Here is a 53,986-nt window from a genome sequence, read left to right as displayed (position 1 = left end):
CGCCGAAGGGCTTTTCGACATAGTCGTTGGCGCCCAGGTCGAGCGCCTCGATCTTCTCGGCCTCGCGGTCGCGAGCCGAGAGAATGATGATCGGGCCCTGATAGAATTCGCGGGCGCGGAGTAGCACGTCCTTGCCGTCCATGTCGGGCAGGCCGAGGTCGAGCACGACGGCGTCCGGGTTCCACAGGGCGATGGCGCGCAGGCCCTCCTGTCCGCTGTCGGCGCGTTTCGGATCGAAGCCGGCGGCGTCCAGCGCGGGCGACAGGAAGCGATGAATCTGCGCCTCGTCGTCGATGACCAGGACGGTGGTTCTAGCGGCGGACATGGATCCTCATGGGGGTCCTCATAGCAGGTCCCGGTGGGTGGCGATGGCCTTGGGCAGGCTGATCAGCACGCGGGTGCCGTGATCATCGACGATGGGGCTGGCGGCGGCGATGCGGCCGTTCATCGCCTCGACGAAGCCCTTGGCGATGGCGAGGCCCAGCCCGGCGCCCTTCGTCCGGTCCGAGGGCTCCTCCATGCGGCGGAATTTGTCGAACACCCGCTCCAGCTCGGCGGTGGGGATGCCCTGGCCCTCGTCCTCGATGGAGATGACGACCGCGCCGCGATCCTCATAGGCGGCCAGTTCGATGCGTGAACCGTCGGGGCTGTAGGCGATCGCATTCTCGAGGATGTTGACCACGGCCTGCTCCAGCAGGCCCTCGTCGACCATGATCATGCTCAGGTCAGCGGGGAAGTCGCGGGTCAGGGTGCGGGCGCCGAGGCGGCGGCTGATGCGCTGGGCGGCGGCGTTGAGCACGTCGCGCACGTCGGTCCAGTCGGACTTGATGTTCAGCCCGCCGCCCTCCAGCCGGGTCATGTCCAGCAGGTCGCCGACATAGCGGTTCAGCCGCTCGGCCTCCTCGCGGATGCTGAGCAGCAGATCGGCGCGGACGGCGGGCGTCAGGGTGTCGCCGTAGTCGATCAGGGTGGTCGCCGAGCCCAGCACGGTCGACAGCGGCGTGCGCAGATCGTGGCTGACCGAGTTCATCAGGGCGCCGCGGAAACGGTCGGTGCGTTTCAGGGTCGCCGTCTCCAGCGCCTGTCCAGCCAGATCGGCGCGCTCGATGGCGACAGCGCCCTGGTCGAGGATGGCGAGCGCCAGACGCTCCTCGTCCGATCCGGGGGCCAGGGCGTCGGCTTCGATACCCGCGACGCCGGAGCGGCCGCGCACGCCCTGCAGGGGGCGGAAGGTCCAGCTGGTCTGGGGCAGGGTGCCGGTGCCGTGGCCGGCGGGCTCGCCCTTCTCCCAGGCCCAGCGCGCGGCGGCCATGGCGGCCGCACCGAGCTGGAGCGGTGGGTCGACCACGGGAGCGGAGGCGGCGACAGCCAGGTCCTCGCCTTCGGGCAGCAGGACGACGGCCTTGGCCCCGGCGGCGGCGGAGGCCTGTTCGGCCAGGGCCCGGGCGGTGGCGCGGGCGTCCTCGGCGCCGGACAGTGTCTGGCTGGCGGCGAGCAGGGCCGAGACGGCCGAGGCGCGGCGCTGAGCGTTGCGGACCTGCTCGCGCACCCGTCCGGCCAGGGCGCCGGTGGTCAGGGCCACCGCCCAGAACAGCACCAGGGTCAGCAGGTCGGTGGGGGAGCCGATCGCCAGGCTGTAGAGCGGGCGCAGGAACAGGAAGTTGTAGACGAGGAAGGCCGCCGTCGCCGCCGCCAGCGCGGGGCGCAGGCCATACAGCACGCCGGCGCCGACGACCGCCGCCAGATAGATGACGCCCAGGTCGACGCGTTCGAAACTGCGATCCAGGAGAACGCCGAGACCGGTGGCCAGCGCGACCAGTCCGACCCCGACGGCATAGCCGGTCCAGCCCGCGTGCGACGGCGCGGGCCAGAGCCTGAGGCGGGGCTCCGGCGTATCGCTCGCATCGGTGATGATGTGGACGGCGGCGCCCTGGGCGGCGCGCAGCAGCTCGGCGGCCAGCGATCGGCCGAGGAAGGCGCTGAAGCGGTTCTCTCGTCCGCGCGCCAGCACGATCTGGGTGATGTTGTTGCGCCGGACGTAGTCCATGACCGTCCGCACCACGTCGTCGCCGCTGAGCCGCACGCTGCGCCCGCCCAGCTGTTCCGCCAGCTTGACCGCCTCGTTCAGGCGAGCGGCCCCGACCGCGTCAGGCACGCCGCCGCTGGGCCGCTCGACGTGGGCGACGGTCCAGGGGGCGTCCATCATCATGTCGGACATGCGCCGTCCGGTGCGGACCAGGGGCGCGGCCATGGCGTCGCCGCCGACCAGAACCAGGATGCGCTCGCCCGCCGCCCAGGGGCCCTCGACGCCCTTCTCACGTAGGGTGGTGACCAGCTGGTCGTCGACCGTCTGGGCGGCCCGGCGCAGGGCCAGTTCGCGCAGGGCGGTCAGGTTCTCGACCTTGAAGAAATTCTCGGACGCCAGTCGCGCCGTCTCGGGGACATAGACCTTGCCCTCGCCCAGCCGCTTGCGCAGTTCGTCGGGGGTGATGTCGATAACCTCGATGTCGTCGGCGCGGCTCAGGGCGCTGTCCGGCACGGCCTCGCGCTGGCGCACGCCGGTGATGCGCAGGACCACGTCCGACAGGCTTTCCAGATGCTGGACGTTCAGGGTGGTCCACACATCGATGCCGGCGTCCAGGATCTCTTCCACGTCCTGCCAGCGCTTCGGGTGGCGCGAGCCCGGGGCGTTGGAGTGGGCGTATTCATCGACCAGCAGCAGGCCCGGACGGCGAGCCATGGCGCCGTCGATGTCGAACTCCATCAGGGCGCGGCCGCGATAGTCGATCGGCTGGCGCGCCATGACCTCCAGCCCGCGCAGCAGGCTTTCGGTTTCTCGGCGGCCGTGGGTCTCGACCACCCCCACCACGACGTCGCCGCCCTCAGCCTTCCGGCGGCGGGCGGCGCGCAGCATCTCATAGGTCTTCCCGACGCCGGGAGACATGCCCAGAAACACCTTCAGCCGCCCACGCTTGCGGCGGGCGGCTGGCGATGCGGACGGGTCCGGTTCGGTCTGGGTCAAGGGGCCGGCAGCTCCGCGTCGAGGGCGCGGTTGGTCATCAGCACATTCACGCGCGGCTGACCGAGGAAGCCCAGGGTGGGCTGTTCGACATGCTGACCGATGATGCGCTGAACCTGTTCCACGGAGACGCCCCGGGCCGTCGCGATGCGCGCGGCCTGAAGCCGAGCGTAGGCCGGGGAGATATCGGGGTCGAGGCCCGAACCCGAGGCGGTGACCGCATCGGCGGGGATGACGCCCGCGCCGTCCTTGGCCCGGATTGCGACGGCGCGCTCGGCGACGGCGGTCTTCAGGTCCGGGTTCAGCGGCCCGAGGTTCGAGCCGGACGACGCCGAGGCGTTGTAGCCGTCACCCGCCGCCGAGGGGCGCGGGTGCAGGTAGCGGCCTTCCGCGAACGGCTGGCCGATCAGGGTCGAGCCGCGCACCGTGCCGTCCCGGTCGCGGATCAGGCTGCCGTTGGCCTGATCCGGAAAGGCCAGCTGGCCGACGCCGGTGACCGCCAGCGGATAGGCGACCCCCAGCAGCAGGGTGAAGAGGCCCGTCATGACGAGGGCCGGACGCAGTTGGGAGATCATGTCGTGATCCTCAGAAGGCCGCCTTCAGCGAGGCCACGGCGCGCGCGCCATAGCTGTCGCCGAAGTCGTGCTGGTCGGTGTCGTGGTAGCGGACATCGACGGTCAGGTGATCGGTCAGGGCGTAGGCCGCGCCGAGGTTCCAGGTGGTGTAGTCGAGATCGGACGACACCCACTGACGCCCCACCGCGCCCGAGACCGTCCAGCGGTCCATGGGGGTGAAGGCGGCGTTGGCCTCAAGGTAGGTCGCCTCGTCCTCGGACGCGCCGAAGAAGTCCGGCGACCAGTAGACGGCGCCCCCGACGGTGACCGGTCCGACCGCGCGCGAGGCGGCGGCCTTCAGCTCGACGTAGTCATAGTCGGCCCCGTCCGGCTGGCCGGTATAGAGGTAGGCCACGCCGCCGAGGTCCAGGTTCCAGCCGGCGACCTCAGGCCGCCAGCCGCCGTACAGGTCGACCTCGGCGTCGGAGTCATCGCCGAAGTCGACGTTGGAGGCCCAGGCCCCGGCGTAGAAGGCGCCGTTGGTCAGGTCCACGCCCGCCGAGATCGCCGGTTTTTCCTGCGTCTGGCTGACGCCACGGAAGACATAGTCGGAGGTCACGGCGGCGTTCCAGGAGACCTGGGGGCCGGTGACCTCCTGGGCCCGGACCTTGCCGGCCACGCCGACGACGACCAGGGCGGCGATGCAGGCGCCGGCGAACAGGGCGTCGTTGCGACCGGAGGCCTTGAGTTTGGATTTGCGGTTCATGGTTTCAGTCCTTGCAGGATCAGGCCAGGCCGAGGCCGGTGATCACGAGATCGATGAGTTTGATGCCGACGAAGGGCGCGACGAGACCGCCGAGGCCGTAGATCAGCAGGTTGCGGCCCAGCAGTTTCCCGGCGCCGACGGCCCGGTACTTCACCCCGCGAAGGGCGAGCGGGATCAGGGCGACGATGACCAGGGCGTTGAAGATCACCGCCGACAGGATCGCGCTTTGCGGCGAGCCCAGATGCATGATGTTCAGCGCGCCCAGGGCGGGCAGGGCGACCACGAACATCGCCGGGATGATGGCGAAATACTTGGCCACGTCGTTGGCGATCGAGAAGGTGGTCAGGGCGCCGCGGGTGATGAGTAGCTGTTTCCCGACCTCGACGATCTCGATGACCTTGGTGGGGTCCGAGTCGAGGTCGACCATGTTGCCGGCCTCGCGGGCGGCCTGGGCCCCCGTCTGCATGGCCACCCCGACATCAGCCTGGGCGAGGGCCGGGGCGTCGTTGGCGCCGTCGCCGCACATGGCCACCAGCCGCCCCTTGGCCTGCTCGGCCTTGATGAGGCGCATCTTGTCCTCGGGGGTGGCCTCGGCGAGGTAGTCGTCGACCCCGGCCTCCGAGGCGATGGCCGCCGCCGTGACCGGGTTGTCGCCAGTGATCATGACGGTGCGCAGGCCCATCAGGCGCAGTTCAGCGAAGCGCTCCTTCACGCCCGGCTTGACCACATCCTTCAGGTGGATGACGCCGACCAGGACGCCGTTCTCGGTGACCGCCAGGGGGGTGCCGCCCGAGCGGGCGATACGGTCCACGGCCGACCGGAACTCGGCCGGGGTGGCGGCCTCGTCCAGCGCCAGCGACTTCAGCACCGCGTCGACCGCGCCCTTGCGCCAACTGTCCTGGTCCGCGTCCAGACCCGACTGGCGCGTCACGGCGGTGAAGGGGATGGCCTTGGAGCCCGCCGGCTGCTCGACCACGATCCCGGCGTTGCGGCCCAGTTCGATGATGGAGCGGCCTTCCGGCGTCTCGTCCGCCAGGGAGGCGGTGACGGCGGCGCGCAGGGCGGCTTCGGGACGGACGCCCGGAACCGGAATGACCTCGGTGGCCATGCGGTTGCCGAAGGTGATGGTGCCGGTCTTGTCGAGCAGCAGGGTGTCGACGTCGCCCGCGGCCTCGACCGCCCGGCCCGAGGTGGCCAGCACATTGACCTTCAACAGCCGGTCCATGCCGGCGATGCCGACGGCCGAAAGGAGCCCACCGATCGTCGTCGGAATGAGCGTGATGAACAGGGCGCCCAGCACCAGGGGATCCAGCTTTACGCCCGAATAGGCGCCCAGGCCCAGCAGGGTCACGACCGCGATCAGGAAGACCAGGGTCAGTCCGGCCAGCAGCACCGAAAGGGCCAGTTCGTTGGGCGTCTTGCGGCGGTTCGCGCCCTCGACCATCGCGATCATGCGGTCCAGGAAGGTCGAGCCGGGGGCCGAGGTGATGCGCACCTTGATCCAGTCCGACACCACGGTGGTGCCGCCGGTGACGGCGGACCGGTCGCCGCCGCTTTCGCGGATCACGGGCGCACTCTCGCCGGTGATGGCGGCCTCGTTGACCGAGGCGACGCCCTCGATGATCTCGCCGTCCGAGGCGATCACATCGCCGGCCTCGACCAGGATGATCGAGCCGACCGCGAGCTCATGCGCCGGGGTCGGGACGATGGTGCCGGTCTTGGGGTCGACGATCAGCTTGGCCTTGGTCGTCACCCGGGTGGCGCGCAGGCTGTCGGCCGCCGCCTTGCCCCGACCCTCGGCCACGCTCTCGGCCATGTTGGCGAACAGGACCGTGGCCCAGAGCCACAGCGCCAGCTGGATGGCGAAGCCGGCCGACTGGCCGCCCGCCACCGCCGCCACCGCCGAGACGGTGGCCAGCAGGGCCACGATCCAGGTGGTGAAGATCACCGGATTGCGCAGCAGTTTGCGCGGATCCAGCTTGACGAAGGCGTCGCCGAGCGCACGGCCCAGCATGGCGCCGTTGAGGCCGCCCGCGAGGGGCGCCGAGCGGGTCTTGCCGCCCGGCATTTCAGGATTTGCGAAGGTCATTGGGGATGTCCGTTCAGAACGCCCCGCCGAGCATTTGGAAATGCTCGACGATGGGTCCCAGGGCGAGCGCCGGGAAGAACTGCAGCCCGCCGAGGATGAGGATGACGCCGATCAGCAGGCCGATGAACAGGCCGCCGTGGGCGGGGAGCGTGCCGGGGCTGGGCGCCAGCTTGGGCTTGGCCACGAGGGAGCCGGCGATGGCCAGCACCACGACGGCGGGGACGAAGCGCCCGGCCAGCATGGCGATGCCCAGCGTCGTGTTCCACCACGGCGCGTTGGCCGTGAGCCCCGCGAAGGCCGAGCCGTTGTTCGCCGCCGCCGAGGTGTAGGCGTACAGCATCTCCGACAGCCCGTGCGGTCCATGGTTCAGCAGCCCCGCCATGGCGGTCGGGAAGACCGCCGCGATCGAGGTGAAGCCGAGGATGGCCAGGGGCAGGACCAGCACGGCGATCATGGCGTACTGGATCTCGCGCGCCTCGATCTTCTTGCCCAGATATTCCGGCGTGCGGCCGACCATCAGGCCCGCCACGAAGACCGACAGCATGGCCATGACGACCATGATGGCGATGCCCGAGCCGACGCCGCCGGGCAGGATCTCGCCCAGTTGCATCAGGAACATGGTCAGACCGCCGGCCAGCGGCATCAGGCTGCCGTGCATGCCGTTGACCGAGCCGTTAGAGGCGCCGGTGGTCTGGCCGGCCCAGGCGGAGGTGGACGCCACGCCGAAGCGGGTCTCCTTGCCCTCCATGTTCACCGGTTGCTCGATCCCGGCGGCGACGAGCGCCGGCGCGGCCTGGCTCTCGGCGATGTAGATGCCCGAGGTGCAGACCCCCAGGATGATCAGGGCGGCGACGGCGAGGGCCCTTACTTCACGCTTTGCCAGCACGCTGCGGCCGAAGGCGAAGAAGGCGGCCCAGCCCATGACGTTGATCGCCACGGCGGTGATCAGATTGGTCAGGGGCGAGGGGTTCTCGAACGGGTGGGCGGCGTTGGCGTTGAAGACGCCGCCGCCGTTGATGCCCAGTTGCTTGATCGCGACTTGGCTGGCCGTCTGGAACAGGCTGAGGGTCTGCTGTCCGCCCTCGAGCGTGGTCGCCGTGGCGTGGGCCGACAGGGTCTGCGGCATGCCGAGACCGACCAGCACGATGGCCAGCACCAGGGACAGGGGCAGAAGGACGTAAAGCGTCGTCCGCGTCAGGTCGGCCCAGAAGTTCCCGACGCCCTGGCCGCGATTGGCCACGAAGGCCCGGGCCAGGGCGGCCGCGATGGTCGCGCCGGTGGCGGCGGAGACGAAGTTCTGCACCGTCAGCCCGGTCATCTGGGTGAAGGCCGACATGGTCGATTCGCCGCCATAGGACTGCCAGTTGGTGTTGGTCACGAAGCTGACGGCGGTGTTGAACGCCAGATGCGGGCTGACGCCCTCGAACCCCTGCGGGTTCAGCGGCAACACGCCCTGCAGACGCAGGATGGCGTAGAGCAGCAGGAAGCCGACGGCGTTGAACGCCAGCAGGGCGCCGGCGTAGCCGAGCCAGCCCTGGCTGCGGGTCGGGTCGACGCCCGCCGCCCTGTAAAAGACGGCTTCGACCGGTTTCAGCACCGGATCGAGCCAGGTCCGCTCGCCGTTCCAGACGCGCGACATGTAGATCCCGATCGGCCAGCCCAGAAGGGCGGCGAGACCGAGGGTGAGGGCGATTTCCGCCCAGCCTTGAACTGTCATGACGGCGGCTCCCTAGAACCGCTCGGGGCGCACGAGCGCCGCGATCATGTAGGCGGCGACCAAGACGGCCCCGACTCCCCAGAGAATGGAAACGATCATCGTCACATCCTCTTCAACGCAGCGGCGAGACCGGCGAAGGCGACAAACGCCCCGCCGCCCAACGCCAGAAAGATCAGATCGGCCATGCCGACAGCCTCCGACTAAAGAAGGCCGGACAAGGCTCCCGAACGACGTAAGGGCGCCATTCGCTTTCCCGGCGGCGGCATAAGGAAAGCGTAAGGACGGGGCGCCGGGCTTATGCGCCGCTTATGCGCGGACCCGCTTTTCGAATGGCGCGCTGAGGCCTGCCGGGTGTCGATTTGGGGCCTCTGCAACGGAGGTCGAAATGACCCGCAATTCCCTGCTGATCCACAGCCTCAAGCCGCGCCCGCAAGGGACGCGCAGTGTCTGGCGCATGACGCTGGACCTGGTCGGCCAGGCTTTCGGCGCCCGTCCCTCGTCGGAGCGGGAGAGCGGTCGATGATGAGTGGCTATGCGGACGGCGTTCCGGCGTCGGTCCGGCCCCTGCGGCCGCGCCGCTACTGCGTGCAGCGCTGCAAGGGCGGCTGGTGCGTCGCCGTCAACGGCTGCCGCACCGGAGCGCTGGCCGACCGCGAGGCCGCGGCGGCGCTGGCCGGAAGTCTTCAGGCCGAAGCGGACCGGCTGACCGGCCGCCGGAGATGCGGGAGGGCGTCGGCATGAGGGCCCAGATCCCGGTCGAGATCCGCCCGTCCGGCGGGCTGTGGACCTTCACCTCGCGCGACGGGCGGCTGCTCGGCGTCTTCGTCAGCCGCCAGGCCGCCCTGCGCGCCGCGCGAGACGAGATCAGCGGCCACCCCGGTTATGTCCTCACCTCGGGCTAGCCGGGCGGATGAGGAGCGGGAGATCATCGATCGCGAATATCGAAAATTGTTCGCCGAAACGGCGACGGACCAGGCGACATCATACGTTGAGATAGTGTGTTCGCTGAACGGCCCGGGGGGTCCCTCTCCTCAGGTCTGGCCCGACGAACGCCGAAGCCCCCGCCGGGTCCCCTCTGGCGGGGGCTTTTCCATGCGGAAAGGGCGGCCCTTGCGGGGCGCCCCCAGGACCTCATCAGGCCGGCGGGTTCCAGTCGCCAGGCTCGAACGGCCCCATCTCGGTGCAGACGTACGTCGGCGGTTTCACCTCATAGCCGGACGGCAGGCTGGGCGAGCCGACCAAGCTTGGCGGCAGGCAGTTGGGGGCATCGGCGCAACAGCCGAACGTCGCAAGATTGTGCGCGCGATGGGTGTGTGCGTGGGGTTGGACGGCGTACCGCCGGGCCGCTTCCAAGAATGTTTCGTGACCACGTGCGGGTTCGGCCCCCACCGACGTCTTCCAGTCAGGATTGTTGGTGCGGACCGCGCCAGCTCTTTTTCCGGGGGACGTCATGATGCGCGAAGCTTTGAGCGGTTTAACCGCCGTAGCGATGCTGTTGGCCACAGCAAGTGGAGTCCAGGCTGGTCAATTTGGCCCACTGCCGAACCGAAATCCGAACAGGTAGAATCGTGACCATCGACAAAGCGCAGTTCAGGACGTTCATTTCCCTGGCGGCCTCACACTACGAGGAGGCCATGGGACGTGGACGAGATCCCGGCAGCGCGGCTGCGCTGGCGGAGATGACTGAGAGAGCCTCACGAGCAGGCTACAAATCTCTGCTGATCACTGCGGCGGACATGTTGACGGCTACACAGGGCTTGCCTCTGGAAAGGCGGCGAGCGTTGGACGAGGCGTTGGTCTCGCAAGGCGCACCCACCTTGTCAGAAATGGCGGCCGGGATGGGGTCGATCAGTGCGAGGGTGCTCAAGCGGAATCGCATCGCGAATGACGACGAGGCCCTCTTCCTGCGCTCGGTCCTAGACGCGCCGGATCTGTCGGATGAGTTCCGTGGCACGATCCAGGCCTTGGTCGACAAGTACGAACAAACCTGACGTTGCCCAATGCGTCGGCGGTCTCTGATCTCTGGCCTTGGCTTGAAGAGACCATCGGCGCCCAGGATCGGTTGGCTAGACCCCGTCCACCTGCAGGCGCCGCTCGAGTCGCTCGGCATCTCGCTTTCGCTCGGGAAGCCGTTCGGCTCGGTCCGTCGCGGGCCGACGCTGAGGCTATCTTCTGTATTGTTTTGATGGTGCGGGCGGTCGGGCTCGAACCGACACTCCTTTCGGAACCGGATTTTGAGTCCGGCGCGTCTACCAGTTTCACCACGCCCGCATGGGTCTGCGCCTACAGGCGCGGTCGTTTGAATGCAACCTGCCGCGCGTCAGTTCGCTGGCGGGGTGAAGCGGTTCGTGAAGCGGTTCGTGAAGCGGAAGAGGCGACCGCGCAGGTCGGTCCCGTCAGCGGGCGGCCCTAGCCTGGCTCCCGTGACGCCTGCGACGGCGCTGGCGCCGAAGCCGTGGCCGGGCGCGGTTTCGGTGTCGGCGCGGCAATCCCGTAGAGTCCAGTCGTCGGCGATCACGCAGGAGACGCGGACCGCCGCCGGTGCGGCGTTAATGGCGCCCGGGTTGTCCGGGAATTTCACATGGCCGATGTCGACCCAGACGGTTTCCGGACCTGAGTTGACCCGCACCAGCAGGTCCCGGGGCTCATCCAACGGCTGGCCGCAGGCGGTCAGGACGGCGTCCACCGCGGCGACGGAGGCGGGAACGGTCAGACGGTAGCGGCGCGAGCGGTCGGCCGAATCTTCGGGATCCAGCCGGATGTCCAGATCGCCGCCGGCGCGCAGCTGGCGCGCCAGCCGGGCGGGCTCGTCGGCGCCCAGAACGGGCTGGCCGGGCTGGGTGATCCAGACCTGGTTCTCGGCCGCGATGGCTCCGGCCGACACCTGCACCTTGCGCGTAGCGCCGGTGGAGACCGGGACGCCGGTCAGCAGCATGTCCAGTTCGCCGGCGCGGCAGCGCAGGGCCAGGACGTTGGCGCCGAAATCGAGCGTGGCCAGGGTCAGCTGCTGTTCGGCGTTGGTGGCGAGGTCCCAGTCCTCGGTCGCCTGCTGGGCCAGGGCGGGGGAGGCGCCGAGCGCGCAGACGGCGGCGGCGAGAAGGGTGTGGGTCAGGCGCACGACGTCAGGCCTCGGTCTCGACATGGGCGTCGGCGCCGCCGTGGCGGATGTTGCGGGCCCGGATCCACATCTCGATGCGCTGGACCACCACCGTGCCCGCGGCGAACAGCATGAAGGCCTCAAGGATCGCGAGCGGATTGACGTGCCAGTCGGCGGCATGGGCCTCGAGCCACGGACGCAGCGCCTGACGCGCGATCAGGATGGCGATGACGATGACCAGACCGATGGGCGAGGCCTGGGCCTTCAGCGTGCCGTCCGGCTCCTTGTAGATCGTGGTCATCTTGCCACGCTGCCAGCCGAAGACGCAGCCCAGCGCCAGGCCGACGGCGAGGATCAGCAGCGACAGGGGTTCGACCGGCGCGTGGCCGCGCCCGCTGACGGTCATGCCCCAGATGCCGAAGCCGATGGCGGCCACGACCAGCAGGGGCGCGACCCACATGAATTCGATGCGCAAGGTCCGGGGTCTGCGGTTGCGCAGCAGGACGAGCGGAATCACCACCGCGATGGCGATGAGCGGAATGAGTTGTTCTTGCGTCACGAAGACTTCCCCCGTTCGCACTGAGCGGCGAACGGGGGAAGCTTAGTCCGTCCTGCGCCCGCGTAAAGACAGGCGAGCTTCGGGTCGGTTCGGCCTCAGCCGGCTACCGGGCCGACGGTCTGCTCGATGGCGCCGAAAATGGAGTGATGCTTGTCATCCAGCATCTCGATTCGAACGGTGTCGCCATGCTTGAGGAAGGCCGTTTCGGGCTTGCCGCGCAGGAGGGTTTCCACCGTGCGGACCTCGGCGATGCAGGAGTAGCCGAGGCCGCCTTCCGACACCGGCTTGCCGGGGCCGCCGTCGGCGTCGCGGTTCGAGACCGTGCCCGAGCCGATGACGGTGCCGGCGCACAGGGCGCGGGTCTTGGCCAGGTGGGCGATCAGGGTCCCGAAGTCGAAGGTCATGTCGACGCCGGCGTCGGCCTTGCCGAAGTCCTCGCCGTTCAGCTGGACCGACAGGGCGCCGTGCAGCTTGCCGTCGTTCCAGCGGTCGCCCAGGGCGTCGGGGGTGACGAAGACGGGCGACAGGGCGCTGGCGGGTTTGGACTGGACGAAGCCGAAGCCCTTGCCCAGCTCGGCCGGGATCAGGTTGCGCAGCGACACGTCGTTGACCAGGCCGACCAGGCGGATGTGCGACAGGGCCTCTTCGCGGGTCACGCCCTGGGGCACGTCGCCGGTGACGACGACGATCTCGGCCTCGAGGTCGCAGCCCCAGCTTTCGTCGGCCAGGGGGATGGCGTCGCGCGGGGCAAGGAAGCCGTCCGACCCACCCTGATACATCAGGGGGTCGGTCCAGAAGCTGTCGGGCATCTCGGCGCCGCGGGCCTTACGGACCAGTTCGACGTGGTTCACATAGGCTGAGCCGTCCGCCCACTGGTAGGCGCGGAGCAGGGGCGAGGCGGCGTCGCGCTCATGGAAGCGGCCACGCGGCACGCCGCCGTGCTCCAGACTTTCGGCCAGGGCCCGCAGGTCGGGTTCGACCCGATCCCAGTTGTCCAGCGCGGCCTGCAGCGTCGGCGCGATCAGGAAGGCGTCGGTGAACCAGGCGAGGTCGCTGGAAACGAGGACGAGGCGGCCGTCACGACCGTGCTTGAGCGAGGCGAGTTTCATGATTCCGGCTTAAGCGGTTTCCCGCGTTCGGGAAACCGCCTGTCGCGGGATCGTGTCGTCAGTCGTGGCTCAAACGTGGCCCGTCGCCGCCGGACAGCTCGGCCAGCGCGGCCCGCAGCGCCCGGATGCGGGCCTTCTCGTGCCGCCAGTGTTCGTTGAAGGCCGCGACCGCGAGGCGCAGGGCGTCGGTCTGTTCGCGGACCGTCATCTCCTTGCGCGGCGCGGGGGCGGGATGGTGATCGTGGTCCGGCTTGGCGGGCGCGGGAGGGGCGACGTTGATGGTGATGTTGGCCGCCGCCGCGACGGCGCCGGCGGTCGAGCCGTGGCCGTGGTCGTCGTCGGGCTTGTCATCATGGCCGTGGCCATCGTGCGCCTTGTCGTGGTCGGACTTCGGGGCGGCGTGACCGTCCTTGGGCTTTTCGGGCAATTTGCCGTCGACGGCAGCGCGCAGGGCCTTCACGCAGGCGGACAGGCCGTCCTTGCCGCCGGCGAGTGCGAGGGTCTTGCCCAGACGATTGTCGACCACGCCCAGCAGATGTTCGGCCCGGCCCCTGAGGGCGCTGTCGTCCGCCTTCATGGCGTCCTTGGCCGCGCCGTCGATGGCCTTCCAGATCGAGGCCGAGGCGTCGCCGGTCTTCGGTCCCGCGCGCGAGCCGAGGAACCAGCCCAGCAGGACGGCGGCGAGCAGCAGAAGGATCAGGGCGGCCCACATCACCGGGTCCGCGCCCAGATAGAGGGGCGCGTCGAGCGGCGCGTTGGCCGGATCGGCCGTGGCGAAGTCTGGGCCGTAGGACATGCAATACCCGCTGAGAGGACCGAATGGCATTCTGCGCCGACGGCAGCGCTTGGCAACGGGAAAAGGTTAACGGTTTTGTGGATTCAGCCGGGCGGATGGATCAGGGCCTTGGCCTCGGCGCCTTCGCGGCCCCCGATCAGGCGCACCTCCACCTCGACGGCGATGGCGCCCTCGGGCTGGTGGGCCCACAGGTAGCGGCGCTCGATCTCGACCTCGCGGCCGGACGGCGCCACGCCCTCATAGGTGTCGCCCCAAGGCGTGACGGCCTTCATGTCGGGCCAGGGCAGGGCGCAGGCGGCATCCAGCTCCTCGATGGCCACCACGGACAGTTCGTCTTCGTTCACAGCCATCGGCGCACCTTTGAGCGATAGGCGTCGTAGGCGGCGCCGAATTTTCGCGACAGGTACTGTTCTTCGCCCAGCACGACAAATCGATCGATCACGACCATGCAGGGGATCAGCAGGGCCAGGGCGATCAGGCTGTCGATAGCCACGGCGATCCCGGCGTAGGCGATCGCATAGCCGAGGTAGATGGGGTTGCGGCTGAACCGGTATGGGCCCTCGGTCTCCAGCGCGGTGGCGTCCTTCCACGGCTCGGCGGGCGTGCCCTTTCGGCGGAAGCCCTGCACCGCCGCGCCGTCGAGCAGCAGGCCGCCGACGATCAGGGCGAAGGCGATGTAGCGGCGGACGTCCCAGCCGACGCCGACGCCCGGATCGGCGACGACCCGGCTGAGGCCCCAGCCGGCGAGGATGAAGGCCAGGTAGATCAGCGGCGGCGGCAGCATCGCCGGGCCGGGCCGGGACGCGGCGGTCATATGGTCTGGCCTTGCGGCGCGGTGAATTCGGACGGGGCGGCGTCGCCGGTGTTGATGACCTCGGACGGCTCGAAGATCATCACCTCGGCCTCCGCGTCAGCGGCGGTGCGATGCTCGACGCCGCGCGGCACGACGATGAACTGGCCCGGATCGAGGGTGACGATCCGATCGCGGAACTCGACCCGGAAGCGGCCTTTCCAGACCAGGAACATCTCCTCGGCGTCGGCATGGCTGTGCCAGGGGAAGACGCCCTGCACCTTGACCAGCCTGACGTCCTGACCGTTCAGCTGCGCGGCGACACGGGGGCGCCAGTGGTCGGTGAAGGCGGCGAATTTCTCGGTCAGATCGATGGCGGCGGTCATGGCGGATTACTCATCCCCGTAGATGGCGACCTGGGCGGCGACATCGCTGGCCACGGCGCCCCGGTACATGCCGGCGGTGTTCATCAGGAAATAGAATCGGCCGTTGCGGTTCATCACGATCACGCCGCCGTCGCCGCCCAAGGCGCCGACTTGCGCGATCTCGGCCTCGGCTTCCGCATAGCCGGGCTGAACCCCATCCGGACGTTCCCCGGTCCGGTAGGCCTCGCCCATCGCCGCGCAGATGTCCCGCGCCACCGTCGCGCGGATGAAATACTCGCCCGAGCCGGTCGCCGAGACCGCGCACCCATCGGCGTTGGAGGCATAGGTGCCGGCGCCGATGATCGGCGCGTCGCCGACGCGGCCCCAACGCTTGGCGGTCATGCCGCCGGTCGAGGTGCCCGCGGCGAGGCGGCCCTGGCTGTCGAGAGCGACCGCGCCCACGGTGCCGAATTTGCGCTCGTTCAGCGGCGGGGCGACGACCTCCGCCATGGCGCCTGAGGCGGGCGCGCCTGCGGGCCGGGCGGGGATGGGCAGGTTCTGGCGCTGAAGTTCCCGCTCCAGCCCCTGCCAGCGACGCTCGGTGAAGAAGAAGCTCGGATCGACCTGCTCCAGTCCAACGGAGGCCGCGAAGCGGTCGGCGCCTGGGCCCATCAGCATGACGTGGGGCGACCGCTCCATCACCGCTCGGGCGGCGGCGATGGGGTGGCGGGTGGTGGTCAGGCCCGCGACCGACCCGGCGTTCAAGGTGGCGCCGTCCATGACGGCCGCGTCCAGCTCGTTGCGCCCCTCGGCGGTGAAGACGGCGCCGCGCCCGGCGTTGAACAGCGGGTCGTCCTCCATGACCTGGATGGCCGCCTGCACGGCGTCCATGGCCGAGCCGTCTGCAGCCAGCACGGCCTGCCCGGCCTCCAGCGCGCGATGCAGGGCGGCGCGGTAAGCGGCGTCCTGTTCCGGCGTCAGGCTGTCGCGCTCGATCACTCCGGCGCCGCCGTGAATGGCGAAGGACCAGCGGGGCGTCTCCTGCGCCACGGCGGGCGCGGCGATCAGGGCGAAGACGGCGGCGGCAAGGGCAAGGCGGAAACGGGTCATGGCCGCAGGGTCGACCGTTCGCCCGTCCAACTCAAGGGCTTCAGGCGACAGCGCGGCCGCAGCAGGGGCAGGCGGTGGTCTCGACCCCGAACAGCGTGCGCAGACGGTCGGGCGCGAGCGCGGCGGCGGGGGGCGCCGATTCGATCCGGTCCGGTCCCAGCGACAGCACCCGGTCCGCCCGCATGGCGAAAGGCAGGTGATGGGTGGAGACGATGACGGCGCGCCCCTCGTCCGCCAGCGCACGGATCGCCGCCTCAACCTGCTGACTGTGCGCGGGGTCGAGCAGGGCCAGGGGTTCGTCCAGCAAGCAGAGGGCGGCGTCCTGCACGAACAGACGGGCGATCAGAATCAACTGCTGCTGGCCGCTAGACAAGCGGTCGAAGGGACGGTCGGCGAGATCGGCGACCTCAAGCCGGATCAGGGCCGCGCGCGCGGCGTCCAGATCGTCGGGAGCCAGGGCCGAGGACCAGCGCCGCCGTCCGGCCCGGCCCAGGGCGGCCACATGCAGGGCGGAGAAGCCCGCGGACACGGCGCCCGGCGGCGGCAGGTAGGCGGCCGGACCGGCCCCCACGATGCGGCCGTGAAGCGGAGGGAGCAGGCCGGAGATCGTCTTCAGCAGGGTGGTCTTGCCGGCGCCGTTGGGACCGATCAGAGCCACGACCTCGCCAGACGCGACGGCGAGGTCGAGCGTCGGCAGGCGAAAGCCCCGGCGACCGGCGACCAGGTGTTCCAGAACCAGGTTCATGTCCGTCTCGCGTTGAGCACGAACAGCAGCAGGAAGGCCGGGGCGCCGACAGCAGCGGACAGCAGGCCGACGGGCAGTTCCGCCGGGCCGAAGGCGGAGGCCAGCCGATCGATGACGAGGGCGAACAGGGCGCCCGTGGCCATGGCGGCGGGGATCAGCCGACCGGCCTGTTCGCCGACGATCAGCCGCGCGGCGTGCGGGGCCAGCAGGCCGATCCAGCCGACGACGCCCGCCACGGCCACCGCCGCCGAGGTCATCAGGGCGGCGGCGCACAGGGCGATGATGCGCAAGGGCCGCGCGGCCAGGCCCAGCGACCGCGCCTGCTCGTCTCCCAGCGACAGCACGTCCAGTCGGAAGCCCAGCCACAACAGGGTCACGGTTCCCAGCGCGGCGGGGACCAGGGCCAGGGCCGCTTCCGACAGGGTGGCGCGGGTGAAGGATCCCAGCAGCCAATAGGTGATGGCGGGAAGCTGGGAATAGGGCTCGGCGAGCGTGACCACGAGCCCCAGTCCGGCGGAGGCCAGGGCGCCGGCCACGACCCCGCACAGGATGAGGGCCAATCGCCCATCGCCGCTGCGGGTCAGGGCCGCGCAGCCGACCGCCAGCGCCCCAGCGGCGAGACCGCCGATGAAGGCGGCGGTCTGGGTCATGAAAACCCCGGCGCCCAGCAACAGGGCGACAGCCGCGCCGAAGCCCGCCCCCGAGGAGACGCCGAGCAGGTCAGGCGAGGCCAGGGGATTGCGAAACAGGACCTGGAAGCCCGCTCCAGCGCCGGCCAGCGCCGCGCCGCAGGTCAGGGCCGCGAGCAGGCGGGGGCCGCGCAGGGCCAGGGCCAGCTCCGCCTCGGGCGAGCCTCGTCCGAACAGGGCGGCGGCGAGATCGGCAGGGGCTACCGACAGCGGGCCGGAACACAGGACAGCGGTCGCGGCGGCGAAGGCCGCCAATGTCAGGGCGGCGGTCGGGATCCAGCTTGGAACGGCTCTCAATCGAGCCATTGCGGGCGGTGGATTTCGGCCGGAGCCAGCCCGTACAGGCGGCGGCTGAGCATGGCCAGGGCCATGGCGCTGTCTTGGGGAGAGGCCAGCCAGGCGCAGCCCAGCAGACGGTTCACCGACGGCGGCCGGTCGATCCAGCCGAACGGCTTGTCCGGCAGCAGCAGGATGCGGCGCATCCCGCCGTTGGGACGGCGGCGCCAGACTTCGCTGTGCAGGGCGGTGCGCGCGAAGCCGGGATTCAGGGTGACCAGCACTTCGGGGTCCCAGGCGATGATCTGTTCGCGGGTGACCCTCCCGATGTCGGTCGCGCCGACCGCGACATTGGTCCAGCCGGCGCCTTCGAGCACCTCGGTGGCCAGGGCGCCGCGGAAACCGGTCTCCAGTCCGTCCGCGCCGCGCGCGTAATAGAAGCTCCGGCCCGGCGGCGCCTGGCGCCAGTCGGCCAGCACCCGTTCGGCCTCGTCGGCCAGGCTGTCGCCACGCGCGGCGACGCCGAGCAGCCCTCCGGCTTGCCGGAAAGCCTCGGGAATGCGGGCCAGGGCGCCGTCGATCAAGGTCCAGGGCACATTCAACCGCGCCTTGATCCGGACCCCGCGTTCGACGTTCTGAGCATCGGTGTCGCCGTAATCGAGAATCAGGCTCGGGTGCAGGGCGGCGATGGCTTCCAGCCCGGCCTGCCGTCCCGGTCCGGCCAGTCCGCCCAGCTCGGGCAGGGCTGACGCGCCCGGCGCCAATCCGGCCAGGCATTCGGGGTCCGGCTTGCGCGGCCATCCCGCCAGCCGCTCGCGGGCGACGGCCCAGATCAGCAGGGCGGCGGGCTGTCCCGCGGCGATCACGTCGCCTTTCGTCGTGGGCGCCCGGGAACAGGCTGCGGGCGCGAGGCCCAGGGCCGCTCCGAGAGCCAAGGTCGCACGGCGGGTCAGCATCTCTGAGTCGGCTCCTGCGAGGTCCCGCTCCGGTCTCACACAGGGTTACGGCTTGTAAACCCCTACGCGCGGTGGTCCTATCGCGCCTTCGTCAGGGGAAGGCGGGGCCGCAAAGGCGCGCCCACAACACATACGGGCATCGCACCCCCGCAAGTCAAAGGGTAGGCATGAATATCGTCATCTTGCTGGGGGTGTTGATCACCCTCGCCACGGGAATTCCCGTGCTTCTTCAAATCCTCAAGGGGCACCCCCGTGGGCTGATCATCTGCTTCTTCGCCGAGATGTGGGAACGGTTTTCGTTCTACGGCATGCGCGGCCTGTTGATCTTCTATCTGACCCAACATTTCCTGTTCGATGACGGCTTCGCCTCGGGCCAGTACGGCTCCTACGCCTCGCTGGTGTACCTGCTGCCGCTGATCGGCGGCATCGTGGCCGACCGCTACATCGGCACGCGCAAGGCGATCATGTTTGGGGCGATCCTGCTGGTCGCCGGTCACGGCATGATGGCGTTCGAGGGCAACCCCTCGACCCAGACCCTGAGCTACGGCGGCTCCACCTATGAGATCCAGATCGACGGACGCGGCGACAGCCAGACGTCCCAGGTCGTGGTCGGCGGACAGCCCTACCACTTCACCCCCGCCGAGGGCGGCGGCCTGACCATCACCAACCTGCCGGCCGGTTCGGCCATCCCGGGCACGCTCGCGGAAGGCAGCTACGAGTTGACGGCCCAGCGTGATCCGATGGGCGTCAATGTCTTCTACCTGGCCCTGTCGCTGATCATCATGGGCGTCGGCTTCCTGAAGCCGAACATCTCGACCCTGGTCGGCCAGCTCTATCCGCAAGGCGACAAGCGCCGGGATTCGGGCTTCACCCTCTACTACTACGGCATCAACCTGGGTTCGTTCTGGGCGGCCGTTCTCTGCGGCCTGCTGGGTCAGCGCTTCGGCTGGAGCTGGGGCTTCGGCCTGGCGGGCATCGGCATGCTGGCCGGCCTGATCGTCTTCTGGCTGGGCAAACCCCTGCTTCAGGGCAAGGGCGAGCCGCCTGTTCCGGCGCTGATCAAACAGCCGGTCATGGGCTTCCTGAACCGCGAGACCATCATCTATCTGCTCGCCATCGTCGGCGTGGCGGCCCTGTGGTTCATCGTTCCGAACCACGCCCTGGTCGGCACCGGCCTGATCATCTCGACGATCCTGTCCTTGGCCTTCATCACCTGGTTCATCATCTTCAAATGCGACAAGGTCGCGCGCGAGCGGATGATGCTGGCCATGGTGCTGGTGTTCGGCTCGGTCATCTTCTTCACCCTGTTCGAACAGGCCGGCTCCTCGCTGAACCTGTTCGCGGACCGCAACGTCGATCTGTCCCTGACCAGCCAGGCGACGACCTTCCTCGGCATTCCGATGGGGTCGCCGGATCAGCTGGCGGCCGCGGGCGTCAACACCGCGAACTGGTGGAGCTGGATCGACACCTCGATGTCGGCGTCCCAGACCCAGTCGTTCAACGCCGGCTTCATCCTGATCTTCGCGCCGGTCTTCGCGGCCCTGTGGGTCTGGCTGGCCAACCGCAAGATGGATCCCAACCCGGTGGTCAAGTTCGGCCTGGGCCTGATGCAGGTGGGCCTCGGCTTCCTGGTCATCGTCTGGGGCGTCCGGTCCGGCATGGTCGACGAGGCGTTCCGCACGCCGCTGATCCTGCTGGCGCTGCTCTACCTGCTGCATTCGACCGGCGAGCTGTTCCTGTCGCCCGTCGGCCTGTCGGAGATCACCAAACTGTCGGTGCCGTCGATCGTCAGCTTCATGATGGCGGTCTGGTTCATGGCCTCCTCGATCGCCCACTACGTCGGCGGCATGATCGCCGGCGCCGCGGGGACCGAGACGGTCGGCGGCCAGGTGCTGGATCCGGGCCGGGCGCTGAACACCTCGCTGGAATCGTTCAACACCCTGGGCTGGGTCGGCGTCGGCATCGGCGTGGCCTTCATCCTGGCCAGTTTCATCATCGCGAAGTGGTCGAACGGCGTGAACGATCCGAACAACCACCCGGGTCCGGCGCTGACCGATGCGGGTCGCGAGGACGGCAATGTCGCCAACCCTTCGGCGACCACGACCGGCTGATCCCGATCAGACGTGAGACTGGAAAGGGCGGAGCCTCGCGGCTCCGCCCTTTCTTTTTTGCGCTAACGCTCGCAACGCGGTTGCTCGCTGCTTGAGCGCGGGACTAGCGCCAACGCTCGCGGCTTGAGCCCAAGCCCTAGAAAGTCTTTCGAACCTGGAAGAACAGCCAGGGGCTCATCTTGGTGCGGCGCACCTCGTGGGTGACGACCGGCGCCGCGTCGCGCGGTCCGCTGTAGATGTCGCGGTTGTAGCCCTGGGCCCGGTCGCTGGCGTTGCCCATGTCGACGCGGACGGTCAGGTCGGGCCGCGGCTTCCATTGGCCATACAGCGACACCCCCGGCTCGGCGTACAGGGCGCGGATCTCGCGCACCCGGAAGATGCGGCCCTTGTCGACATTGCAGGCGTGGTCGAAGCCGTAGGACCAGCGACCGCCCTTCAGATCTTGATTGAAGTTGACGCCGCAGCCGAAGGCCTGGTCGCCCTCGAAGCGGCGCTCCTGGCCGGTGACCGGATCGGTGACGCGGGTCTGCGACCAGCTGGCGCGGGTTTGCAGGCGGGCGTTCGGCAGGCCTAGCCGGTCCATCGGCAGGGTCAGACGCACCTGGTAGAAGTTCGCGGTTCCGTCGCCGATGTTGCCGACGCCGTCGAAGCCCCCGGCCAGCGGGATCACATCGACCACGTCCTGGATATCCGAATGCCGGACAGTCACGTCGAAGACGCCCTTGTCCCAGAAGCGGCGCTCGTAGAAGGCCTCGAACACCGTCTCCTGCGACGGCGCCAGATCGGGGTTGCCGCCCTCGACCTGGCCGATGTCGATGTCGGCCGAGGCGACGAAATCGCCGAAGTCGAGCTGGCCCACCGTCCGCTCGACGCGGAAGCGGAACTGGTGCCCGGTCCATGGCGTCCAGGTCGCCTGAATGCGGGGCTTGGGATAGACGAACGACTTGCTCAGGTCGCTGTCGCCCGTCTGGCTGATCTCGGACACCTCGACCCGCACGCCGAACTCGAGGGTGAACTCGGGGTCGGGCCGCCAGGTCGCCTGGCCGAAGACCTCTCCCCGCAGTTCCTCGACCCGTACAGAGGCCGAGGGCAGGGGTACGGCCACGCCGTTTTCGGCATAGGTCGTGGCGCTGTCGAGGAAGTTCCACGCCACCTCGCCGCCGGTCTCGAACGACCACTGGTCCGAGGGACGATGGCGCAGCTCGACGCGGACGATCGATTCCCCCGCGGTGTCGTCGGAGGTGAAGGTCGAACTGTCCCCGCCGCTGGTGGAGACGCCGGTGTAGTCCTCGGTCTCGTAGCGCTGCAGACCCGTCAGCTCGAGGGCCGTGCGCGCGCTAAGGTCCCGGACCCAGCTGACGCCCAACTCGCTGTCGATGCCGTGGTCTTCCTCGTCGTTGCGGCTGTTGGTTCCGGGACCAGAGCGGATCAGGACGTCCTGAGCGTTCTCATTGCTGAACCAGCCCAACAGGCCGTTGATCCGCAGGCGGCCGCCGCCGAGACGGCGCTGCACCGCGCCGGTGGCGCGCACGTTGCGGAAACGGTCCCACAGAACCAGGTCGGCGTCCTGGACCAGATTGCCGGCCGCGTCGTAGCGCCGACGGAAGCCGTCGCCTGTGCCGTCCGTCCGGTCGGAGGTGGCGCTGATCGAGCCCTCGATCTGATTATCGCCGTCGCGGCGGGAATAGCGCGCGGCCAGCAGCGGACCGAGATAGCCGTCGGGGTAGATGTAGCTGTTCAGCTCCAGCACGCGCTCGGTGGTGACCTGACGCGCCAGCACGACGTTGGCGATGACCGGGTGGCCCTGCATGTCGATGCCCGCCGCGCCGCCGCGGATCAGCTCGATACGCGCGACCCCGGCGGCCGAGATGCGGCGCAGGACCGCCTCCAGATTATCCGTCTTGGTCGAGGGCGGCTGGCCGTCGATCAGGACGTTGCCCGAGGCGCCGGCCAGGCCGCGCGTGTCGCTGTCGCCGGAGTTGAAGGCGAAGCCCGGCAGGCGCGTGATCATGTCGTAGGCCGTGTCCGGACGGCTGTCGGCGAAGAAGACGGGCTCGAACACCAGCACGCCCTGCTGGGCGACGCTTTCGGGGGCGGGCGGCGCGGTCTGCGCCAGGGCCGGCGTCGCGAGGACGGACGCTGCGACGCTCGCTAGCCAGAATGCCTTGTGCATGACGTCTCCCCTGTCGGCGGAGGTTGCCCGCGAAGCCCCGCCGGCTCCAGTTACAAGCGGGACAGGTGTGTGAATCGGCGAACGAGACCTCCGGTGGCCGGCGGCGGAGGTCAAAGGGACCCGCCGCCGCCGGAGCCGTGGTCAGAACGTCTTGCGCAGGCGCAGCTGGTAGAAGGTCCGCGGGTCGATCTGACGGGTTTCGACGTAGGAGATCGGCCGGGTCAGGCGGTCGCCGTAGACGATGCGTTCCTGGTCGAAGTCGTTCCAGACGTTGACCTGAGCCCGCAACGACAGGGTCGGAGTCGGCTTGTACTCGGCCCAGAGCTCGAAATAGTCCTTGCCGCGCCAGCTGAACCTCTGGTCGGGGTCGTAGCTCGCCAGACCCAGCAGCGGCAGCCAGGCACCGCCCCACTGCAGGTTCCAGGACTTGATATCCTGGGCGATGGTGATCGTCGCCTGTGTGGGGCGCACGTCTGAGATCGGGCGCGTCTCGCCGGTGGTCGGATCGGTGACCTCGGTCTTGTTCCAGGTGTTGCGGAAGCCGATGCGACCGCCGGTGAAGCCGATCTTGTCCGTCGGCACCAGGATGTTCACCGCCAGCTGATCCAGCGTTCCGTCGCCGATGTTGCCGTTGGCCGACAGGCCGCCGTCCAGCGGGATCATGTCGATGGCGTCGCTGATCTCGTCGTGGCGCAGGGTGATGCTGACGATGCCGTCGCCCCAGAAGCGGCGCTCGTAGGCCAGTTCGCTGATCCAGCGCTGCTCGGGCTCCAGATCGATATTGCCGCCGAAGACGTTCTCGTCCTCCAGCTCGGCCGAGGCGGCGAAGTCGCTGAAGTTCAGCTGGCCGACCTCGCGCTCGAAACGCAGGCGGAACTGGTTGTTGGGCATCGGCGTCCAGGTGGCCAGGAAGCGCGGCTTGATGAAGTAGAGGCTCTTTTCCTTGTCCGCGTCGCCCGACTGGCTGATGGTCGAGGCCTCGACACGCAGGCCGCTTTCCAGGGTCAGATTGTCGCGCAGCCGCCAGGTCCCCTTGGCGAACAGCTCGCCACGGGTTTCCTCGACCTTGACCGAAGCCGAGGGCAGTGGAACCGCCACGCCGCCGACGCTGAAGGCCTGCTCCGTCTCGAGCATGTTGTAGGCGATCTCGCCGCCGGTCTCGATGGTGAGCTTGGGGGAATGCTCGTAGCGCAACAGGCTGCGCAGGATGGTCTCGGAGCTCTCGCTGACCGAGGAGAAGCGCTGCTCGGGCGCGTCCACCGCATTTTCCCGGACCCGCGAGAAGGCGGCGGAATCGTTGTCGGAGAACTCGTGGATGAAGCGCGTCTCGGACTTCAGGCGGCTGTCGAGATCGCGGGTGTAGACCAGACCAAACTCGCCGCTGGAGCCGTCCTCGGCGTAGGTGCTTTCGCGCCGCACGGTGGGCGAGGTCTGCAGGTTGATGTTCGAGAAGTCGTTGACCCCGTAGCGGGCGGTCAGGTCGATCCTGCCGCCCAGGAAGGGGCTGGCGTAGTTGACCCGCAGCGAATTCCCGCCGCCGGACTGGTCGTTGAAGAAGTCTTCCTGACGCAGGATGGTCCCCGCGCCGTTACGGCGGACGACCGGGCCGACGCCGTTGGAGTCGCTGGTCGACATGCCGTCGCTGAGGGTGAAGCCCCACGTGCGGTCGCCGTCCTTGGCCGTGAACTGCCACGAGCCGCCGTAGACGTCGTTACCGCCCTCGAACAGGGCGGCGTTGCCGGTGAAGACCGACTGGCGGCTGGACTCGCTGCGGGTGATCACGTTCACGACGACCGAGAAGCCCTGCATGTCGATGCCGGGGGCGCCGCCGCGGATCAGTTCGATGCGCAGGACCTGGGCGGCCAGGGTGCGCGACAGGACGTTGGAGCCGGTGTCGTTCTTGGAGGCGGGCCGCGAGCCGTTGATCAGGATGTTGCCGACCGAGCCCTCGAAGCCGCGGCTGCCGTCGCCGTCGTTGACGCTGAAGCCCGGGACGCGGTTGACCATGTCCAGCGCGGTGTTGGGTTGCTGGTCGGCGAAGAAGGCAGGTTCGAAGATCAGCACGCCCTGCTGACCCGCTTCGGCCTGTACAGGCGGCGGGGTTTGGGCGGCGGCGGCGCCGGCGGTCAGCAACAGCGCTGTGGTCGCCAACAGAATGGTTCTGGTCATTGCGAAACTCCCCTCGTCGTGTGACGAGAGGTGTGACCCGATGGTTTGCCTGTCTCCAGTTACAAGACGGACAGGTGGATTAAATCGGCGACAGCATTACAGCGTTGTCATCTTTATGTTCTGATCTTGTCTAGCCAATACTTCTTTTCATCAAGTCTAACGGGTGAGTTCGTGAAAGCCGTCGCCGCCGTTGCCACCGTCCTTCTGCTTCTGACTTCCGCCGCAGCGCCGGCCCTGGCCCAGACGCCCCCTACCACCGCTTCGCAGGAGGCGACCGAGCTGGATGAGGTCGTGGTGCTGGCCCGTCGTTCGGGCGCGCCGATGTGGACGATCACAAGGGGTGACTCGACCCTGATCCTGGTTGGCTCGATCCGCGCCATCCCGCGCGACGTCACCTGGCGTCCTGACGCGCTGGAACAGGCGACGGCCAAGGCGGACCTGATCCTGCTGCCTCAGGAGGGTCGGGCGTCGTTCAGCGACATCCTGCGCGTCATCTGGCGCGCGCGGACTATCGGGCGGATGCCCCAGGGGCAGACCACGGCGACCTGGCTGTCGCCCGAGTACCAGGCCCGGCTGGACGCGCTGATGGCCGGCGAGCGGAATCAGGGCTGGCGCACCCAGAGCCTGCTCTTCACCAGTCTGGACCTGATGCAGGACAAGGCGGGCTTCCGCGCCGGGGGCGAGGCGCAGGACGCGGTCGACGTGGTGCGCCGCGCCGGACGCCGCGCCCGCATCGACATGCGCCCGGTCGGCACCGTGCGGGGGGACGAACTGGTCGAAAGCCTGATCTCGGCGCCCCAGAGCGTCCATGTGCCCTGCGTCGAGCGCGCCATCGCCGCCGCTGAGGCCGGGCCCGAGTCGTCGCGCGAGCGGGCCATCGACTGGCGCGCCTTCCGCGTGCCGGAGGTGGTCAACTCGCCGATCGAGCAGGCGCTGAACGTCTGCTGGCCGTGGGGCGATCCCGAGTTGGCCCCGCAGCTGCACCAGCAGTGGGCGGCGGCGGTGGAGACGGCCATGATCTCGCCGGGCACGACGATGGGCGTCGCGCCGGTCCGCCTGCTGGCCGAGGAGGGCGGCGTGCTGGACGGCCTGAAGGCCCGCGGCTTCGAGATCGTCGGCCCGGAGTGGCGCTCCCAGTAGAACGTGATCGGCGGCGCGGCCGGACTGGCCGCTCGCCGCCCTATTGCTGGATCAGAAGGGGCACGAGGTCAGTGTTGGGCGCCACCGACCGCGCCCATGTCCCGCCGTCCCAGCTCCAGCCGTTGTTGATGTCGAACTGGACCGTGCGCTGTGCGGCGCCGCTGAGGTCGATCAACACGCCGGGGCCATAGGCCTGATAGATCACGGTGCCGGTGTTGACCGACCTGGCCGAGAGCATCAGCAGGACCTGCTCCACCGGCGCGATGACGCCGAGCATATTGCCCTGGAGCGGCACGGCGCAGACCGGGTTCGCCTGGTTTTCGACGACTTGCGAAACGCCGCAGGTCCACGGCTGATTGGCCTGGTTCAGGATGGAGATCGCGGAGGGCGTTCCTCCATCGGTGGTCGTCATGGCGCCGTTGGCGGTGACCTGGGCAGTCTGGCCCAGGCCGACGGCCGTCGTCGAACTGGCCTGGATCACGCCGTTGGCGATGATCTGACTGGCCGAGGCATAGGCCTGATACTGTTCCTGCCAGACGACGGAGGTGGTCATCAGCAACTGGCTCGTCTGGTACCACACCAAGGGTGAGGCGCCGCGCATCGAAGCCTGGACGACCTTGAATGCCGTCAGGGCGTAGCCGCTCGCCATGAGCGCCTCCAGCGTGGCCGGCGCCATCTGGATATCGATTTCGTACTGAGAGAGGGCGGCCTTCATGAAACGTCTCCCCAGACGGATCGCGGGCGCGAATGCGACCGTTCATGCAACCGTCAAGGGAAGCTCTACCATGAAACGCCGGGCGGCGTCGCGTCAGACCGCCGTGCCGCCGACCGTGAGCCCGGCGATCTTCAGCGAGGGCTGGCCGATGCCGACGGGGACGCCCTGGCCGGCCTTGCCGCAGACGCCGACGCCGGGGTCGAACTCGAAGTCGTCGCCGATCATCTGCACCTGGGTCAGGGCGGTGGCCCCGTCGCCGATCAGGGTGGCGCCGCGCACCGGGGCGGTGATCCGACCGTCCTCGATCAGATAGGCCTCGGTGCACTGGAACACGAACTTGCCGTTGGTGATGTCCACCTGGCCGCCGCCGAAGTTGGCGGCGTAGAGGCCGCGCTTGGTCGAGGCGATCATGTCGGCCTTGGAGTCCTTGCCGCCTTCCATGAAGGTGTTGGTCATGCGCGGCATGGGCATGTGGGCGAAGGACTGGCGGCGACCGTTGCCGGTCGCGCGGGCGTTCAGCTGACGCGCCGACAGCCGGTCGTGCATCAGCCCGACCATGATGCCGTCCTCGATCAGCACGGTGCGCGAGGTTGGCGTGCCTTCATCATCGATGGTCAGGGAGCCGCGACGACCCGCGATGGAGCCGTCGTCGACCACGGTCACGCCCGGGGCGGCGACCCGCTGGCCCATCTTGCCGGTGAAGACCGAGGATCCCTTGCGGTGGAAGTCGCCCTCGAAGCCGTGGCCGATCGCCTCATGCAGAAGCACGCCCGGCCAGCCGGCGCCCAGGACCACGTCCATCTCACCCGCCGGGCAGTCGACGGCCTCCAGATTGACCAGGGCCTGACGCAGGGCCTCGTCGACCTGGCCCTGCCAGCGAGCGGGGGCGATCCAGGTTTCGAAGCCGGCGCGGCCGCCGGCTCCGGAGGATGCGCTCTCGCGCTTGCCGTCCTTTTCGACGGTGACGGAGACGTTCAGGCGGACCAACGGCCGCATGTCGCGCATCAGCCGGCCGTCGCCGCGCAGGATCTCGATCTGGCGATGCTCGCCGACCAGCGAGGCTGAGACCTGCACCACGCGGGGATCGCGGGCGCGGGCCCAGGCGTCGATCTCGGCCAGCAGGGCGATCTTGTCGGAGAAGGCGGGAGAGGCGAGGGGATCGACCTCGTCATAGAGCTTGCGGTTGGTCGCCTGCGGGGCGTCGGCGGCGCTGCCGGCATAGCCGGCGCGGGCCAGGGCGGCGCTGTCGGCGGCGCGGCGCAGGGCGGGGCCGCTGATCTCGTTGGCGTGGGCGTAGCCGGCGGTTTCACCGGCGACGACGCGTAGGCCGAAGCCCTCGGTGGCGTCGTAGGCGGCGGACTTCAGCCGGCCGTCATCGAAAACGAGCGACTCCGATTCGGAGCGCTCAAGGAACAGTTCGCCGTCGTCGGCCCCGGTCAGGGCGTCCTGGAGGATCGAGAGGGCTTCATCGGAGCCGACCTCGGCGCTGTCGAGGATGGCGGGCGGGGAAACGAGAACGGTCATGGCGGCAGAGATAGGGACTTAGACGCGCCGCGTCACGGCCTTCGCCGCGCACCGGGCGCGGCGAATGAAGCGGGGATGGCGCGACGAGGGAGCGGCGGCCATCCCCGCTCCGGCCGCCGAAGCGGCCGCCCTCCACCACGACGAGGAGGGATAGGGGCGGCGAGGATCAGTCGAGGTCGACGTCTCCCCAGCCGGTGATCGATTGGTTCAGCTGGGCGGGGTTGCGCGTCAGGATGACGTCGCCGTGGCCGGAGATGTCGATATCGGCGCGACCGGTCGGGCCGACCGTCACATCGCCGCGGCCCGTGATGTCCACCTTGGCGTCCGAGACCTCGAGCCGGCGCAGGTCCGTATCGCCGTCGCCGCTGACGGTGACGGTGACCTGCGGCGCGCGGCCGTCCGCCTCTACCTCGCCGTTGCCGTTGATGGTCACGTCGAGGGTCGGCTGATCGTAGCCGCGGATCTTCAGCCGGCCGTGCTCGCCCATTTCGAAGGTGCGGACCGCGGGGGCCGTGATCTCGACCCGCAGGGCCTCGGTCTCGCTCCAGACGCGGATGCCCGTGCCGGTCCAGCGGATGTAGCCACGCTCGCTGCGGTCGTCGTCGATCATGATCAGACGGCCGTCGGAGAAGCGAACCTTGTCGACGGCGTCCTTCGGCCCGGTGACGCGGATGCCCGGCTGGTCGCCTTGAATGTAGGTGACCTGCCCGGGGATATCGACGGACAGGCGCTCGCCGCCGGTCCACTCGATGTTGCGGACGGTTTCGGGCGAGACCTTGCCCCGTTCCAGGTGGAAGCCGGAGTCGCCGGCCTCGTCGTCGGTGACGACCCAGGTCCAGTCGTTGCGTCGGACGTCGTTGCCGACCAGCGCCATGGAGCCGCCGATTCCGACCAGCGCCAGGACGAAGCCCACGCCGGTGATGACCAGTAGATTGCGGATCATGTCAGGTCCCTCCCTCAGGCCTGGTTCTGGTTGTCGAGCGCGGGCTTCAGCACGCGGTAGTGCAGTCGGGCGTACCAGACGGTCGCGTCGATCAGCCATTTGGTGAGCAGAGCCATCAGCCCCACCATGAAGATGCCCAGGCCCATCAGGCCGATGCCCATCAGAAGGGCGGCCAGCACGCCTCCGGGGCCGCCGAAGAAGGATCCGGCCACCGCCACGAAGCCGCCAGCGATGAAGACCGCGACGCCGCTCAGCAGCATGGCGATCACCGCGCCGAACACCGGGAAGACGATCGGCAGCAGAATCAGGATGTCGATGGCGCCCAGGCCGATCAGCCCGAAGATGGCGCCCGCCGCCGCGGCGGGGTTCTGTTCCTGGTCCCAGCGACGGGCGCCGGCTTCGGCGCGCAACTCGCGGGCCAGACGGTCGGGATCGCCGAGGGCGGCCGCGACTTCGGCTTCGGAGCGACCGTCAGCGATCCCGTCGTCGAAATGCTGCTCGTAGTCGGACGCGATATCGGCGGCGGCCCGGGTGGGAAGGCCCACCAGTCCGCGCCGCAACCGGCCCATGAATTCGTCCCTCGTCATTATTCAGCTCCCTCTTGGGCGGACGCCGCAGCCGGTTCGGCTGGAACGTCCACAATGGTTTCGACGGCGCGGGCGAAGGCCCGCCATTCCGCGGTCTGGGCCGCGAGGGCCCGGCGACCGGCGTCGGTGAGTCGGTAGTATTTGCGCGAGGGCCCGGAGGACGATTCGACCAGATAGGTCTCGACCTGGCCGTCCGACTGCATCCGCCGCATCAGCGGGTAGATGGTGCCTTCGCCCATATCGATGGCGTCCGACAGGGTGGAGGCGATCTCGTAGGCGTAGCTTTCGCGCCGGTTCAGGAGGGCCAGGACGCACAGCGTCAGCACCCCCTTCTTCAACTGGATCTCTATGGTTTCAGGCACATCAACGTCTCCTGTGATGTCGATGGGATACTGCAAGGTATCTTGCGCCGCAAGGTAGCTGGCGAAACATGAATGCGATTTAATCCGGCGCCCGATCGTCGCGGAACGGTCGGGACGCTTGGCAAGTGAGGGAGGGGGCGATATGGACCGCCCGATGTACCGCCGCGGGCCGCTGTGTCCCGGCGCTTGTTTGCGATTCACTCGCAAATGATTGCGAAGAAACGGTTTTATGAGGATGTCTCGCATGGGGATGGGCACGCGCGCCCGGGCGATCGTCGGTGGTGGACTCACCGCCTTGAGCCTGGCCGTTTTCGCCGCCACGCCGGCTTTGGCTTCGGGACCCGAGCGCATGGGTCAGCCGACGCCGGGCGGTATCGGGCTTCAACCGGCGGCGTCGCCGCTGAAGGTCGAGGCGCACCACTTCCACGATCTGATCCTGATGCCGATCATCACGTTGATCACCCTGCTGGTGCTGGGCCTGATCATCTGGATCGTCATCCGCTACAACAAGAAGTCCAATCCGGTTCCCGCCAAGTGGAGCCACAACACCCTGATCGAGGTCATCTGGACGATCGTCCCGGTGCTGATCCTGGTGGGCATCTCGCTGTTCTCGTTCCGTCTGCTGTTCGCCTATCACGACATGCCGACGCCGGACCTGACCGTGAAGGCCACGGGCAACCAGTGGAACTGGGCCTATGAATATCCGGACCAGGGCATCGCCGAGTACGTCTCGAACATGCTGCCCGAGGAAGAGATCGCCCGCCGCGGCATGTCTCACGACCTCTACCGCCTGGCCGCCGACGAGCCGATCGTGGTGCCGGTGGGCAAGACGGTCCGCGTTCTGGTCACCGCCGCCGACGTCATCCACGCCTTCGCCCTGCCGGCCTTCGGCCTGAAGGTCGACGCCGTCCCGGGCCGGGTCAACGAGACCTGGTTCCGCGCCGACCGCACGGGCGTCTTCTACGGCCAGTGCTCGGAACTGTGCGGCGTCGACCACGCCTTCATGCCGATCGAGATCCACGTCGTCAGCCAGGCCGAGTTCGAAGCCTGGGTGGCCCGCAAGGGCGGCTCGATGACGCCGAAGACCGCGGCTGAGGCTCCGGGCGGCACCGTCGCCCAGGCCGCCGCCGGCACCACCGGCGCCCCCACCGTCGCCGACGGCGCTGTCGCCGTTCCCGCCCCTGCCGCGCCCGCCGCGGCCACGCCGGCCCCGGCTGCGGCTCCCGCCGCCGCCCCGGCCGCCCAGTAACGATACGCGAGAGCCCCAAAGACATGGCCACCGCAGCCGAAAACCTCGCCCACGACCACGACGGGCATCACGACCACAAGCCGGGTTTCTTCACCCGCTGGTTCCTGTCCACCAATCACAAGGACATCGGCACCCTGTACCTGCTGTTCGCCATCATGGCGGGCATCGTGGGCGGCGCCCTGTCCGGCCTGATCCGCTGGGAACTGGCCGAGCCGGGCATCCAGATCTTCAAGGAAGGTTCGTCGATCCAGCTGATGGGTCTGATCGAACAGTCCAAGCACGGCTATAACGCCGTCGTCACGGCCCACGCCCTGATCATGATCTTCTTCATGGTCATGCCCGCCATGATCGGCGGCTTCGGCAACTGGTTCGTTCCGATCATGATCGGCGCGCCGGACATGGCCTTCCCGCGCATGAACAACATCTCGTTCTGGCTGCTGGTCGCCGCCTGGGTGCTGCTGATCACCTCCATGTTCGTCGACGGCGGCCCGGGCCGCGGCTTCGGCGGCGGCTGGACGATTTATCCGCCGCTCTCGACCACCGGCCACACCGGCCCGGCGATGGATCTGGCGATCTTCTCGCTGCACGTCGCGGGCGCCTCGTCGATCCTGGGCGCGATCAACTTCATCACCACCATCTTCAACATGCGCGCGCCGGGCATGACCCTGCACCGCATGCCGCTGTTCGCCTGGTCGGTGCTGATCACCGCCTTCCTGCTGCTGCTGTCGCTGCCCGTCCTGGCCGGCGCCATCACCATGCTGCTGGCGGACCGCAACTTCGGCACCAGCTTCTTCAATCCGGCCGGCGGCGGCGACCCCGTCATGTTCCAGCACCTGTTCTGGTTCTTCGGCCACCCCGAGGTGTACATCCTGATCCTGCCGGGCTTCGGCATCATCAGCCACATCGTCTCGACCTTCTCGAAGAAGCCCATCTTCGGCTACCTCGCCATGGCCTACGCCATGGTCGCCATCGGCTTCGTCGGCTTCATCGTGTGGGCGCACCACATGTACACGGTCGGCATGAGCGTGAACCTGCGCGCCTACTTCATCGCCGCCACCATGATCATCGCCGTGCCCACGGGCGTGAAGATCTTCAGCTGGATCGCGACGATGTGGGGCGGCTCGATCAGCTTCAAGACGCCCATGCTGTGGGCCATCGGCTTCATCTTCCTGTTCACCGTCGGCGGCGTGACCGGCGTGGTCCTGTCGAACGCCGGCATCGATTACAGCCTGCACGACACCTATTACGTCGTGGCCCACTTCCACTACGTGCTGTCTCTGGGCGCCGTCTTCGCCATCTTCGCGGGCTTCTACTACTGGTTCGAGAAGATGTTCGGGGTGAAGTACAACGAGTTCCTCGGCTGCCTGCACTTCTGGATCATGTTCGTGGGCGTGAACCTGGTGTTCTTCCCGCAGCACTTCCTCGGCCTGCAGGGCATGCCGCGCCGCTACATCGACTATCCGGACGCGTTCACCCTGTGGAACCACGTCTCGTCGATCGGCTATGCGATCACCGTCGTCGGCGTGCTGGTCTTCCTGATCATGCTGATCGAAGCCGCCATTCGTCGTCGTCCGGGCGTCGCCAACCCGTGGGGCGAAGGCGCCACGACGCTGGAATGGACCCTGTCCTCGCCTCCGCCCCACCACCAGTTCAACGAACTGCCGGTGGTCAAGAACGACGAGCACTAGGATCGGAATGCGGGCCGGCGATCGAACATCGCCGGCCCGTTCTCCTTTTCAGGCGAACGCGGCGTGAGCCGCGACGCCCCGCCCGCGGCCTTTGACGCCTACCAGGGCGTCGTGCGCGAGCGATTGCTGGCCCTGCGCCGGCTGATCCTGGAGGTCGCCGAGACCGAGCAGGTCGGTCCGCTGGAGGAGGCCCTGAAGTGGGGCGAGCCCAGCTTCCTGACCCGCCCCGGGATCGGCAGCACGATCCGCATCGACGCCACTGGGGCCGACAGCTACGCCCTGTACGTCAACTGCCGGACGACCCTGATGGACACGTTCCGCAGCCTGTATCCCGACGCGATGACCTATGTCGGGGACCGGCAGATCCGCTTCGCGGTCGATGATCCGGTTCCCGAAGACCCGTTGCGCCACTGCATCGCCCTGGCGCTGACGTATCACCGCTGGAAAGCCCGCTGACGTTCGACTTCGTTTCGCCGTCGGCATCCGTTAGAAGCCTCGCGATGACCGACACCGCCCCGTCCACGATCTCCACGGCCCAGCCGGAAGATTTCTTCCAGCTGCTGAAGCCGCGCGTCATGTCGCTGGTGATCTTCACCGCCGTGACCGGCCTGGTCGTGGCCCATGGCGGCATCGACTGGATTTCGGCGGCCATCGCCGTGCTGTGCATCGCCGTCGGCGCAGGCGCGGCCGGAGCCCTGAACATGGCGCTGGAGGGCGAAACCGACGCTCTGATGCGGCGCACGCGCGGCCGGCCGGTCGCGGCGGGCCGTGTCCGCAAGAACGATGCGATGGCCTTCGGGGTCGTCCTGTCGGTCTTCTCGGTCATGCTGCTGGGCATGACGACCAACTGGCTGGCGGGCGGCCTGCTGCTGCTGACCATCCTCTACTACGCCGTCTTCTACACCCTGCTGCTGAAGCGCCGGACGCCCCAGAACATCGTCATCGGCGGGGCCGCGGGCGCGCTGCCGCCGGTGATCGGCTGGGCGGCGGCCACCGGCCAAGCCCCGTGGCAGGCGTGGCTGCTGTTCCTGATCATCTTCCTGTGGACTCCGCCGCACAGCTGGGCCCTGGCCCTCTATTCGGCCGGCGACTACGCCAAGGCCGGCATTCCGATGATGCCGGTGGCGCGAGGCGCCAAGAGCACCCGGCTGCAGATCCTGATCTACACCCTGCTGTTCCTGCCCGCGGCGATCGCGCCGGGCCTGACTGGGCTGGGCGGGGTGATCTATCTGGGGGTCTCTCTGGTCGGCGGACTCGGCTTCCTGTTGCTGGCGATCCGCTTGTGGCGCTCGCGCGCTGGCGATCAGCCCGACAAGGCCGAGGCCGTGGGGCGAGAGGCCGCATTGTATGATGTCCGCGCCGAGGCCAAACCGGCCCGCAATCTGTTCGCCTTCTCGATCCTGTACCTGATGGCCCTGTTCGCCGCCTTGCTGGTCGAGAGCCTTACCCCGGGACTGTAAGCCCATGCGCCGCCTGACCCCTGAAGAACTCGCCGCCCGCAAGAAGCGCAACCTGGCCATCGCCGGAGTGCTGATCGGCTTCATGATCCTGGTGTTCGGCGTCACGGTGCTGAACCTCAAGCGCAACCTGGACGCTCGCGAGGCGGCCGTCGCCGCCGGCCAGCCGGTGGGCTACGCCCAATGAAGCTGTCGCGAAACGCTGTCGCGATTGTCTGCGTTCTCGGCGTGATGGGCATGACCGGCGCGTCGTTCGCCGCCGTGCCGCTGTATCGCATGTTCTGCCAGGTCACCGGCTTCGACGGCACCGTCAAGAAGGCCGAGCGGGCTCCCGACGTCCAGCTGGACCAGACGGTGCTGGTGCGCTTCGACACCAACGTCCGCGACCTGCCCATGACCTTCCGGGCCGAGCAGGTCACCCAGCGCGTCCGCATCGGTGAAACGGGCATGGCCTTCTTTGACGTGACCAACACCTCGGACAAGCCGATCAGCGCCAAGGCGGCCTACAACGTCGTGCCGGAACGCGCCGGACCCTATTTCCAGAAGCTGCAGTGCTTCTGCTTCGACGAGCAGATCATCAAGCCAGGCGAGACGATGAAATTCCCGGTTCAGTACTTCGTGGCGCCCGAAATGGCGACCGACCGCGAGAGCCGTGGCGTGACCGAAATCACCCTCAGCTACACCTTCTATCCGACCGAGCGGTTCCAGCAGGCCTTAAACGGCGCCCCGCCCTCTGGCGCGGCCGGATAGCGGACGCTATAGCCTGCCCCCAATACGACTCTCGACCGTTCAAGAGATACAGATGGCCGACGCCCACGCGACTCCGCATCACGACTATCACCTGGTGAACCCCAGCCCCTGGCCGCTGGTGTCCTCGATCGCCGTCACGATCATGATGATCGGCGCGGTCGTCTGGATGAAGGGCCTGGCGTCGGCTGACGCCGGTCCGGTCGCCGGGGCCCTGCTGGCCAAGGGAGACAAGGTCCTGTTCGTCGCCGGTCTGGCCGGCGTGCTGGTGTCGATGTTCGGCTGGTGGGCCGACGTGATCAAGGAAAGCCGCCAGGGCGACCACACCCCGGTCGTCTCGATCGGCCTGCGCTACGGCATGCTGCTGTTCATCGCTTCGGAAGTGATGTTCTTCGCCGCCTTCTTCTGGATGTTCTTCGAGATGAGCATCTTCAACGAAGCCCGCGCCCACATTCCGGAAGTCGGCGCCTGGGCTGATACCGCCAAGGCCTGGTCGACCTGGCCGCCCAAGGGCATCGAGACCCTGGACGCCTGGCAGCTGCCGCTGCTGAACACCGTCATCTTGCTGCTGTCCGGCACGACCGTGACCTGGGCTCACCACGCCATCGCGCAGGGTGACCGCAAGGCCACCAAGATCGGCCTGATCATCACGATCGCGCTGGGCGTGCTGTTCACCGCCGTTCAGGTCTACGAATACAGCCACATCATCCACGAGAACCTGTTCTTCAACGAAGAAGCCATCAACTCGGGCCTGTACGGTTCGATCTTCTTCATGGCGACGGGCTTCCACGGCTTCCACGTCCTGATCGGGACCATCTTCCTGATCGTCTGCCTGCTGCGCCTGCTGGCCGGCCAGTTCACCCCCGAGAAGCATTTCGGCTTCGAGGCGGCCGCCTGGTACTGGCACTTCGTGGACGTGGTCTGGCTGTTCCTGTTCGCCTTCGTCTACGTCACCTTCGGGTGATCGACGGGCCCTCAGGTCTGAACAATCAACCGGCGCGGATCGACCCGATCCGCGCCGGTCTGCTTTGCCGCTGCCCCAACTGCGATCAAGCGCCCCTGTATGCGGGCTTCCTCCAGGTGGTGGACCGGTGCGCGGCCTGCGGCTTCGACTATAGCCGCCTGAACACCGGCGACGGGGCGGCCATCTTCATCATGCAGATCGCGGGCGGCGTCGTGGTCTTCGGCGCCCTGTTCGCCATGATCGCCTGGAATCCGCCGATCTGGCTCCTGCTGCTGATCGCCCTGCCGCTGGTGGCCGGGCTGTCGGTCGGGCTGATGCGCCCGGGCAAGGGTGTGATGATCGCCCTCCAGATGCGCAACAAGGCCGGGCAGGCGAACCATGGCTGAGGCTCGCGTTCGCTTCCCCTGGGGGCTGACCATCGCCACCGGGCTGGCCCTGGTCCTGCTGTGCGGTCTGGGGACCTGGCAGGTCCAGCGCCTGCAATGGAAGGAAACCCTGATCGCGGAGGCCGAGGCGGCGGCGAAGGCCCCGCCTCGAGGCTTGTCGGCTTTTGTTCAGGACGCCCCCCAAGAGTTCAGCCGGCTGGTGCTGACGTGTCGGGGCCTGGACACGGCGCCCTATGTCGAGTTGCAGACCATTCATGAGGGACAGCCGGGTGTTCGGCTGATTTCTCTCTGCAACAGCGAAACGTTCCGGCTGGGAGGGGAGACCCACCGTCGGTCATTCCTGATCGATCGTGGCTTTATCCCGGAAGGGGTGTCGGCACGGCCGCCACAGCAGGTGACAGAAAAGCCGGTCGCCATGACGGCTCAACTTCGCACGCCGTCCCCGGCCAACGGCATGGCGCCGCCGCCCGAAGGCCGCCGGTTCTACGCGCGCGATCTGGATGCCATGAGCCGGGTTCTGCACGAGGACTACCAGAAGGCCGGCGCCCTTCGGAGCCTTGGACGGTTGGGATATCCCTACATTCTCTATGCCACGACCTCCTCCAATCCGGATTGGGCCGCCTTGCAGCCCTCCGCCCCGCCGGCGGCCTTCTCCAACAACCACCTCGGCTATGCCCTGACGTGGTTCGGACTGGCATTGGCGCTCGCGGGAACCTACCTGGCCCTGCTTCGGCGCAAGCTGCGTCCCCCGACGCCGTCCGGCGACACTGAAAAGAGCTCTTCCTGACCGCCACCCTCCACACCCTGTCCAACGGCGTCCGCGTCGTCTGCGATCCCATGCCGGGTCTGCGCACCCTCGCCCTGACCGTCGCCGTGCGCGGCGGGGCCAAGTGGGAAAGCGAGGCCACCTCCGGCTGGTCCCACTGTCTCGAGCATCTGGTGTTCAAGGGCGCGGGCGACATGGGCGCGCGCGAGATCGTCGAGCGGATCGAGGCCGAGGGCGGCTCCATCAACGCCGCCACCGGCTATGAGCGGACCAGTTTTGAAGTGCGGGCGCTGCAGGGCGGCCTGCCGCTGGCCATGCAGGTCCTCTCCGACCTCGTTTTCCGCCCCATGCTCGATCCCGCCGAGATCGTGCGTGAGAAGGACGTGGTGGCCCAGGAGATCGCCGAGGCCTTCGATACGCCCGACGACCACGTCTTCGAAATGGCCCAGACGCGCGCCTTCGCCGGCCAGCCGCTGGGACGTCCGATCCTGGGCTCCGTGGCCAGCTTGAAGCCGATCGATCGCGCCTCCATCGGCGTCTGGCGCGCCCGCCTGTATTCCCCTGACCGCATGGTGGTGGCGGCCTCTGGCGCGGTGGACGAGGCCGAACTGCTGGCCCTGGCCGAGCGCTGGTTCGGCCACCAGGCGGCGACCCCGGCGGACGAGCCTGACACGCCCCGCTTCACCGGCGGCGACGCGGCTCTGACCCGGCGGATTGAACAGGCCAATATCGTCTTCCAGCTGCCGGCGCCGTCGGCCATGGATCCCGCCTATGCGGCGACGCGGCTGATGAGCGAGATCCTCGGCGGCGGCATGGCCTCGCGCCTGTTCCAGAGCGCCCGCGAGGAGCGCGGACTGGCCTATGCCATCGACGCCTATCATGAGCCCTATGAGAACGCGGGCATCCTCGGCATCTACTCCGGGGCTTCCGCCGATCGGGCCGTCGAACTGGCCCAGGTCTGCGCCGCCGAGCTGAGGGCGCTGGCCGAGACCGGCCCCACCGCCGCCGAACTGTCCCGCGCCAAGGCGGTGCTGAACGCCGGCCTGTGGATGTCGGACGAGAGCCCGGCGTCCCGCGCGGGCCGGGCCGCCGCACAGGTGCTGCTCTTCGGTGCGCTCATCGCATCCCAGACCATGGCTGACCGCACCCTGGCTCAGACCGCCGAGGACGTCCGCGCCGCCGCCGCCGGGTGCCTGGGGCCAGGCCTGGCCGCCACGGCGGTGCTCGGCCCCAAGGCCGCCGCCCCGGCGGGCGCCGCCTTCAGGGATGCCCTGTTCGGCTGATCGGGACCCGGTTATTCTGACGTCATGGCGCTTCTGGACTGGATCAGCGACGCGGGCGGACCCGTGGTGGAGGGCGAGGGTGTCATCCTGCGCTCGCCGCGCTCGGCCGATCATGAGGCCTGGGCCACCCTGCGGCAGGAATCCTATCCCTATCTCCAGCCGTGGGAGCCGACCTGGCCCGAGGACGACCTGACCCGCGCGGCTTTCAAGCGCCGGCTGTCGATCTACCAGCGCGAACTGGAGGCCGGGAACGCCTGGCCCTTCTTCATCTTCACCGATCACGGGCGGACGCTGGTGGGCGCCGTCACCCTGTCGAACGTCCGGCGAGGCGTCGCCGAGACCGGCACCATCGGCTACTGGATCGGCCGCCGCTTCGCCGGACAGGGTCATGCCACCGCGGCGGTGCGCGCCCTCATCGGCTTCGCCTTCACCGAGTTGAACCTGCATCGGGTGGAGGCGGCCTGCGTGCCGCACAACATGGCCTCGCGCCGGGTGCTGGAGAAGTCGGGCTTCGAGCACGAGGGCCGTGCGCGGGCTTATCTTAAAATTAACGGCGGTTGGGCAGACCATCTTCTGTTCGGCCGCGTGAATGACGGGGCCGGGCGCGCCGGCTGACGCCGTGCACCGGAGAACCGCGACGCGTGAACACTCGCTCCAGAAGTCTGGCCTGGGACGCGACGACCGCCATTGAGGCGTTAGCCGCCGCCGATGCCGCGCTGTGGATCTGGACGCCTGCCGATGATCAGATGCGGTTCACGGGCGCGACGCGGGCTCTCGGACTGGGTCCGCTGGCCCCGGAATGCTCGGGCGCCGCCTTCACCGCCGTGGCCATTCCGCAGGACCGGGCGCTGGCCGAAAAGGTCCTCAAGCCGCAGGAGGAGGGGACCGAGGTCGCCGTTCGTCTGCGCATGCGCGATTCCGAGACCTGCATCTGGCGCGGCGTCTGGCTTGAAGATGGGTTGCGCGCGGCCGGGGTCGTGGCGCTGGAGACCAAGTTCGCCGCCTCGCACCGCGATCACCTGACGGGCCTGCTGGATCGCCGCACCTTCCTGTCGCGCGCCGGCGAGACCCTGACCCAGATGGGCGAGTTCGAACTGGTGGTGGCGGATGTCGACCGCCTGCGCCGCCTCAACGAGGCCCTGGGCCATGAGCGCGCCGACCTGGTGCTGGCCGCGCTGGGGTCGCGCCTGAACGCCGCCTTCCCGCACGATTCCTCGGCCGCCCGCATCGGTGAGGACGAATTCGCCATCCTGGTGCCGCGGGGTTCGGGCGCGGCGACGGAACGCCTGCGCGAAGCGCTGGAACAGCCGTTGCGCGTCGCCGGCTTCGACATCTATCCGACGGTCTCCATCGGCGGCGTGACGGTCGAGGGCGGCCCCGACGCCGCCGATCCCGCCGAACTGCTGCGCCGGGTCGAGCTGGCCGTGGAGCAGGCCAAGACCGCCGGACGTGGCGGCATCGCCGCCTATGGTCGCGCGCTGGAGAGCGACAGCCTGTCCCGGCTCGCGTTGGAAGCCGACCTGCGCAACGCCTTCGTGCGCGGCGAGATCGAGCCCTTCTACCAGCCGATCGTGAACCTCAACACGGGCGCGGTCGCGGGCTTCGAGGCCCTGGCCCGCTGGCGTCACCCCAAGCGCGGCATGGTCCCGCCGGACGAGTTCCTGGGCCTGGCCGACGAAATGGGCCTGATGAACGACCTGGGCCTGCTGATGATGACCGCCTCGGCGCGGCAGCTGGCCGAATGGCTGGCCCGGCACCCGTCGGCGGGCAAGCTGTTCTGCAGCGTCAACCTGTCGGTCGGCGAGATCGAGCGGGCCAATCTGGTCGAAGACGTCTCGCGCATCATCAGCGAGGCGGGCCTGCCCAAGGGCGCGCTGAAGCTGGAAGTCACCGAGGGCGACATCATGCGCGACACCACCCGCGCCGCCGAGACTCTGACGAAGCTGCGCAACGCCGGGGCTTCGCTGGCGTTGGACGACTTCGGCACCGGCTTCTCGTCGCTCAGCTACCTGGCCAAGCTGCCGTTCGATACGCTGAAGATCGATCGCTACTTCGTCCTGACCATGGACAAGGACGAGGGCTCGGCCAAGATCGTCAAATCGGTCGTCAACCTGGGCCGCGACCTGTCGCTGGAAGTCGTCGCCGAGGGCGTCGAGAACGCCGGCCTGGCCAAGCTGCTGCTCGAGGCCCAGTGCCACTACGGCCAGGGCTTCGGTTACGCCCAGGCCCTGCCCGCGCAGGAGGCGGAGGTCTATCTGAACGAGTCCCTCGCCGACGGTTCGGCGCCGATCAAGGCGCGGTCGGCCTAAGCCCGCCCCGCCTGCCCTGACAGCTGGGCCGGATCGACCCCCAGCGTGGCCAGGGCCCGGGCCCATTTGCCGTCGTAGTCGGTGTCGAAGATCAGCCCGGTATCGGCCTCGGCGGTCAGCCAGACATTCTCGCCCAGTTCGTCCTCCAGCTGGCCGTCGCCCCAACCCGCATAGCCCAGCAGCAGCACCGACCGGCGCGGGCCGTCCAGAGGGTCGACCATGGCCGCCAGCGCCTCGCGCGTGCCGGTCATGGCCAAGCCCACGCCGAAGGGCATCGAGGCGTCGTCGATCATCCAGTCGTCGGTGTGCAGGACGAAGCCGCGTTCCCGCTCCACCGGTCCGCCCACCAGGACCTTGCGCGTGGCGGCGCCGTCCGGGGCGGGAGTGTCCAGCTTGGACAGCACGGCCTTCAGGTCCACGCCGGGGGCGGGGCGGTCCAGTCTCAGGCCCATGGCGTGGTCCGGACCGTGGGCGCAGACCAGGATCACCGCATGCTCGAAGCGGGGGTCGCTGATGCCCGGCATGGCCACCAGCAGGCGTCCGACGAGGGATTGGAAGTCGTCCATACCCCTATGATCGGCACGCGAGGGCGGCGGCGCAAGCGCGGCGTGGACGCGGGCGGTTGGCGCGGCCCTCGGCAACGCCTATCTGGTCCGGGAGTTTGATCCTCACCTTCCTTCCAGGAGCCTGCCCATGACCGTCCAGATCGGCGACCGTATTCCCTCGGCCAACCTGACCCGCGCCACCGACGACGGCCCCAAGCCGGTCAGCACCGACGACATCTTCGCGGGCAAGACGGTGGCCCTGTTCGCCGTTCCGGGCGCCTTCACCCCCACCTGCTCGGCCCGCCACCTGCCGGGCTTCAAGGATCACCGCGAGGACCTCGCCGCCAAGGGCGTCGACACCGTCGCCTGCGTGTCCGTGAACGACGCCTTCGTCATGGGCGCATGGGCCGACAGCCAGGGCATCGGCAAGGAAGACATCCTGATGCTGGCTGACGGCAACGGCGATTTCACCCGCCAGCTCGGTCTGGCGCTGGACGCCAAGGGCTTCGGCATGGGCGAGCGCTCGCAACGCTATTCGATGCTGGTCAAGGACGGCGTCGTCGAACAGCTGAACATCGAGCAGGGCGGCGAGTTCAAGGTGTCCTCGGCCGAGCACCTGCTGGCGCAGCTTTAAGCGCGCCACCGCTCGTGACGCGGTCACTCACGGCTTGAGCGCGTCATGAGCACCGACGTCTTCACCCCCGAAAAGCGCAGCGCCGTGATGCGTCGCGTGAAGGGGAAGGACACCACACCCGAACTGGCCGTGCGCCGCATCCTGCGCACGGCCGGGATCGGCTATCGGCTGGGCGGCGCGGGCCTGCCGGGCAAACCCGACGTCGTGATGAAGGGGCGGCGCACTGTCGTCTTCGTCCACGGCTGCTTCTGGCACGGCCATGATTGTCCGCGCGGGTCCAGGCAGCCCAAGGCCAATGCGGCCTACTGGATCGCCAAGATCGACCGCAACCGGGCCCGCGACGCCGCCAGCGCGGAGGCGCTGCAGACGCTGGGCTGGCGCGTGGTCTTCGTCTGGGAATGCGCGATGAGGGCGGCCGATTTTCCCGACCGCCTGCTGGCGGCCGTGCGCGGTCAGGCGGCGGCCGTCTCGATATCGTCCGTCTCGGGCTGACCCATGGTCATCACATGGGTGATGGCGCCCAGCAGCATCGGCGGCGTGATCGGCTTGGGCACGAAATAGGTCATGCCGGCGGCGGTGCAGGCCGCGATGTCCTCGGGTGAGGTGTCGGCGGTCACCGCGATGATCGGCACGACCGCGTTCGGGCCGTTTCCGGCGCGGATGCGCTTGGTCGTCTCGCGCCCGTCCAGCTCCGGCATCCGGACATCCATGAAGATCAGGTCGAAGGCGGTGTGCTCGCAGATCTTCAGCGCCGCCATGCCGTCGGCGGCGGTGGCGATGTCGCAGCCGAGCGGCTGCAGGATCAGCTGGATGGCCCGGCGGTTGATGTCGTGGTCGTCGACCACCAGCACCCGCATCGGACGGCCCTCGTCCTCGTCGTCATAGGCTTCGTCCGTGATCGGCTCGGGCGCGGCCTCGGCGACGACAGGGGCCAGGGCGGGGCGAGCCTCCTCGAGCGCCCGGGGCGCGACGGCGGGAGCGGTTGCGCCCTGTCGGTTCGACAGGACGCGGGCGACGGCGTCGCGGCTTTCCTGGTCGAGGCCGGGCGTGACGGCCTCGGTCATCTCGCCGGGCGCCAGGCGCAAGGCCAGGGTGAAACGGGCGCCTTCGCCGGGGCGGCTGCGGGCGGTCAGGCGACCGTCCATCAGGTCAGCCAGTTGCCGGCTGATCGACAGCCCCAGGCCGGTGCCGCCGTGACGGGCGCTGACGCCGTCCATGGTCTGGTCGAAGGGGGTGAACAGGCGGGCCACCTGGGCGGCCGTCATGCCGGGGCCGGTGTCGACCACCTCGATCAGGACAGCGTAGCCGCCGGGCTCTTCGGTCCAGCCGTTCAGACGCAGGGTGATCGCGCCCTTGTCAGTGAATTTGATGGCGTTGGAGATCAGGTTGTTCAGCACTTGACGCAGGCGCATCGGATCGCCGCGCACCGAGGCGGGCATGGTGGCCGCGCCTTCGACCCGGAACTTCAGGCCTTTGGCCCGCATGGGTCCGCGCCACAGGCGGACGGTCTGGTTGAGCAGTTCGCGCAGGTCGAAATCGACCGTGTCCACGGTCATGTGCCCAGCCTCAAGCTTGGCGTGGTCCAGCAGGTCGTCCAGCAGGGCCTTCATCATGAAACCGGCGTCGCTGATCAGGCGGGCCTGGGCGCGCGCGGAGCCATCGCCGGCCCCACGTTCCAGCTCGGCCGCGCCGGTCAGGATGGCGCTGATCGGAGTGCGCAGGTCATGGCCGACCGTCGCCAGGAAGGCGCTGCGGCCGTCCATGATGCGCACGGCGTCGATACGCTTCTGCTCGGCCTCGATCCGGGCGGCGCTCTCAGCGGTGCGCGCCTCGTTCATCCGCTGCCAGGTCGACAGGCAGTAGGTGATGAAGACCCCCACGGCGATGGCCGCGGCGGTCACGAAGCCCGTCGAGCCGCCGAACAGCGCCATGAACAGGGGGATGGACGTCAGGTACAGGAACTGTGGCGTGACCGTCAGGATCAGCACGCGCATGGAGCGCGGTGCGTTGATCATCGAATAGATGGCGCCCGCCGACAGCAGCATGGCGGCGCAGACCCCGCCCATCGGGCCGCCGATCAGCCACAGCGGGATGGACAGGCTGCCGAAATAGCCCGCGTTGATGAACAGCAGAAGATCGCCGGCGAGGGCGCGGACGCCGGTCAGCTTCTGCGCCCGGCCGCCGATGATTGGAGCGAAGGCCCACAGGTCCAGGCTCTGAACCAGGAAGTAGCCCAGCACCCATCCGACGCTGATGTTCCAGCCGATCAGGGGGCTGAAGATCAGGGCGCTGGCGGCGGCCATGCCGAGACGCTGCAACAGCGCCTTGCGGCGCTGGCGGATGGCGATGACCCACGGATCGGTCATCGGCGTCGTATTGCTGGCGCCGGTGTTCGCCATGCGTCTCCCCGAGGATGGGCGTACTCGCCCTTCCTGCCACCATGACGCGTCTGCCCTAACGGTCCGTCAACGGCCCGTTCCGACGGCCTCCGAGACGGTGGAGAAACCGTCCGCGCGCAGGCGCGCGGCGAGGTCGCGCTTGATCCGCGACACTAGGCCGGGACCCTCGTAGATCAGGGCGGAATAGATCTGGATCGCCGAAGCGCCGGCGCGGATGCGGGCCCAGGCTTCGGCCCCGGAATCGATGCCGCCGACCGCGATCAGGGGCAGCTTTCCGGCCGAGGCGGCGGCGGCGGCGCGAAGCGCGTCCAGCGCCCGCGTTCGCAGCGGGGCGCCCGACAGACCGCCGGCCTCGCTCTTGTCCGGCGAGCGCAGGGTGTCGGGGCGGTCCAGTGTCGTGTTGGACACGATCAGCGCGTCCAGACCGTGATCCAGGCTGGCCTCGACGATCATGCCGATCTCGTCGGCGGTCAGGTCGGGCGCGATCTTCAGGAAGACGGGCGTCGGGTCTTCGCCGCGCGCCGCCGCCAGCCGCCCCAGCAGATCGTCCAGCGCCGCCCGGCCCTGGAGGGCGCGCAGGCCCGGCGTATTGGGCGAGGAGACGTTGACGGTGACGTAGTCGGCCAGGCCCTTCAGCCGAACCAGACCGGCGACATAGTCCGCCGCCTTGTCCTCGGTGTCCTTGTTGGCGCCGAGGTTGGCTCCGATCACCGCCGTCCTCGGGCGGTGCGCCAGACGGTCCGCGAAGGCCTCCAGTCCGGCGTTGTTGAAGCCCATGCGGTTGATGATCGCCCGATCCTCGCTGAGCCGGAACAGGCGCGGTTTCGGATTGCCGGGCTGGGCCAAGGGAGTGACCGAGCCGCATTCCACGAAGCCGAAGCCCAGGCGCGCCAGCCCGTGCAGGGCCTCGCCGTTCTTGTCCAGGCCGGCGGCCAGTCCGACCGGATTCGGCAGGTCCAGCCCGGCCAGGCGGGTGTGCAGCACGGGATCGTCAACGCCCGGCGCGGGCAAGGGCGTGACCTGCAGCGCCTTGATCGCCAGCTGGTGGGCCATCTCCGGATCGAGGCGGCGCAGCAGGACGGCGCCCAGATCTGTCAGTCCCATCCGACAGCTCCGTCCTCGAATCGCATGATCCCCTCCGCATCCACCGACAGGCCGCGTTCCTCACGGGCGGCGGAGACGGGCAGGGGGGCGAACAGGTGCGGGAACAGATCGCCGCCGCGCGAGGCCTCCCACTTCAAAGCCTCGCCCAGGAGCGTGAGATCGACGGCGACCAGCAGCAGATCGGTCCGCCCGGCGTAGTGGCGCCGCGCCGTCTCGGCCAACTGACCTGAGGCGGACATGTGGATGTAGCCGTCCGCCAGATCGACGGTGGAGCCCGCATAGGCTCCGGCGGTTCGGGCGCCCTCCCATTCGGCGCGGTCGACCAGCTTGTAGGCGATCTCGCTCATTCGGCGATGTCCCGCGGCTGCAGGAAGCCTTCGAAGGTGCAGCGTCCGGCCACATCCACCGTGAACAGGGCCGCGGCGCCGGGCGGGAAGCCGCCGCTCATACGGTCCAGCACGGACGGCGAGGCGGCGCTCTCGATCAGGTACTCGACAGCCAGCAGGTGAACGCCCGGATTGTGCGCCACCACCAGCAGGCAGCCGGCTTCGTCTTCCACCGCCTCGATGTGGCGGCGCAGGGTGTCGGCCGAGCCGTTGTAGAGCGGCTCGTCCTCGCGCACCTGGACATCGCCCAAGGCGTCGTGGACCAGGTTCCAGGTCTGGCGGGTGCGGGAGGCGGGGGAGACCAGCGCCAGGTCCGGGCGCACGCCCCTGGCCGCCAGGGCGCGGCCCATCAGGGCGGCGTCGCTCCGGCCACGCGCCGACAGGTCGCGGTCGCGGTCACGGCCGGAGCCGCTCGCCCGTTCCGCCTCGGCGTGGCGCATCAGGATCAGTCGCTGCATGGGCCGCCTTTACGGGTGTTCGCCCGGTCCCGCCAGATCACGGCCGGCGCGGGAGGCCGGTTGGGGCTGCAGCGCGGAGTTCCGCACCGGCGCGGTGGCCACCGCGCCGCCGGGACGGGCCTTGGCGTAGGCCTGGCGAGTGGCTTCCAGCAGGATGACTCCGGCGGCGCCCGGCAGCACATGCTTGCCGATCTGCTCCAGTCCGTCGGCCAGGGGCAGAAGCGGACCCCACGGCGGCACATACAGGGTCTGGGACCAGGCCGTGGGCTCCAGCCCGGCCTCGCGCACCAGCCGTTCCAGCTGGCGACGGGTGAAGGGCCGTCCGTGGCCGAAGGGGGTGTTCTCGGACCGCGCCCACAGGCCGCCGCGCGCCGCCGCCACCAGGATGACCCGGCCCGCCGGGGCCAGCGCCCGCACCGCCTCCAGCATGAGGGCCTGGGCGTCCTCGGCCTCTTCCAGCGCATGGACCATCAGGATGCGGTCGAACGATCCGGCGGCGAACGGCAGGCGGCGGTCCTCGACCAGCACGGTGCGGTTCTTGCCCGCTTGCGGCCACAGCTCGACGCCTTGACCACCCGGCATGGCGGCGACCACCCGGCGCGCGCCGATAAAGGCCTCTAGCCACGGCGTCGCATAGCCGAGGCCCAGCACGTCGCAGTTGCTGGCCTCGCCCCAGGCGTCCTCCAACCGGCGGGCCAACAGCCGGCGGGCCAGCGCGCCCGCCGGCTCGCCGTAGAATATCCTCAGGTCCTCGATGCTGCGCCGCATGGACCCAGCATAGACCCGCCGGGGGGCGGCTGCCAGAATGGCGTCATGACCCTCGAAATCCGCCTCTTTCCTTGCCTGAACGACAACTACGGCTTCCTGGTGCGCGACACGGCGACCGGGACCGTCGCAACGGTCGATACGCCCGACGCGGCGGCCATACTGGCCGAGCTGGAGCGGTCGGGCTGGGGGCGGCTGGACCTGATCCTGAACACCCACTGGCACCCCGATCACACCCAGGGCAACGCCGCCCTGCAGGCTGAGACCGGCTGCGAGATCGTCGGCCCCGAGGAGGTGCGCAAGGCCGCTCCGCTGGATCGCGTGGTGCGTGGCGGCGACGTGGTGATGCTGGGCGAGACGGCGCTGGAGGTGTCGGACGCGCCCGGGCACACACTCGGCCACATCGTCTATCGTGCGCCGTCGGATCATCAGGCCTTCGTCGGCGACGTCCTGTTCACCCTGGGTTGCGGCCGCCTGTTCGAAGGCACGCCGGACCAGATGTGGGACAGCCTGCGGACGCTAGCCGCCTGGCCGGAGGAGACGGTGATCTGGTGCGCCCACGAATATACCGCCGCCAATGCCCTCTTCGCCCTCAGCCTCGACGACCGGCCGGAGATGCGGGCGCGCGCCGAGCAGATCATGGCGATGCGCGAGCGGGGCGAGCCCACGGTGCCCACCACCATCGGCGCCGAGAAGGCCTTCAATCCGTTCCTGCGGGCGACGGACGCGGCGGACTTCGCGGCCCGGCGTGCGGCCAAGGACGGCTTTACCGGCTAGGGGTCGGGTCCTGCGGCAGGAAGGCGCGGATCACCCGCGCCGAGGACGGGCGGCCTGCGACGCCCTGCGTCGGGGCGACCACGATGCGCAACTCGCCGCGCACATAGGTGACCGCCGTGCTGCCGCCCTGAACGATGACGATGCGGCGCAACTGGTTCAGCGACGACCGGCCCGTGGGCGAGCGGGCGATGCGCAGCACCGCGTCGGTCGACAGGATCAGGGCTTCGACGGTCAGGCCCTCGGCGTCCGCGTCGGTGTCGACATTGATCTCGATCAGCCGGCCCATGGTCTGGCTCATCATGGCGCTGCGGCGCGTCATCAGCTGGAACAGCTGCGCCGGTCCCAGCGAGGGCTGGGTCAGGGCCTCCCCCGGCCCCGCCAGCGAGACGGGCGACCCGCCCGGCGCACGGCTGGTGAAGACCGTCATGCCGCCGCCCGGCGTCACACGCAGGATCTGCTGGCCCGCGTCGTTGCGATAGATGACGTCCCCGCGGGGCGCGGCGGTGGGGCGCAGCACCCAGGTCTCATCGCGGCGGTCGAAACGCAGCAGGGGCCGCTGGCCCGACCGGTCCAGGGTGAAGGCCTCGCCCGATTCCGACATGTAGCGTCCGACGGGCGGGGGGGCGAGGTTGACCCCGCCGCGGTTGCGCAACGCCTGGCTCTGCTCGGCCTGGGCGTTGCCGCGCTCCTGGGCGAAGACCTGCGGAGCGGTGAATGCAGCAGACAGCAACGCCGCCGCCGCGATGGCGAGCGCCATCACGGTCGGAAGCGGTGAGCGCGCCATTCTGACACTTGCCGTCAACTCCATGGCGGACTTGGTGCAATCGTCACGCGGCGGATTTTGGGCGGGGATCGGATCAGCCGACCAGATACTGACCGCCGTTCAGCGACAGGGTGCAGCCTGTGACATATCCGGCACGTTCGCCGGCCAGCCAGGACACCATGTCGGCAATTTCCTCACCTTTTCCGAGTCTTCCAACCGGAATCTGGGCGATGATTCCGGCCAGGACCTTCTCGTCCATCGCGCCCACCATCTCGGTGTCGATGTAGCCGGGGGCGATGCAGTTCACGGTCACGCCCTTGCGCGCATTCTCCAGCGCCAGCGCCTTGGTGAAGCCGATCATCCCGGCCTTGGCGGCGGAATAGTTGGTCTGGCCGATCTGGCCCTTCTGGCCGTTGATCGAGGAGATGTTGACGATGCGGCCGAAGCCGCGGTCGCGCATGCCGTTGATCACCTGGCGCGTCATGTTGAAGACGCTGTCCATGTTCACCCGGATCACGTCCGACCATTGGTCGTGGCTCATCTTGTGGAAGAAGCCGTCGCGGGTGATCCCGGCGTTGTTGATCAGCACGTCGATGGGGCCCAGCTCGGCCTCCACGTCGGCCACGGCGCGGGCGCAGTCGTCGTAAGAGCCGACGTTGCCCTTCACCACCATGACGCCCAGTTCGCGGGCGGTGGCCTCGGCGGCTTCGGCGTTGCCCGAATAGCCGGCGGCGACGGCCATGCCGTCCTCCTTCAGCCGCTGCACGATGGCCTTGCCGATCCCGCGGGTTCCGCCCGTCACCAGAGCCACTCGAGCCATTTTGCGTTTCCCTGTCCCTTAAGCCGTCTCTGCCGGACGCCCTTGAGGACTACGCTTTAGCTTGCAGGTCGTTGCGCGAAAAGCCGCTGTTACGCGGCTTTTCAAAAACCCGGCGCGTTCGCGGTCCCCGGCGATACCGCATCGCAGCAACAAAAAGTTGTGACATGCAACCCATGGTATTCCTGACGTCGTCGTCGATACTCCCCGCATCAAGGGAGGACGCCATGAAACTGCTTGTTCTGCTGGCCGCCGGCGCGGCCCTGACGCTGGGGGTCGCCCCGGCCGGAAGCGCGGCGCCGCCGCTCGCCGAGAGCTGCCACGCCGATTGCTTCACCCGGTGCCAGGCCCTGTATCCGAACGACGTCGAACTGATCAGTTCGTGTACGAACGGCTGCGTGCTGTTCGAGTGCAACGGAGACCCCTGGCCCTGAACCCTGGCGCCAGGTCAGGCCGTGCTGAGCCCGCCGCGCGCCGCGCCGATCATTTCAGTTTGGTGATCAGGGCCTGGGCCGCCGCCGGATTGCGTACTTTGGCCCCGGCGATGAAGTAGGCGAACACGTCGCCGCGTTTGGCCCAGTCCTTCGCCCGCGCCGCGATCCCGTCCAGTTCGGCCGAGGTCATGCCGGTCGGCTCATCCGGCTTGCTCGACATCAGGCGCGCGTAGGTGAAATCGGCCGTCGGCAGGTCGATCTTGGGCCATTCCGGCGCCTCGTCATCCTCGGCATAGACGATGGCGGCGCCGTACTTGGCCGCCAGATCGTAGAACTGTTGGGTGTCGAAGGTCGGGCTGCGGACCTCCAGCGCGTGCCGCAGCCGAATGCCGTCCTTCTCCTTGGGCAGCAGCTTCAGGAAGCCCTCGAAGTCGACCGGGTCGAACTTCTTGGTGGCCATGAACTGCCAGTTGATCGGCCCCAGCTTGTCGCCCAGCGCCGTCAGGCCCTGATCCAGGAACCGCTCGAAACTTTCATTGCCCTCCGACAGCACCTTGCGATTGGTGCAGAACCGGCTGGCCTTCACCGCGAAGACGAAGTCGTCCGGCGTCTCGTCGCGCCACTTCATCCACGTCTCGGGCTTGAAGCCGGAGTAGTAGGTGCCGTTGATCTCGATCGAGCTCAGCTCGCTGGAGGCGTACTCCAGCTCCTTCTTCTGGCTGAGTTTCTCGGGATAGAAGACGCCGCGCCACGGCTCGAAGGTCCAGCCGCCGATGCCGACGCGAATGGTTCCGGTCATGTGATCCTCTCCCTGTCGCCCAAGGACCTAGGATCAGACCGCCGATCCCACAAGCGCCCGATAGGCCGCCGTCGCCTGCGCGCGGGCCGTATCGTCATCCAGCAGGCGGCGCGAATGCCCGTAGGCCAGCACGATGCCCTTGAACTGGAACACCAGGATCTCGAGCGCGACGCTGTCGGCGCCGGGGTTCAAGGTCCGGAACTCGCGCTTCAGCGTCTTCGCCCAGAGGATCTGGCTGTCCTTCAAGGTGTCGCGCAGCGGACCCGGCTGATCGTCCAGTTCAATCGCCGCCGCCTTCAGCGGGCAACCGCCGGGCCGGTCCTCGCCGTCGATCCAGTCCAGCTCGCCCTGGAAGATACGGTCCAGACGCTCGCGGCCCTGCGCCAGTGGCTCGGCCGGGGCCCAGACGGCGGCGGTGAAGCGGGCGATCATGGCGTCGACCACCTCGGCCTGCAGCGCCTCCTTGGACTGGAAATGCTTGAGGACGGCGCTCTTTGACACGCCCGCCGCGCCGGCCACGTCGGCCAGGCTGACCGCCGCCAGCCCGCGCACGGTGACCTGGGCCATCGCCTCGTCGATCAGCCGGGCATGGGTGGACTCGCCCTTGGGCGGCATCAGCGGAAATCCTGTTGACTCAAAGTGACCGATCGGTCACTTATAGGTGTACGACCGGTCACTTTTATCCGATCCCGGTCGTTCTGACCATCCCTTCCGAGGAGGAAGCGCCATGCTTCTCATGTCCCTGATGACGACGGCCCTTCTGGCCGTTCAACCTGCGCCGGCTCCCACCGGCGCTTCGGCCACCCTGGTCCAGCCGCGAGAGATCCGGCTGAACCTGGACGGCCGCAACTGGGCCTGCGGTCCGGACGGCGCCTGCGTCGGCCGTGGCGGCGGCGCGGCCCAGCCGCTGATGCGCGAATGCCGCCGGTTCGTGGCCCGCACCGGCGCCGTGTCCGGCTTCAGCCGCGGCGGCCTGGCGCTGACCGAGGCCGAGATCGTCCAGTGCAACACGGCCGTGGCCGCCTGAGGCCTCAACTCCGCGTGGCGCAGGCGGCCGGCCGTCACTCGATCACCGCCTCGATCCCGGCCAGCAGGCTGGCGGCGGTGATCGGCTTGGCGACATGGCTGTCGGCGCCGGCGGCCATCGCGTCCTGGCGGTGTTCGATCATGGCGTTGGCGCTCAGCATCACGATCGGGGTGCGCCCTCGGCCGGGGGAGGCCGCCTCCAGCGCACGGATGGCGCGGGTCGCCGTGAGGCCGTCCATCACCGGCATCTGCATGTCCATCAGGACGAGGTCGAAATCGTCGTCCTCGAACGCCGCGACCGCCTGGGCGCCGTCTCCGGCGATGACCACCTCGGCCCCCTGGCTGGACAGGATCAGCTGGACGACCCGCTGGTTCGTCGGATGGTCTTCGGCCAGCAGGACGCGCAGCGCGCGCGCCGCCAACGGATGGGCGGCCCCTCCGCCGCGGGTGTCGCGCGCATCGTAGTCGTCCAGGCTTTGCTCCCGCGCCAGCGGCAGGACGAAGCGGAAACGGCTGCCCACGCCGGGCGCGGACTGGGCCTCGATCTCGCCATCCATCATCTCGACCAGCGAGCGGCAGATCGACAAGCCCAGACCGGTGCCGCCGAAGCGGCGCGTGATGGTGCTGTCGGCCTGGTTGAAGCGTTCGAACAAGTGCGAGGCGTGGTGGGCGTCAAAGCCGACGCCGGTGTCCTCCACCGAAATCGCCAGCCGGTCCGCCTCCATCTGGATGCGTACGGTGATTGCGCCCTCGGCGGTGAACTTGACCGCGTTGGACAGCAGGTTGCCGAGGATCTGGCGGATGCGGGTGCTGTCGCCGCGGAACATGCCGCGCGCCTCGGGGTCACGCTCGATGCGGAAGGCCAGGCCCTTGTCCTCGGCCCGAGTCTGCATGACCGCGATAGGCTCCAGGGCCTCGTCCAGATCGAACGGGCGCGACTCCAGGTCCAACTGGCCCGCCTCGATCTTGGAGACATCGAGGATGTCGGACACCAACCGCTCCAGCGTCACGCCCGAACTGCGGATCAGGTCGACCATCTCGGTCTGGCCGGCGTCCAGCGCGGTGCGTGACAGGGCGTCGACGATGCCGATGACCCCGTTCAGGGGCGTGCGGATTTCGTGGCTCATATTGGCCAGGAAGTCGGACTTGGCGCGGTTGGCGGCCTCGGCCGCCGCCTTGGCGTCCAACAGAGCCTGCTCGGCGGCGACCCGGTCGGTCACGTCGCGGGCCATGCCGTAGATGCGGTCGCCGGACCGCTGGGCGCGCCATTCCAGCGTGCGGTAGTGGCCGTCCTTGTGACGATAGCGGTTGATGTGGCCCACCACGGGGGCGCCGGGCCGCCGGTTCTCGACCTCGCGCGCGCTGTCCCGGGTCCCGGGCAGGTCGTCGGGGTGAACCAGGTCCAGCAGATAGGTCCCTTGCAGCTCCCCCGGCGAATAACCCATGGCCGCCTGCCATGACGGGCTGACCCGAACCAGGCGCCCGTCCAGATCGCGGATGACCAGCAGATCGAGGGAGACGTCGAAGAAGGTGGCCAGCTCCGCCTGCCCCTCCGCGCCGGGCGCGGTGTCGTCGTTGGAGCTGGTGGCGGGGGCAGGGCAGGTCATCGTCGAGGGCCGTCCGCGGGAAACTGAGACATCAACCTTAACGCCCCGACGTTAAGGTCCGATTGCGCGCGGTCCGCGTCAAATCGCCATGCCCGGGCCGCCGGACCGGAGCGTCAGCCGCGCAGTTCCAGGACGTTGCCGTCGGGGTCTGCGAAGTAGATCGACACCGCCTCGCCCGTGGAGCCGTACCGCAGGCCTTCCTCGCCCGGCTCGACGCCATGAGATTTCAGGTGGGCGCGCACGGCTTCGATCTCGAAGGCGG

The 53,986-nt window shown here is 68.8% G+C and carries 60 protein-coding genes and 1 tRNA gene (2 of these 61 cut by a window edge); 23 read left to right on the top strand and 38 right to left on the bottom strand.

All coding sequences use genetic code 11. The features are described from left to right. The 7 genes in view from AC1RRF_RS13225 to AC1RRF_RS13195 are tightly spaced (at most 34 nt apart) and all read right to left on the bottom strand, a layout consistent with a single transcriptional unit that may run on beyond the window. On the bottom strand, positions 1–325 hold the beginning of the coding sequence (locus tag AC1RRF_RS13225) for a winged helix-turn-helix domain-containing protein (protein ID WP_492835257.1). It extends 365 nt beyond the left edge of the window; 325 of the gene's 690 nt are visible here — the first part of the coding sequence; it begins with the start codon at positions 323–325; its stop codon lies off the left edge, out of view. 18 nt (positions 326–343) lie between these two features. Beyond that, a complete protein-coding gene (locus AC1RRF_RS13220; RefSeq protein WP_492835255.1) occupies positions 344–3,022 on the bottom strand; it encodes a DUF4118 domain-containing protein in 2,679 nt (892 codons plus the stop codon). Beyond that, complete coding sequence (gene kdpC, locus AC1RRF_RS13215) at positions 3,019–3,594, bottom strand: K(+)-transporting ATPase subunit C (protein ID WP_492835253.1); 576 nt, start codon at positions 3,592–3,594, stop codon at positions 3,019–3,021. Before kdpC ends, AC1RRF_RS13220 begins: the two co-directional genes overlap by 4 nt. Before the next feature lie 10 nt (positions 3,595–3,604). Further along, positions 3,605–4,339, bottom strand: coding sequence for a TorF family putative porin (locus tag AC1RRF_RS13210; RefSeq protein WP_492835251.1), 735 nt, complete (start codon positions 4,337–4,339; stop codon positions 3,605–3,607). Positions 4,340–4,358: 19 nt separating this feature from the next. Further along, positions 4,359–6,407, bottom strand: coding sequence for a potassium-transporting ATPase subunit KdpB (gene kdpB, locus AC1RRF_RS13205; RefSeq protein ID WP_492835411.1), 2,049 nt, complete (start codon positions 6,405–6,407; stop codon positions 4,359–4,361). A 34-nt stretch (positions 6,408–6,441) separates the two neighbouring features. Then, on the bottom strand, positions 6,442–8,145 hold the full coding sequence (gene kdpA / locus AC1RRF_RS13200; RefSeq protein ID WP_492835249.1) for a potassium-transporting ATPase subunit KdpA: 1,704 nt from the start codon (positions 8,143–8,145) through the stop codon (positions 6,442–6,444). A 12-nt stretch (positions 8,146–8,157) separates the two neighbouring features. After that, positions 8,158–8,244, bottom strand: coding sequence for a potassium-transporting ATPase subunit F (locus AC1RRF_RS13195; RefSeq protein WP_492835409.1), 87 nt, complete (start codon positions 8,242–8,244; stop codon positions 8,158–8,160). A gap of 286 nt (positions 8,245–8,530) precedes the next feature. Here AC1RRF_RS13195 and AC1RRF_RS13190 point away from each other — a divergent pair, with 286 nt between their 5' ends. The 4 genes from AC1RRF_RS13190 (at position 8,531) to AC1RRF_RS13175 (ending at position 10,136) form a co-directional block, all read left to right on the top strand. Beyond that, the gene (locus AC1RRF_RS13190; protein WP_492835247.1) at positions 8,531–8,668 is read left to right on the top strand and encodes a hypothetical protein; all 138 of its coding nucleotides are present in this window, start codon (positions 8,531–8,533) and stop codon (positions 8,666–8,668) included. Continuing rightward, positions 8,665–8,886: a hypothetical protein gene (locus AC1RRF_RS13185; RefSeq protein WP_492835245.1), complete on the top strand. Its 222-nt coding sequence runs from the start codon at positions 8,665–8,667 to the stop codon at positions 8,884–8,886. Before AC1RRF_RS13190 ends, AC1RRF_RS13185 begins: the two co-directional genes overlap by 4 nt. Next, positions 8,883–9,047: a hypothetical protein gene (locus AC1RRF_RS13180; protein WP_492835243.1), complete on the top strand. Its 165-nt coding sequence runs from the start codon at positions 8,883–8,885 to the stop codon at positions 9,045–9,047. The genes AC1RRF_RS13185 and AC1RRF_RS13180 overlap by 4 nt, the downstream gene beginning before the upstream one ends. Positions 9,048–9,713: 666 nt before the next feature. Continuing rightward, a complete protein-coding gene (locus AC1RRF_RS13175) occupies positions 9,714–10,136 on the top strand; it encodes a hypothetical protein (RefSeq protein ID WP_492835241.1) in 423 nt (140 codons plus the stop codon). A 195-nt stretch (positions 10,137–10,331) separates the two neighbouring features. On the opposite strand, the gene AC1RRF_RS13170 is transcribed toward AC1RRF_RS13175, so the two are convergent. The 12 genes from AC1RRF_RS13170 to AC1RRF_RS13115 all read right to left on the bottom strand — a co-directional run bounded on the left by AC1RRF_RS13170 (position 10,332) and on the right by AC1RRF_RS13115 (position 18,637). Then, positions 10,332–10,416 (bottom strand) — tRNA-Leu (locus AC1RRF_RS13170). A 49-nt stretch (positions 10,417–10,465) separates the two neighbouring features. Further along, entirely contained in the window at positions 10,466–11,287 is an 822-nt protein-coding gene (locus AC1RRF_RS13165; protein WP_492835239.1) for a hypothetical protein, read from the bottom strand. Further along, on the bottom strand, positions 11,268–11,801 hold the full coding sequence (locus tag AC1RRF_RS13160) for a CcdC protein domain-containing protein (protein WP_492835237.1): 534 nt from the start codon (positions 11,799–11,801) through the stop codon (positions 11,268–11,270). Before AC1RRF_RS13160 ends, AC1RRF_RS13165 begins: the two co-directional genes overlap by 20 nt. A gap of 95 nt (positions 11,802–11,896) precedes the next feature. Further along, a complete protein-coding gene (locus tag AC1RRF_RS13155) occupies positions 11,897–12,910 on the bottom strand; it encodes a fumarylacetoacetate hydrolase family protein (RefSeq protein WP_492835234.1) in 1,014 nt (337 codons plus the stop codon). Positions 12,911–12,968: 58 nt separating this feature from the next. Beyond that, positions 12,969–13,706: a hypothetical protein gene (locus tag AC1RRF_RS13150; protein ID WP_492835232.1), complete on the bottom strand. Its 738-nt coding sequence runs from the start codon at positions 13,704–13,706 to the stop codon at positions 12,969–12,971. Positions 13,707–13,789: 83 nt separating this feature from the next. Beyond that, on the bottom strand, positions 13,790–14,056 hold the full coding sequence (locus AC1RRF_RS13145) for a hypothetical protein (protein ID WP_291837587.1): 267 nt from the start codon (positions 14,054–14,056) through the stop codon (positions 13,790–13,792). Then, the gene (locus tag AC1RRF_RS13140; RefSeq protein ID WP_492835230.1) at positions 14,047–14,520 is read right to left on the bottom strand and encodes a methyltransferase family protein; all 474 of its coding nucleotides are present in this window, start codon (positions 14,518–14,520) and stop codon (positions 14,047–14,049) included. Before AC1RRF_RS13140 ends, AC1RRF_RS13145 begins: the two co-directional genes overlap by 10 nt. Next, positions 14,517–14,882 (bottom strand): cupin domain-containing protein, encoded by a 366-nt coding sequence (locus AC1RRF_RS13135; protein ID WP_492835228.1) that lies wholly within the window; start codon positions 14,880–14,882, stop codon positions 14,517–14,519. The genes AC1RRF_RS13140 and AC1RRF_RS13135 overlap by 4 nt, the downstream gene beginning before the upstream one ends. A 6-nt stretch (positions 14,883–14,888) precedes the next feature. Then, on the bottom strand, positions 14,889–15,971 hold the full coding sequence (locus AC1RRF_RS13130) for an isoaspartyl peptidase/L-asparaginase family protein (protein ID WP_492835226.1): 1,083 nt from the start codon (positions 15,969–15,971) through the stop codon (positions 14,889–14,891). A 40-nt stretch (positions 15,972–16,011) separates the two neighbouring features. Further along, positions 16,012–16,716, bottom strand: coding sequence for an ABC transporter ATP-binding protein (locus tag AC1RRF_RS13125; protein WP_492835224.1), 705 nt, complete (start codon positions 16,714–16,716; stop codon positions 16,012–16,014). Then, complete coding sequence (locus tag AC1RRF_RS13120) at positions 16,713–17,702, bottom strand: FecCD family ABC transporter permease (RefSeq protein ID WP_492835222.1); 990 nt, start codon at positions 17,700–17,702, stop codon at positions 16,713–16,715. The genes AC1RRF_RS13125 and AC1RRF_RS13120 overlap by 4 nt, the downstream gene beginning before the upstream one ends. Continuing rightward, complete coding sequence (locus tag AC1RRF_RS13115) at positions 17,699–18,637, bottom strand: TroA family protein (protein WP_492835220.1); 939 nt, start codon at positions 18,635–18,637, stop codon at positions 17,699–17,701. The genes AC1RRF_RS13120 and AC1RRF_RS13115 overlap by 4 nt, the downstream gene beginning before the upstream one ends. Positions 18,638–18,804: 167 nt before the next feature. On the opposite strand from AC1RRF_RS13115, the gene AC1RRF_RS13110 reads away from it, so the two are divergent. After that, positions 18,805–20,748, top strand: a complete 1,944-nt coding sequence (locus tag AC1RRF_RS13110) for a peptide MFS transporter (RefSeq protein ID WP_492835218.1) — start codon at positions 18,805–18,807, stop codon at positions 20,746–20,748. Positions 20,749–20,884: 136 nt separating this feature from the next. On the opposite strand, the gene AC1RRF_RS13105 is transcribed toward AC1RRF_RS13110, so the two are convergent. Next, positions 20,885–22,921, bottom strand: coding sequence for a TonB-dependent receptor plug domain-containing protein (locus AC1RRF_RS13105; protein WP_492835216.1), 2,037 nt, complete (start codon positions 22,919–22,921; stop codon positions 20,885–20,887). A 141-nt stretch (positions 22,922–23,062) separates the two neighbouring features. Next, the gene (locus tag AC1RRF_RS13100; RefSeq protein ID WP_492835214.1) at positions 23,063–25,090 is read right to left on the bottom strand and encodes a TonB-dependent receptor plug domain-containing protein; all 2,028 of its coding nucleotides are present in this window, start codon (positions 25,088–25,090) and stop codon (positions 23,063–23,065) included. A 171-nt stretch (positions 25,091–25,261) separates the two neighbouring features. Between AC1RRF_RS13100 and AC1RRF_RS13095 the strand changes: the two genes are divergently transcribed. After that, the gene (locus AC1RRF_RS13095) at positions 25,262–26,230 is read left to right on the top strand and encodes a TraB/GumN family protein (RefSeq protein ID WP_492835212.1); all 969 of its coding nucleotides are present in this window, start codon (positions 25,262–25,264) and stop codon (positions 26,228–26,230) included. A 40-nt stretch (positions 26,231–26,270) separates the two neighbouring features. On the opposite strand, the gene AC1RRF_RS13090 is transcribed toward AC1RRF_RS13095, so the two are convergent. The 5 genes from AC1RRF_RS13090 to AC1RRF_RS13070 all read right to left on the bottom strand — a co-directional run bounded on the left by AC1RRF_RS13090 (position 26,271) and on the right by AC1RRF_RS13070 (position 30,361). Beyond that, positions 26,271–26,945, bottom strand: a complete 675-nt coding sequence (locus AC1RRF_RS13090) for a hypothetical protein (protein WP_492835210.1) — start codon at positions 26,943–26,945, stop codon at positions 26,271–26,273. A 93-nt stretch (positions 26,946–27,038) separates the two neighbouring features. Next, positions 27,039–28,469, bottom strand: a complete 1,431-nt coding sequence (gene tldD, locus AC1RRF_RS13085) for a metalloprotease TldD (RefSeq protein ID WP_492835208.1) — start codon at positions 28,467–28,469, stop codon at positions 27,039–27,041. Positions 28,470–28,635: 166 nt separating this feature from the next. Continuing rightward, positions 28,636–29,412 carry a GIN domain-containing protein gene (locus AC1RRF_RS13080; protein ID WP_492835206.1) on the bottom strand — a complete coding sequence of 259 codons (777 nt, stop codon included), beginning with the start codon at positions 29,410–29,412 and terminating at the stop codon, positions 28,636–28,638. A 14-nt stretch (positions 29,413–29,426) separates the two neighbouring features. Next, a complete protein-coding gene (locus AC1RRF_RS13075; RefSeq protein ID WP_492835204.1) occupies positions 29,427–29,999 on the bottom strand; it encodes a DUF1700 domain-containing protein in 573 nt (190 codons plus the stop codon). Continuing rightward, positions 29,999–30,361 (bottom strand): PadR family transcriptional regulator, encoded by a 363-nt coding sequence (locus AC1RRF_RS13070; RefSeq protein ID WP_492835202.1) that lies wholly within the window; start codon positions 30,359–30,361, stop codon positions 29,999–30,001. The genes AC1RRF_RS13075 and AC1RRF_RS13070 overlap by 1 nt, the downstream gene beginning before the upstream one ends. A gap of 244 nt (positions 30,362–30,605) precedes the next feature. On the opposite strand from AC1RRF_RS13070, the gene coxB reads away from it, so the two are divergent. From coxB to AC1RRF_RS13010, 12 genes are all read left to right on the top strand, one after another. Continuing rightward, positions 30,606–31,610: a cytochrome c oxidase subunit II gene (gene coxB, locus AC1RRF_RS13065; protein ID WP_492835200.1), complete on the top strand. Its 1,005-nt coding sequence runs from the start codon at positions 30,606–30,608 to the stop codon at positions 31,608–31,610. Positions 31,611–31,633: 23 nt separating this feature from the next. Continuing rightward, entirely contained in the window at positions 31,634–33,298 is a 1,665-nt protein-coding gene (gene ctaD / locus AC1RRF_RS13060) for a cytochrome c oxidase subunit I (protein WP_492835198.1), read from the top strand. 63 nt (positions 33,299–33,361) lie between these two features. Beyond that, a complete protein-coding gene (locus AC1RRF_RS13055; protein ID WP_492835196.1) occupies positions 33,362–33,754 on the top strand; it encodes a DUF1801 domain-containing protein in 393 nt (130 codons plus the stop codon). 44 nt (positions 33,755–33,798) lie between these two features. Next, on the top strand, positions 33,799–34,758 hold the full coding sequence (gene cyoE / locus AC1RRF_RS13050) for a heme o synthase (protein WP_492835194.1): 960 nt from the start codon (positions 33,799–33,801) through the stop codon (positions 34,756–34,758). 4 nt (positions 34,759–34,762) lie between these two features. Continuing rightward, the gene (locus tag AC1RRF_RS13045; RefSeq protein WP_492835192.1) at positions 34,763–34,942 is read left to right on the top strand and encodes a cytochrome c oxidase system small membrane protein; all 180 of its coding nucleotides are present in this window, start codon (positions 34,763–34,765) and stop codon (positions 34,940–34,942) included. Next, positions 34,939–35,505, top strand: coding sequence for a cytochrome c oxidase assembly protein (locus AC1RRF_RS13040; RefSeq protein ID WP_492835190.1), 567 nt, complete (start codon positions 34,939–34,941; stop codon positions 35,503–35,505). Before AC1RRF_RS13045 ends, AC1RRF_RS13040 begins: the two co-directional genes overlap by 4 nt. A 52-nt stretch (positions 35,506–35,557) precedes the next feature. Continuing rightward, positions 35,558–36,466 (top strand): cytochrome c oxidase subunit 3, encoded by a 909-nt coding sequence (locus AC1RRF_RS13035; RefSeq protein WP_291833274.1) that lies wholly within the window; start codon positions 35,558–35,560, stop codon positions 36,464–36,466. Further along, the gene (locus AC1RRF_RS13030) at positions 36,463–36,852 is read left to right on the top strand and encodes a DUF983 domain-containing protein (RefSeq protein WP_492835188.1); all 390 of its coding nucleotides are present in this window, start codon (positions 36,463–36,465) and stop codon (positions 36,850–36,852) included. The genes AC1RRF_RS13035 and AC1RRF_RS13030 overlap by 4 nt, the downstream gene beginning before the upstream one ends. Next, a complete protein-coding gene (locus AC1RRF_RS13025) occupies positions 36,845–37,639 on the top strand; it encodes an SURF1 family protein (protein ID WP_492835186.1) in 795 nt (264 codons plus the stop codon). Before AC1RRF_RS13030 ends, AC1RRF_RS13025 begins: the two co-directional genes overlap by 8 nt. A 50-nt stretch (positions 37,640–37,689) precedes the next feature. After that, on the top strand, positions 37,690–38,901 hold the full coding sequence (locus AC1RRF_RS13020) for a M16 family metallopeptidase (protein WP_492835184.1): 1,212 nt from the start codon (positions 37,690–37,692) through the stop codon (positions 38,899–38,901). A gap of 24 nt (positions 38,902–38,925) precedes the next feature. Beyond that, positions 38,926–39,516: a GNAT family N-acetyltransferase gene (locus tag AC1RRF_RS13015; protein ID WP_492835182.1), complete on the top strand. Its 591-nt coding sequence runs from the start codon at positions 38,926–38,928 to the stop codon at positions 39,514–39,516. 26 nt (positions 39,517–39,542) lie between these two features. Then, the gene (locus AC1RRF_RS13010; protein WP_492835180.1) at positions 39,543–41,210 is read left to right on the top strand and encodes a putative bifunctional diguanylate cyclase/phosphodiesterase; all 1,668 of its coding nucleotides are present in this window, start codon (positions 39,543–39,545) and stop codon (positions 41,208–41,210) included. Here the strand turns inward: AC1RRF_RS13010 and AC1RRF_RS13005 are convergent. Then, positions 41,207–41,776 carry a YqgE/AlgH family protein gene (locus AC1RRF_RS13005; RefSeq protein ID WP_492835178.1) on the bottom strand — a complete coding sequence of 190 codons (570 nt, stop codon included), beginning with the start codon at positions 41,774–41,776 and terminating at the stop codon, positions 41,207–41,209. The genes AC1RRF_RS13010 and AC1RRF_RS13005 overlap by 4 nt on opposite strands. A 127-nt stretch (positions 41,777–41,903) precedes the next feature. On the opposite strand from AC1RRF_RS13005, the gene AC1RRF_RS13000 reads away from it, so the two are divergent. Beyond that, positions 41,904–42,389 (top strand): peroxiredoxin, encoded by a 486-nt coding sequence (locus AC1RRF_RS13000; RefSeq protein WP_291833302.1) that lies wholly within the window; start codon positions 41,904–41,906, stop codon positions 42,387–42,389. Positions 42,390–42,434: 45 nt separating this feature from the next. After that, complete coding sequence (locus tag AC1RRF_RS12995; protein ID WP_492835176.1) at positions 42,435–42,881, top strand: very short patch repair endonuclease; 447 nt, start codon at positions 42,435–42,437, stop codon at positions 42,879–42,881. On the opposite strand, the gene AC1RRF_RS12990 is transcribed toward AC1RRF_RS12995, so the two are convergent. From AC1RRF_RS12990 to AC1RRF_RS12970, 5 genes are all read right to left on the bottom strand, one after another. Continuing rightward, on the bottom strand, positions 42,842–44,788 hold the full coding sequence (locus AC1RRF_RS12990; RefSeq protein WP_492835174.1) for an ATP-binding protein: 1,947 nt from the start codon (positions 44,786–44,788) through the stop codon (positions 42,842–42,844). The genes AC1RRF_RS12995 and AC1RRF_RS12990 overlap by 40 nt on opposite strands. A gap of 66 nt (positions 44,789–44,854) precedes the next feature. Then, positions 44,855–45,892, bottom strand: a complete 1,038-nt coding sequence (locus AC1RRF_RS12985) for a quinone-dependent dihydroorotate dehydrogenase (protein ID WP_492835172.1) — start codon at positions 45,890–45,892, stop codon at positions 44,855–44,857. After that, positions 45,883–46,239: a DUF952 domain-containing protein gene (locus tag AC1RRF_RS12980; protein WP_492835171.1), complete on the bottom strand. Its 357-nt coding sequence runs from the start codon at positions 46,237–46,239 to the stop codon at positions 45,883–45,885. Before AC1RRF_RS12980 ends, AC1RRF_RS12985 begins: the two co-directional genes overlap by 10 nt. Then, entirely contained in the window at positions 46,236–46,736 is a 501-nt protein-coding gene (locus AC1RRF_RS12975) for a SixA phosphatase family protein (RefSeq protein WP_492835169.1), read from the bottom strand. Before AC1RRF_RS12975 ends, AC1RRF_RS12980 begins: the two co-directional genes overlap by 4 nt. Before the next feature lie 9 nt (positions 46,737–46,745). Further along, positions 46,746–47,504 (bottom strand): class I SAM-dependent methyltransferase, encoded by a 759-nt coding sequence (locus AC1RRF_RS12970; RefSeq protein WP_492835168.1) that lies wholly within the window; start codon positions 47,502–47,504, stop codon positions 46,746–46,748. Between the two features lie 45 nt (positions 47,505–47,549). Between AC1RRF_RS12970 and gloB the strand changes: the two genes are divergently transcribed. Beyond that, positions 47,550–48,278, top strand: coding sequence for a hydroxyacylglutathione hydrolase (gene gloB / locus AC1RRF_RS12965; RefSeq protein ID WP_492835166.1), 729 nt, complete (start codon positions 47,550–47,552; stop codon positions 48,276–48,278). Here gloB and AC1RRF_RS12960 read toward each other — a convergent pair. Beyond that, positions 48,268–49,062, bottom strand: a complete 795-nt coding sequence (locus AC1RRF_RS12960; RefSeq protein ID WP_492835164.1) for a DUF4908 domain-containing protein — start codon at positions 49,060–49,062, stop codon at positions 48,268–48,270. The two genes, gloB and AC1RRF_RS12960, sit on opposite strands and share 11 nt — an antisense overlap. Before the next feature lie 73 nt (positions 49,063–49,135). Next, the gene (gene phbB / locus AC1RRF_RS12955) at positions 49,136–49,861 is read right to left on the bottom strand and encodes an acetoacetyl-CoA reductase (RefSeq protein WP_492835162.1); all 726 of its coding nucleotides are present in this window, start codon (positions 49,859–49,861) and stop codon (positions 49,136–49,138) included. A gap of 224 nt (positions 49,862–50,085) precedes the next feature. Here phbB and AC1RRF_RS12950 point away from each other — a divergent pair, with 224 nt between their 5' ends. Next, a complete protein-coding gene (locus tag AC1RRF_RS12950) occupies positions 50,086–50,292 on the top strand; it encodes a hypothetical protein (protein WP_492835160.1) in 207 nt (68 codons plus the stop codon). A gap of 49 nt (positions 50,293–50,341) precedes the next feature. On the opposite strand, the gene AC1RRF_RS12945 is transcribed toward AC1RRF_RS12950, so the two are convergent. Together AC1RRF_RS12945 and AC1RRF_RS12940 are read right to left on the bottom strand one after the other, a co-directional pair. Then, positions 50,342–51,091, bottom strand: coding sequence for a DUF72 domain-containing protein (locus tag AC1RRF_RS12945; RefSeq protein WP_492835158.1), 750 nt, complete (start codon positions 51,089–51,091; stop codon positions 50,342–50,344). 33 nt (positions 51,092–51,124) lie between these two features. Then, on the bottom strand, positions 51,125–51,706 hold the full coding sequence (locus AC1RRF_RS12940) for a TetR/AcrR family transcriptional regulator (protein WP_492835156.1): 582 nt from the start codon (positions 51,704–51,706) through the stop codon (positions 51,125–51,127). 112 nt (positions 51,707–51,818) lie between these two features. Between AC1RRF_RS12940 and AC1RRF_RS12935 the strand changes: the two genes are divergently transcribed. Further along, complete coding sequence (locus AC1RRF_RS12935; RefSeq protein ID WP_492835154.1) at positions 51,819–52,118, top strand: CC_3452 family protein; 300 nt, start codon at positions 51,819–51,821, stop codon at positions 52,116–52,118. 34 nt (positions 52,119–52,152) lie between these two features. Here AC1RRF_RS12935 and AC1RRF_RS12930 read toward each other — a convergent pair whose 3' ends face one another. Further along, a complete protein-coding gene (locus tag AC1RRF_RS12930) occupies positions 52,153–53,724 on the bottom strand; it encodes an ATP-binding protein (RefSeq protein ID WP_492835152.1) in 1,572 nt (523 codons plus the stop codon). Between the two features lie 113 nt (positions 53,725–53,837). Continuing rightward, positions 53,838–53,986, bottom strand: the final stretch of a protein-coding gene (locus AC1RRF_RS12925; protein WP_492835150.1) for a VOC family protein. It continues 244 nt past the right edge of the window; only the last 149 of its 393 coding nucleotides appear in the window; the start codon falls outside the window, past its right edge — the gene reads right to left on this strand; it ends in the stop codon at positions 53,838–53,840.

The organism is Brevundimonas sp. GW821-FHT12C05, assembly GCF_058807475.1.
The sequence above is the reverse complement of the archived record's forward strand: the minus strand, read 5'-3'. Positions and strand labels throughout refer to the sequence as shown.

Coding starts and splice junctions, on each gene's coding strand:
- AC1RRF_RS12970 (WP_492835168.1), bottom strand. CDS start 47,504: ATGCGGCGCAGCATCGAGGACCTGAGGATATTCTACGGCGAGCCGGCG.
- AC1RRF_RS12935 (WP_492835154.1), top strand. CDS start 51,819: ATGCTTCTCATGTCCCTGATGACGACGGCCCTTCTGGCCGTTCAACCT.
- AC1RRF_RS13025 (WP_492835186.1), top strand. CDS start 36,845: ATGGCTGAGGCTCGCGTTCGCTTCCCCTGGGGGCTGACCATCGCCACC.
- AC1RRF_RS13005 (WP_492835178.1), bottom strand. CDS start 41,776: ATGGACGACTTCCAATCCCTCGTCGGACGCCTGCTGGTGGCCATGCCG.
- cyoE (WP_492835194.1), top strand. CDS start 33,799: ATGACCGACACCGCCCCGTCCACGATCTCCACGGCCCAGCCGGAAGAT.
- AC1RRF_RS13075 (WP_492835204.1), bottom strand. CDS start 29,999: ATGACGAGGGACGAATTCATGGGCCGGTTGCGGCGCGGACTGGTGGGC.
- AC1RRF_RS13020 (WP_492835184.1), top strand. CDS start 37,690: ATGCCGGGTCTGCGCACCCTCGCCCTGACCGTCGCCGTGCGCGGCGGG.
- AC1RRF_RS12930 (WP_492835152.1), bottom strand. CDS start 53,724: ATGACCTGCCCTGCCCCCGCCACCAGCTCCAACGACGACACCGCGCCC.
- AC1RRF_RS12995 (WP_492835176.1), top strand. CDS start 42,435: ATGAGCACCGACGTCTTCACCCCCGAAAAGCGCAGCGCCGTGATGCGT.
- AC1RRF_RS12990 (WP_492835174.1), bottom strand. CDS start 44,788: ATGGCGAACACCGGCGCCAGCAATACGACGCCGATGACCGATCCGTGG.
- kdpA (WP_492835249.1), bottom strand. CDS start 8,145: ATGACAGTTCAAGGCTGGGCGGAAATCGCCCTCACCCTCGGTCTCGCC.
- coxB (WP_492835200.1), top strand. CDS start 30,606: ATGGGGATGGGCACGCGCGCCCGGGCGATCGTCGGTGGTGGACTCACC.
- ctaD (WP_492835198.1), top strand. CDS start 31,634: ATGGCCACCGCAGCCGAAAACCTCGCCCACGACCACGACGGGCATCAC.
- AC1RRF_RS13140 (WP_492835230.1), bottom strand. CDS start 14,520: ATGACCGCCGCGTCCCGGCCCGGCCCGGCGATGCTGCCGCCGCCGCTG.
- tldD (WP_492835208.1), bottom strand. CDS start 28,469: ATGACCGTTCTCGTTTCCCCGCCCGCCATCCTCGACAGCGCCGAGGTC.
- AC1RRF_RS13040 (WP_492835190.1), top strand. CDS start 34,939: ATGAAGCTGTCGCGAAACGCTGTCGCGATTGTCTGCGTTCTCGGCGTG.
- phbB (WP_492835162.1), bottom strand. CDS start 49,861: ATGGCTCGAGTGGCTCTGGTGACGGGCGGAACCCGCGGGATCGGCAAG.
- AC1RRF_RS13115 (WP_492835220.1), bottom strand. CDS start 18,637: ATGCTGACCCGCCGTGCGACCTTGGCTCTCGGAGCGGCCCTGGGCCTC.
- AC1RRF_RS13210 (WP_492835251.1), bottom strand. CDS start 4,339: ATGAACCGCAAATCCAAACTCAAGGCCTCCGGTCGCAACGACGCCCTG.
- AC1RRF_RS13185 (WP_492835245.1), top strand. CDS start 8,665: ATGATGAGTGGCTATGCGGACGGCGTTCCGGCGTCGGTCCGGCCCCTG.
- gloB (WP_492835166.1), top strand. CDS start 47,550: ATGACCCTCGAAATCCGCCTCTTTCCTTGCCTGAACGACAACTACGGC.
- AC1RRF_RS13015 (WP_492835182.1), top strand. CDS start 38,926: ATGGCGCTTCTGGACTGGATCAGCGACGCGGGCGGACCCGTGGTGGAG.
- AC1RRF_RS12940 (WP_492835156.1), bottom strand. CDS start 51,706: ATGCCGCCCAAGGGCGAGTCCACCCATGCCCGGCTGATCGACGAGGCG.
- AC1RRF_RS12985 (WP_492835172.1), bottom strand. CDS start 45,892: ATGGGACTGACAGATCTGGGCGCCGTCCTGCTGCGCCGCCTCGATCCG.
- AC1RRF_RS13090 (WP_492835210.1), bottom strand. CDS start 26,945: ATGAAGGCCGCCCTCTCTCAGTACGAAATCGATATCCAGATGGCGCCG.
- AC1RRF_RS13110 (WP_492835218.1), top strand. CDS start 18,805: ATGAATATCGTCATCTTGCTGGGGGTGTTGATCACCCTCGCCACGGGA.
- AC1RRF_RS13195 (WP_492835409.1), bottom strand. CDS start 8,244: ATGATCGTTTCCATTCTCTGGGGAGTCGGGGCCGTCTTGGTCGCCGCC.
- AC1RRF_RS13155 (WP_492835234.1), bottom strand. CDS start 12,910: ATGAAACTCGCCTCGCTCAAGCACGGTCGTGACGGCCGCCTCGTCCTC.
- AC1RRF_RS13080 (WP_492835206.1), bottom strand. CDS start 29,412: ATGATCCGCAATCTACTGGTCATCACCGGCGTGGGCTTCGTCCTGGCG.
- kdpB (WP_492835411.1), bottom strand. CDS start 6,407: ATGCCGGGCGGCAAGACCCGCTCGGCGCCCCTCGCGGGCGGCCTCAAC.
- AC1RRF_RS13135 (WP_492835228.1), bottom strand. CDS start 14,882: ATGACCGCCGCCATCGATCTGACCGAGAAATTCGCCGCCTTCACCGAC.
- AC1RRF_RS13190 (WP_492835247.1), top strand. CDS start 8,531: ATGACCCGCAATTCCCTGCTGATCCACAGCCTCAAGCCGCGCCCGCAA.
- AC1RRF_RS12980 (WP_492835171.1), bottom strand. CDS start 46,239: ATGAGCGAGATCGCCTACAAGCTGGTCGACCGCGCCGAATGGGAGGGC.
- AC1RRF_RS13105 (WP_492835216.1), bottom strand. CDS start 22,921: ATGCACAAGGCATTCTGGCTAGCGAGCGTCGCAGCGTCCGTCCTCGCG.
- AC1RRF_RS13125 (WP_492835224.1), bottom strand. CDS start 16,716: ATGAACCTGGTTCTGGAACACCTGGTCGCCGGTCGCCGGGGCTTTCGC.
- AC1RRF_RS13150 (WP_492835232.1), bottom strand. CDS start 13,706: ATGTCCTACGGCCCAGACTTCGCCACGGCCGATCCGGCCAACGCGCCG.
- AC1RRF_RS12945 (WP_492835158.1), bottom strand. CDS start 51,091: ATGACCGGAACCATTCGCGTCGGCATCGGCGGCTGGACCTTCGAGCCG.
- AC1RRF_RS13100 (WP_492835214.1), bottom strand. CDS start 25,090: ATGACCAGAACCATTCTGTTGGCGACCACAGCGCTGTTGCTGACCGCC.
- AC1RRF_RS12950 (WP_492835160.1), top strand. CDS start 50,086: ATGAAACTGCTTGTTCTGCTGGCCGCCGGCGCGGCCCTGACGCTGGGG.
- AC1RRF_RS13145 (WP_291837587.1), bottom strand. CDS start 14,056: ATGGCTGTGAACGAAGACGAACTGTCCGTGGTGGCCATCGAGGAGCTG.
- AC1RRF_RS13000 (WP_291833302.1), top strand. CDS start 41,904: ATGACCGTCCAGATCGGCGACCGTATTCCCTCGGCCAACCTGACCCGC.
- AC1RRF_RS12960 (WP_492835164.1), bottom strand. CDS start 49,062: ATGGCGCGCTCACCGCTTCCGACCGTGATGGCGCTCGCCATCGCGGCG.
- AC1RRF_RS13045 (WP_492835192.1), top strand. CDS start 34,763: ATGCGCCGCCTGACCCCTGAAGAACTCGCCGCCCGCAAGAAGCGCAAC.
- AC1RRF_RS13165 (WP_492835239.1), bottom strand. CDS start 11,287: ATGTCGAGACCGAGGCCTGACGTCGTGCGCCTGACCCACACCCTTCTC.
- AC1RRF_RS13180 (WP_492835243.1), top strand. CDS start 8,883: ATGAGGGCCCAGATCCCGGTCGAGATCCGCCCGTCCGGCGGGCTGTGG.
- AC1RRF_RS13035 (WP_291833274.1), top strand. CDS start 35,558: ATGGCCGACGCCCACGCGACTCCGCATCACGACTATCACCTGGTGAAC.
- AC1RRF_RS12975 (WP_492835169.1), bottom strand. CDS start 46,736: ATGCAGCGACTGATCCTGATGCGCCACGCCGAGGCGGAACGGGCGAGC.
- AC1RRF_RS13130 (WP_492835226.1), bottom strand. CDS start 15,971: ATGACCCGTTTCCGCCTTGCCCTTGCCGCCGCCGTCTTCGCCCTGATC.
- kdpC (WP_492835253.1), bottom strand. CDS start 3,594: ATGATCTCCCAACTGCGTCCGGCCCTCGTCATGACGGGCCTCTTCACC.